The sequence below is a fragment of the Delftia sp. WY8 genome, from assembly GCF_018437695.1.
Taxonomy (GTDB): Bacteria; Pseudomonadota; Gammaproteobacteria; order Burkholderiales; family Burkholderiaceae_C; genus Comamonas; species Comamonas tsuruhatensis.
Window position 1 is genome coordinate 6,334,898 of the sequence record NZ_CP049795.1, and the last position, 55,236, is coordinate 6,390,133.

Genomic DNA, 55,236 nt, shown 5'->3' on the forward strand with positions numbered 1-55,236 from the left:
CGTGCCCACGCTGCTGGGCCAGGTGCGCAACGGCAAGCTGCGCGCGGTGATGGTCACCTCGCTCAAGCGCTCCGACCAGCTGCCGCAGACGCCCACGCTGGCCGAGTCGGGCTACAAGGACTTCGAGGCCGTCACCTGGTTCGGCGTGCTGGCCCCGGCCGGGACGCCCCAGGCCATCGTGCAGCAGCTGAACAAGGCCATCAACGACGCGCTGCTGGTGCCCGAGGTGGCCGAGAAGCTGCGCTCCGAAGGTGGCGAGGTGCTGGGCGGCTCGTCCGAGAAGTTCGCCGCGCTGCTGCGCGCCGAGGTGCCGCGCTGGGCACGCATCGTCAAGGACTCGGGCGCCAGCCTGGACTGAGACCGGGGGGCAGGGGCGCCAGCCCTTTCGCTTCCTCCGCGCTTCCTCCTCCCTTCCTTTTTCTTCCTCCATCGAGATCTCGCCATGGACTGCGACAGCCTTGCCGTGCCCGTCCGTTTGGCCTTTGCCTCGGGCGGCAGCGGAACCATCTTGCAGATGCAGGGCGAACTGCTGCAAAGGCAGGGCGGCGTGCGCTTCATCCACGTGCCCTACAAGGGCGACACGCCCGCGCTGGCCGTGACCTCGGCGGCGCGCCTGAAGGCCCTGCCTGACGTGCCCACCATGGCCGAGGCCGGCATGGTCGGCGGCACGCCGCGGCAATTGGGCGAGCTGCAGAAATCCGACGCCGCCAAGTGGGCCCAACTCATCCGCGAGGCCGGCATCAAGGCCGACTGACGCGCTTGCATCTTCCTGTTTTCCTTCACCTCATCTCACTGGACCATCATGAGCCAACTCCCAGAAATCATCCGTGACATAGAGCGCGTGGACGCCCAAGTCGTGCAGCGCGCAGCCGGCTTTCAGGCCGCCATCCTGGCCGACGTGGCGGGCCGCCGCGGCACCATGCATGCGCGCGTGGCGCCCGTGCACCAGGGCATGAAAGTGGCCGGCCCGGCCTTCACCGTCGAGGTGCGTCCCGGCGACAACCTCATGATCCACGCCGCCATCGCGCTGGCCCGGCCCGGCGACGTGCTGGTCATCGACGGCAAGGGCGACCAGACGGCGGCGCTCATGGGCACGCTGATGCTCAGCGCCTGCAAGAAGCTGGGCCTGGCCGGCGTCATCGTGGACGGCGCCATCCGCGACCGCCTGGAGCTGCTGGAGCTGGACTTCCCCGTGTTCAGCGCAGGCTTCAATCCCGCAGGCCCGACCAAGTTCGTGCCGGGCCGCATCAACCACGCCATCTGCGCTGGTGGCACGACGGTTCACCCGGGCGACCTGGTGGTGGGCGATGCCGATGGCGTGGTCGTCATCGAGCGCGCCAAGGCACCCGCCATGCTGGAGCTGGCCGTGAAGAAGGTGGCCGACGAGGCCGCCCGCATCGAGGCCATTGCGCGCGGCGACACGGCATCGAAGTGGCTGCCCGCGGCCCTGCGCGCGGCCGGCGTGCTCAAGGAAGGGGAATCGCTGTGAGCACCATCATCGTCACCGGCGCCGATCTGGCGCCACAGGCCCTGGAGCTGCTGGCCCGGCACGACATCGTCTATGCGGGCAAGACGCCCACCGAAGAGGACCTGGTCGCGCTGTGCCGCGCCCATGATCCCGTGGCCATCATCGTGCGCTACGGCAAGGTGGGTGCGGCCGTGATGGACGCGGCGCCCTCGCTGCGCGTGATCTCCAAGCACGGCAGCGGCACGGACACCATCGACAAGGCGGCCGCCGCCGAACGCGGCATTGCCGTGGTGGCCGCCGCGGGCGCCAACGCGGCGGCCGTGGCCGAGCAGGCACTGGCCCTGCTGCTGGCCTGCGCCAAGTCGGTGGTGGCGCTGGACGCCCGCATGCACGCAGGCCACTGGGACAAGGCCACGCACAAGAGCCTGGAGCTGGGCGGGCGCGCCGTGGGCCTGGTGGGGCTGGGCGCCATCGGCCTGCGCTTTGCGCGCATGGCCGATGCGCTGGGCATGCGCGTGATCGGCTTCGATCCCTTCGCAAAGAACCTGCCCGCCTACGTGCAGCCCGTGGACCTGGAAACCATCTGGCGCGAGTCCGACGCGATTTCGCTGCACTGCCCGCTGACCGAGGAAAACCGGGGCATGCTCGGCGCCTCCACGCTGGCGGCCTGCAAGCGCGGCGTGATCGTGGTCAACACCGCACGCGGCGGCCTGATCGACGAGGCCGCGCTCCTGGCCGCCGTGCGCTCGGGCCAGGTGGCGGCCGCAGGGCTGGACAGCTTTGCGGTGGAGCCCATGGTGGCCGGCCACCCGTTCCAGGGCGAAAGGAACTTCGTGCTCAGCCCCCATATCGGCGGCGTGACCGGCGATGCCTACGTGAACATGGGCGTGGGCGCGGCCCGCAATGTGCTGGAGGTGCTGGCCCGCGTGCCTGCGGCGGCCGGCGCCTGAGCCAGGGCAGGGGCGCCGTGCGCGCCCTTGGCCCATGCATGTGCATGCATGTGATTTGAGGAGACAAGCGATGTCGAGGAATTTCCAAGAGGTCCGCCGCCTGGCCTTGCGCGGCAGCCTGCTGGCCGCCGCAGGCCTGGCCGTGCTGGGTGCCCAGCCCGCGCTGGCGCAGAAGGACTATCCGGCCAAGCCCGTGCGGCTGGTCGTGGGCTTTGCGGCGGGCGGCCCCACCGACGTGGTGGCACGCGCCTTTGCCGACCATGCGGGCAAGGTGCTGGGCCAGCCCTTCGTGGTGGACAACAAGCCCGGGGCCAACACCATCGTGGCCGCGCAGGCCGTGGCTGGTGCGCCGGCCGATGGCTACACCCTGCTGTTCGGCGCCACCAACCACAGCATGATCCCGGCGCTGTACCAGGGCCGCGTGAAGTTCGACGTGGTGCGCTCGTTCCGGCCGCTGTGCACGGTGGCCAGCAGCCCCACGGTGCTGGTCGTGGGGCCGGGCATGCCGGCGCGCAGCCTGCAGGAGTACATGGACCAGGCGCGCAGCCGGCCCGGCAGCGTCACGGCCGGCACGGCGGGCATGGGCAGTTCGGGCCATTTCGCCACCGAGATGTTTGCGCGGGCCAAGGGCCTGAAGCTCAACCACGTGCCCTACAAGGGGGCGGCGCCCGTGGTCACGGATCTCATGGGCGGCCAACTCGACAGCTCCTTCGCCACGCTGGGCTCGGTGCTGCCCCAGGTGCGCAGCGGCAAGCTCACGGCGCTGGCCGTGGCCTCGCCCAAACGCGCGTCCCTGCTGCCCCAGGTCCCCACTTTTGCCGAAGCGGGCGGCGGCGACTACTCGGCCGATGTCTGGTATGGCGTGCTCGCGCCGGCCGGCATTCCCGACGGCGTGGCCCAGGCGCTGGAGCGCGTGGCCGTGGAGTTTGCCAAGAGCCCATCGGCCGCGGAAAAGCTGCACGGCCTGGGCATGGATGCCGAGTCGAGCTGCGGCAGCGCCTTTGCGCAGCGCGTGGCCAGCGAAGCGGCCTCCTATGCGCAGATCGCCCGCGAACTGAACCTGAAGGCGGATTGATTCGGCCGCCGCCCCCCCCCCCCGAAACAACCTGGAGACAAGCTATGAAATTCCTTGCCAGAACCCTGATCGCGGCCTGCGCCCTGGCCGCCGCCGTGGCCCAGGCCGCTTTTCCCGAGCGGCCCATCACCCTGGTCGTGCCCTATGCGCCCGGCGGCGGCGCCGACGCGGCCGCGCGCCTGCTGGCCACGCGCATGGGCGCGCGGCTGGGCACCAGCATCATCGTGGACAACCGGCCCGGCGCCAGCGGCACCATTGGCGCCAGCCAGGTGGCCAAGGCGCGCGCCGACGGGTACACGGTGCTCTACGACGCCACGCCGTTTTCCATCAACCCGCATCTGTTTGCCAAGCTGCCCTATGCGCGCAGCGCGCTGCAGCCGCTGTCGCTGGTGCTGCTCATGCCCAATGTGGTCGTGGTCAAGGCCGACTCGCCCGTGCGCAGCGTGGCCGACCTGGCGGCCAGGGCCAAGGCGCAGCCGGGCAAGATCAACTTCGCCTCGGGCGGCAGCGGCACGGTGCAGCGCCTGGCGGCCGAGCTGTTCCGCCAGCGGCTGGAGCTGGACATGGTCCATGTGCCCTACAAGAGCGGCGGGCCGGCCATTGCCGATGTGATGGGCGGGCAGGTGGACTTCATGTTCGGCACCATGGCGGCCACCTATCCGCTGGTCACGGGCGGCAAGCTGCGCGCCCTGGCCGTGGCGGCGCCCCAGCGCTCGGCGCGCCTGCCCGATGTGCCCACCGTGTCCGAGACCGTGATTCCCGGCTACGAGGCCTATGAGTGGAACGGCATCTTCCTGCCCACGGGCACGCCCGAGCCCGTGGCCGCGCGCCTGCACCAGGCGCTGTCCGAGGTGCTGCAGGAAGCCGAGGTGCGCCAGCGCCTGAGCGACCTGGGCGCCCAGCCCATGGCATCGACGCCGGCCGAGTTCGCCGCCTTCCTCCAGAAGGAAGACGCCAAGTGGGGCGAGGTGGTGCGCAAGGGCGCCATCGTGCTGGACTGAGCGCATGGGCATGACCGACATCGCCGTGGCCGTGCCGCACTCGGCCGGCACGAGCAGGCCTGCGCGCACGCTGCCGCCCCTGGCTTGCGACAGCCACATGCACATCTTCGATGCGCGCTTTGCGCCGTCGCCGCACTGGCCGCGCACGCCTCCGCAGGCCGACGTGGCCATGTACCGTCAACTGCAGCGGCGCCTGGGCACCTCGCGCGCCGTGGTGGTCACGCCCTCGACCTATGGCACGGACAACGCCTGCACGCTGGATGCGCTGGAGCGCCTGGGCGATGATGCGCGCGGCGTGGCCGTGGTCGCCCACGATGTGGCCGATGCCGAGCTGGACCGGCTGGCCGCGCACCGCGTCTGCGGGCTGCGCGTGAACTTTGTCTCGCCGCAGTCCTGGGGCGAGACCACGGCCCACATGCTGGTCACGCTGGCGCACCGGGTCGCACGGCTGGGCTGGCATGTGCAGGTCTTCGTGCAGCCCGAACAGCTGGTGGCGCTGGAGCCCGTGCTGGGCGCGCTGCCCGTGCCCCTGGTCGTGGACCACCTGGGTCGCATCGACCCGGCCGCGGGCATGCAGGGCGTGGAGGGCGCGGCCCATGCCGCGCTGCGCCGGCTGCTCGATGGCGGCAACACCTGGGTCAAGCTCTCCGGCGCCTATATGCGTTCATCGGTGGGCGGCCCCTCCTATGCCGACACGCTGCCGCTGGGCCGCGACCTGGTGCGCGCCGCACCCGAGCGCCTGGTCTGGGGCAGCGACTGGCCGCACACCACCGAGGCGCCGGGCTCCGTCGACGATGCCGACCTGGTCGATCTGCTGCAGGCCTGGGCGGGCACGGACGAGGCCATGGACCGCATCCTGGTCGACAATCCAGCGCGCCTGTACGGCTTCAGCGCCATCCCCTGAAATCCCGAGAAAGACAAGCACCATGTTCCTGCTGCAAGCCCCCCAGGTCTGCGAACTCGAATCGTTCACCGCCATGCCCGACGCCCTGCGCCGCCCCGAGCGCAGCGACTGGGCCGATGCCAACCGGGGCGGCGCCGTCACCGACTCCTTCCTCGAGGGGCCGGTGTTCGACGGCGCCGGCAACCTGTACGTGGCCGACATTCCCTGGGGCCGCGTCTTCCGCATCGATCCGCAAGGCGCCTGGACCCTGGTGGCCGAGTACGACGGCGAGCCCAACGGCATGAAGTTCCTTGACGAGCGCACGCTGCTGATCACCGACTACAAGAACGGCCTGATGTGCCTGGAGGTGGCCACGGGGCGCGTCAGCCCCTATCTGCAGCGGCGCAACAGCGAGCGTTTCAAGGGCGTGAACGACCTGGTCTTCGATGCCGAAGGCAACCTCTACTTCACCGACCAGGGCCAGAGCGGCCTGCATGATCCCAGCGGCCGCCTGTACCGCCTGCGGCCGGACGGCCGGCTGGACCTGCTGCTGGCCAACGTGCCTAGCCCCAACGGCGTGGCGCTGTCGCCCGATGGCCGCGTGCTCTACCTGGCCGTGACGCGCGGCAACTGCGTCTGGCGCGTGCCCCTGCTGCCCGATGGCAGCGTGGCCAAGGTGGGGCAGTTCTTCACCTCCTACGGCCCCAGCGGTCCCGACGGGCTGGCCGTGGATGACCAGGGCCGACTGCTGGTGGCCAACCCGGGCCTGGGCCTGGTGTGGGTGCTCAACCATCGGGCCGAGCCCGTGCAGGTGCTGCGCGGCGTGCCGGGAAGCTCGCTCACCAACCTGGCCTTTGGGGGCGCGGACCGCCGCACGCTGTATGTGACGGACTCCACGCACGGGCGCATTCTGCGTGCCCGGCTGGAGGCGCCGGGGCTGGCGCTGCACGGCTTGAACAAGGGCTGAGGCGGCCGTCGCGACCTTCTCAGCCGTCTCGGCAGTCTCAGTCGTCGCAACCGTTCCTCAGGGCCTGGCCGGCATGTCCAGGATCTCCCGGGCTTCCTGCAGCAGGCCTATCCACAGCTGCTCCTGCTGTATGCCGGCCTTGAGCACCAGGTGCTGCAGCCGCCGCTCGCGCGTGGGCGGCTTGTCCAGGAAATCGCGCTGCTCCAGGCGCTGGTAGACGTCCAGCTGCGCCTGGTGCAGTGCCAGCAGCCGCTGCACTTCGTCCTGCAGTCCGCAGGGCCCCACCACCGCCTCGGCACGCAGGCGCACCATCCATTCCTCGCGCAGCGGCTTGGGGTCTTCCTGCTCGGCCACCCAGCGCTTGAGCTCCTTGCGGCCGGTGGGAAGGATGCGGTACTGGCGCTTGCGGCCCCGGCCGGATTCGGCGGGAAGGGCCTCTATCCATTGCGCCTCTTCCAGCCGCGCGAGTTCGCGGTAGATCTGCTGGTGCGTGGCGTTCCAGAAGTAGCCGATGGAGCGGTCGAAGCGCTCGGCAAGTTCCGAGCCCGAGCAGGGGTGCTCGACCAAGGCGGTGAGAAGGGCGTGTGGCAGGGACATCGGCAACAAAGGGACTGGCGCTGGGCGCCATCTTACGGGCCTGCATGGAGGTGTGGCCAAGCGCTGCAGTCATTTCTGCAATTTTTTGCGCAACCAGTTGCATAAATAAAGGAGGCTGACTACATTCATGCAATCAGTTGCATAAAAAAGCGAGACAGGCATGACCCACTACCCCCACCTGAATGCCGAACTGGACCTGGGCTTCACCACGCTCAGAAACCGCGTGCTCATGGGCTCCATGCACGTGGGCCTGGAAGAGGCGCCCAACGGCTTCGAGCGCATGGCCGCCTTCTACGCCGAGCGCGCGCGCGGCGAGGTGGGCTTGATCGTCACGGGCGGCATCGCCCCCAATGAGCGGGGCCGGCCCATGAAGGGCGGCGCCATGATGGTCAACGAACACGAGGCGGACCAGCACCGCATCGTCACGCAGGCCGTTCATGCCGAGGGCGGCAAGATCGCCATGCAGATCCTGCACTTCGGCCGCTATGCCTACCAGCCCGGGCTGGTGGCGCCCAGCGCGCTGCAGGCGCCCATCAACCCCTTCGTGCCGCATGCGCTGACGGGCGACGAGGTGGAGCAGACCATCGAGGACTTCGTGCGCTGCGCAGCCCTGGCCCGGCACGCGGGCTACGACGGCGTGGAGATCATGGGCTCGGAGGGCTACCTGATCAACGAGTTCATCGCGGCGCGCACCAACCACCGCGATGACGAATGGGGCGGCAGCTACGCGGGCCGCATGCGCTTTGCGGTGGAGATCGTGCGGCGCACGCGCCAGCGCGTGGGGCGGGACTTCATCATCATCTACCGCCTGTCCATGCTGGACCTGGTGGAGGGCGGCTCCACGCTGGAGGAAGTGATCGCGCTGGCCCAGGCCATCGAGGCCGCGGGCGCCACGCTGCTGAACACGGGCATAGGCTGGCACGAGGCGCGCATCCCCACCATCGCCACCAAGGTGCCGCGCGCCGCCTATGCCTGGGTCACGCAGCGCGTGATGGGGCAGGTGGGCATCCCGCTGATCACCTCCAACCGCATCAACACGCCCGAAGTGGCCGAGCGCCTGCTGGCCGAGGGCTATGCCGACATGGTCTCCATGGCCCGGCCGCTGCTGGCCGATGGCGACTTCGTGCGCAAGGCGCGCCAGGGCCGTGCCGACGAGATCAACACCTGCATTGCCTGCAACCAGGCCTGCCTGGACCATACCTTTGGCGGCAAGATCACCTCCTGCCTGGTCAACCCGCGCGCCTGCCACGAGACCGAGCTGGTGATTGCGCCCGCGCCCGCCGCCAAGCGCATCGCCGTGGTGGGCGCCGGCCCGGCGGGCCTGAGCTTTGCCGTCACCGCGGCGCAGCGCGGCCATGCGGTGACGCTGTTCGATGCGGCCAGCGAGATCGGCGGGCAGTTCAACATTGCCAAGAAGGTGCCCGGCAAGGAGGAGTTCCACGAGACGCTGCGCTACTTCCGCCGCCAGCTGGAGCTGGGCGGCGTGGCGCTGCAATTGGGCCACCGCGTGGAGGCGGCCCAGCTCATCGAGGGCGGCTATGACGAGATCGTGCTGGCCACGGGCATACGGCCGCGCGTTCCCGCCATCGACGGCGTGGACCATCCCAAGGTGCTCGGCTACCTGGACGTGCTGCAGGGCGACAGGCCCGTGGGCGAGCGCGTGGCCATCATCGGCGCGGGCGGCATCGGTTTCGATGTGGCCGAGTACCTGACCCATGCCGGCGACAGCGGCGCCGTGGCGCCCCGCAAGTTCTATGCGGAGTGGGGCATAGACACGGACTACGCCCGGGCCGGCGGCCTGGCGCAGCCGCAGGCCCAGCCCTCGCCGCGCCGCGTGCACCTGCTGCAGCGCAAGTCCACCAAGGTGGGCGACCAGCTGGGCAAGACCACGGGCTGGATACACCGCACCTCGCTGAAGGCACGCAGTGTGGCCATGGGCTCGGGCGTGGCCTATGAGCGCATCGACGACGCCGGGCTGCACATCACCGTGGACGGCCAGCCGCAACTGCTGGAGGTGGACAACGTCGTGCTCTGCGCGGGCCAGGAGCCGCAGCGCGAGCTGCATGCGGCCCTGAGCGCGGCGGGCTGCAGCGTGCACCTGATCGGCGGCGCCGACGTGGCGGCCGAACTCGACGCCAAGCGCGCCATCCTGCAAGGCACCACGCTGGCGGCCAGCCTTTGAGGGCGCCGCCCGATTCCGTTTTCCACCTCAACCACCAGGAGACAAGCATGTCCCAGCCCCCGAAGAACGCCCATCCCGCAGTCGCCCGCTCCCTGGAGCTGTGGCATCGCATGGTTGCCGCCAGCGACCTGGGCGAGCTGCACACCATCGTCCATCCCGATGCGGTGTTCCGCTCGCCCATGGCCAACACGCCCTATGCCTCGGCAGCCGCGCTGATGCTGGCGCTGTCCACCGTGGTCCAGGTCTTCGAGAACTTCACCTACCACCGCCAGATGGCCAGCGATGACGGCCTGGACGTGGTGCTGGAGTTCAGCGCCAGCGTGGGTGGCAAGAACCTCAAGGGCATCGACTTCATCCGCTTCGACGAGCAGGGGCTGATCCGGGAATTCGAGGTCATGGTGCGCCCCATGAGCGGCCTGCAGGCCCTGGGCTCGGAGATGGGCAAGCGGCTGGGCGACAAGCTTCCCGCCTTCAAGGCCGTGGCCTGAGGGCAGGGCGTGCCATGAAAAACGCCCCCGAAGTTTCGGGGGCGTTTTGCCGTGGGCGTCAGCCGGTCAGAGCGTGCCGGCCTTCTGGCGGGCGATGGCATCGGCCACGCCCTTGCCGTAGGCCGGGTCGGCCTGGGTGCAGTGCGCTATGTGCTTTTGCACGATGTGCTCGGACACACCGGCGATGTTGCGCGCCGTGTTCTCGAACAGGCGCTGCTGCGCATCGGGCGTGAGCAGGCGGAACAGGTCGCCGGGCTGGGTGAAGTAGTCGGCATCGTCCTCGCGGTAGTTCCAGCGGTCGGCCGCGCCGTTGAGGGCCAGCGGCGGCTCGGCGAAGGCCGGCTGCTCCTGCCACTCGCCCTTGGTGTTGGGCTCGTAGGCGATGGTGCCGCCGTAGTTGCCGTCCACGCGCATGGCGCCGTCGCGGTGGTAGGCGTGGTAGGGGCAGCGCGGCGCGTTCACGGGGATCTGGTGGTGGTTCACGCCCAGGCGGTAGCGCGCGGCATCGCCGTACGAGAACAGGCGCGACTGCAGCATGCGGTCGGGCGAGGGGCCGATGCCCGGCACCAGGTTGGCCGGCGTGAACGAGGCCTGCTCCACATCGGCGTGGTAGTTGCGCGGGTTGCGGTTGAGCTCCATCACGCCCACTTCGATCAGCGGGTAGTCCTTCTTGCTCCAGACCTTGGTCAGGTCGAAGGGGTGGAAGCGGTAGGTCTCGGCTTCATGCTCGGGCATGATCTGCACGCACAGCTTCCAGCGCGGGAACTCGCCGCGGTCGATGGCCTCGAGCAGGTCGCGCTGGCTGCTTTCACGGTCGGAGGCGACGACGGAGGCCGCCTCGGAATCGGTGAAGTTCTCTATGCCCTGCTGGCAGACCCAGTGGAACTTGACCCAGTGGCGCTCGTTGCTGGCGTTGATGAAGCTGTAGGTATGCGAGCCGAAGCCGTGCATGTGGCGGTAGCCGCGCGGAATGCCCCGGTCGCTCATGACGATGGTGATCTGGTGCAGCGCCTCGGGCAGGCCGGTCCAGAAGTCCCAGTTGTTCTCGGGCGAGCGCAGGTTGGTGTAGGGATCGCGCTTGACGGCCTTGTTCAGGTCCGGGAACTTGAGCGGGTCGCGGAAGAAGAACACCGGCGTGTTGTTGCCCACCAGGTCCCAGTTGCCTTCCTCGGTATAGAGCTTGACGGCGAAGCCACGGATATCGCGCTCGGCGTCGGCTGCGCCGCGTTCGCCGGCCACGGTGGAAAAGCGCGCGAACACTTCGGTCTGCTTGCCGATGTCGGAGAACACCTTGGCGCGGGTGTAGCGCGTGATATCACCCGTCACGGTGAAGGTGCCGAAGGCGCCCGAGCCCTTGGCGTGCATGCGGCGCTCGGGAATCACTTCGCGGTTGAAGTGGGCCATTTTTTCCAGATGCCACAGGTCCTGCAGCAGCATCGGGCCACGCGGGCCGGCCGTGAGCGAGTCCTGGTTGTTGGCAACCGGGGCACCTGCGGCGGTGGTGAGCTTGTGGGTCATGGTCTCTCCTTGATCGAGGGGTGGTAGCGGCGCCGGCTTGCACGCAGGCAGCGCGGCGCTTGGAAAATCAATAGCTGCGTGCTATCGAATTGCTTTTATTGTTGTTTCGTTCTATGGATGCGGCAAGGCTTTGGCGATTGGCAAATCTCAACTGCGCCATAGCCAAAAAATTTCACCGCACCCCGCCTGCGTCGTGCCGGGCATGCTTTTTGCCAAGGCATTGTGTTGCGCGGGCGGATACGGCCCGTGTAGGCCGTCGCCCTGTCAGCCAGAGACCAGCTTGTGGACCAGATCGGCGGCCGTGGAGGCGCCGTACTTGCGCATCAGCCGTGCGCGGTAGATCTCCACCGTGCGGTGGCTGATGGCCAGGGCGCGGCCGATTTCCTTGGAGGTCAGGCCTTCCAGCAGGCGGGCGGCCACCTCGCGCTCGCGCCCCGTGAGTTCGGCCTTGACGGGGCGCTGGGCGCTGAGGTCCTCGAAGCTCCAGATGCCCGAGGCATGCGGGTCGCTGCGGTCCAGCGTGCGGCCCGTGACATGGCACCAGAACGTTTCGCCGTTGGCGCGCTTCATGATGCGGTTGTCCGAATAAAAGCCCCTTGCATTGAGAATGGGCGCGATGCGCGCGCCCAGCCGCTCATACTCGTCGGCGCTGGGGTAGAGGATCTGGAAGGTCTGGCCGATCAGCACCTCGCGCGAGGCCTCGAACATCTCGCAGACCTGGCGGTTGCAGTCGATCATGGTGCGGTTGCGCGAGATCACGAGACCGACGGGGGCGGCCTCGAACGCCAGCCTGTAATCTATATCCATGGGCAAATCTTTACGAAAAACTACTTATGCAAGTACGTAGTATCGTAGCGCATCCAATCTGAAGGAGACATGTGTGAAAAAGCTCTACCCCTCTGCGGAGCAGGCGCTCCAGGGCGTCGTGGCCGACGGGCAATTGCTGGCTGTGGGAGGCTTCGGCCTGTGCGGCATTCCCGAGGCCCTGATCGACGCGCTGCGTGACAGCGGCGTCAAGGGCCTGACGGTGATTTCCAACAACGCGGGCGTGGACGGCTTTGGCCTGGGCAAGCTGCTGGAGACGCGCCAGATCAAGAAGATGATCTCGTCGTATGTGGGCGAGAACAAGGAGTTCGAGCGCCAGTACCTGGCCGGCGAGCTGGAGCTGGAATTCACGCCCCAGGGCACGCTGGCCGAGAAGCTGCGCGCAGGCGGCGCCGGCATTCCCGCCTTCTTCACCAAGACCGGCGTGGGCACCATGGTGGCCGAGGGCAAGGAGCTGCGCGAGTTCGACGGCGAGACCTATGTGATGGAGCGCTCGCTCGTGCCCGATGTCTCCCTGGTCAAGGCCCACCGTGCCGACAAGAGCGGCAACCTGCAGTTCCGCCTGACGGCGCGCAACTTCAACCCTGCCGCCGCCACGGCCGGCAAGGTCTGCATCGTGGAAGTGGAGGAGGTGGTCGAGGTCGGCGAGATCGCACCGGACGACATCCACCTGCCCGGCATCTACGTGCACCGCATCGTGCACAACCCGAACCCCGAAAAGCGCATCGAAAAGCGCACCATCACAGAAAAACAAGGAGCCTGACCATGCCGTGGACCCAAGACCAGATGGCCGCCCGCGCGGCCCAAGAACTCGAAGACGGCTTCTACGTCAACCTGGGCATCGGCATTCCCACCCTGGTGGCCAACCACACGGGTGACAAGGAAGTGTGGCTGCAGTCGGAGAACGGCATGCTGGGCATCGGCCCCTTCCCGACCGAGGATGCCGTGGACGCCGACCTGATCAACGCCGGCAAGCAGACCGTGACGACGATTGCCGGCTCGTCCATCTTCGGCAGCGACCAGTCGTTCGCCATGATCCGCGGCGGCAAGATCAACCTGTCCATCCTGGGCGCCATGCAGGTGTCCGAGAAGGGCGACCTGGCCAACTGGATGATCCCCGGCAAGATGGTCAAGGGCATGGGCGGCGCCATGGACCTGGTGGCGGGCGTCAAGCGCGTCATCGTGCTCATGGAGCATGTGGCAAAGAAGAAGGACGGCACGACCGACCTCAAAATTCTTCCCGCCTGCACTCTGCCTTTGACCGGCGTGGGCGTGGTGGACCGTATCATCACCGACCTGGGAGTGATGGACGTGACGCCGCAGGGCCTGAAGCTCGTGGAACTGGCCCCCGAAGTGAGCTTCGAGGACATCCAGTCCAAGACCGGCGTGACGCTGATTCGCTGATGTTGCCGTGCTGTGCAGTGCCTGCCTGGTGCAGGCCTGCGCGACGAGAGCCCGCCTTGCGCGGGCTCTTTTGCTTATATTTCAGATTTCGAGCCAATGGGAGCCTCTATGACGGATGTCGCGGCCGTGCGCAATCCACCGACAGCGCAGGGATGGAAGGACGAGGGCGTGCATTTCCTGCGCGCCGTCACCGACATGGCCGAGCATTGCAACGTGGTGACCGGCGAGCCCATCTTCAACGACAAGGGCGTCAAGCTCGTGGACAAGGGCGCGCGCATCGACAGCAACATGTACGAGCGCCTGGTCAAGCACAAGCTGCGCGACCCCATCGACAAGCACCTGGGCGTGGACAACCGCGTGGACGTGCTGGCCATCGAGGCCCAGGCCATGGTGCAGTGCGAAACCGTGGACCTGATGCGCCGCCTGGTGCAGTCGCTGGGCGGCACGGACCGGCTGCTGGCGCCGCTGCGCCTGATGGTGCTGCCGCCGCAGATCGCCTTCAAGCTCACGGTCATGCGCGAGCAGCGGCCCGAGCTGTTCGCCCACAGCCTGCAGATGATGCTGGTGGCCGTCTACCTGGCGCTGCAAAGCGAATGGAGCGAGCGTGAATGCGGCCCGCTGGCCACGGCGGCCCTGCTGCACGACGTGGGCATGCTCTACATGGACCCGGCCTGGACCGACCCCAACTACCGGCTCACGGGCGCCGAGCGCAAGCACCTGGTGGCGCACTCGGTCACGGGCATGCTCATCATGCGGGGCGCGGGCGCGTATTCGCAGGACGTGGAAATGGCCGTGCTCGAGCACCACGAGCGCATGGACGGCACGGGCTATCCGCGCGGCGTGCATGGCGAAGCCATCTCCAAAATGGGCCGTATCCTGTTGCTGGCCGAGGTGGTCTCGGCCTTCTTCGACAAATTCCAGGACCTGCCCGGCCAGCGCCTGTCGCTGATGCTGCGCATGAACCACCGCCGCTATCCGGCCGATCTGGTCGGCATCCTGCTGCCGCTGCTGTACGACGAGATCTCGCCGGGCACGCCGCTGCCGCCGCTGCAGGCCGAGGTCACGCACAGCGTGGCAGCGCTGTCTGCCGCCTTCCAGATGTGGGACACGTTCAGCCAGGCCTTTCCCGAGCGCTGGCAGGCCATGCCCGACCACCAGGCGGCCGTCTACATCGACTCCAGCATCGGCAGCCTGCAAAAGCAGCTGGCCGAGGCCGGCCTGCACCCGAACCAGCAGACCGACCTGCTGGCCTACCTCAAGGACGACGTGCAGGGCATGAGCGAGCTGGCCCTGCTCAGCCGCGAGGCGCTGTGGCAGCTGCAGGCCATCGTCAACGCCTGCCTGCGCCGCTGGCCCGCCATCAACGCCCGCACCCACGCCGTGGACACGGCGGTCGCGCAATGGTGCGAAGCCTGCATGCAGATCGACGCCACACCCCCAGCGGGTGGCGCAGCGAGAGCGCCAGCGCACTGAGACAGCCGGGCTTGCCCGGCTTTTTTACATCCGTGGATCTCTCGGAAATCAAGAGTGCTGTATATTCATACAGTATTTGAGATTTTCCCCATGACCACGCCCCACGCCTCCCAACCTGCGCAGCCCGCCCCCATGGCGGGCGCGGCGCGTGTGCTGCCTCAGTTGCAGGGCGTGTGGCGTGGCGATGGCTGGCAGCAGGCGCTGCAGCAGCGCGTCCAGCCTTCGGGCCATGCGCTGCTGGATGCGCAATTGCCGGGCGGGGGCTGGCCGCTGGGCGCGATGGTCGAGCTGCTGCAACCCGCCCATGGCCATGCCGAGTGGCCGCTGCTGCTGCCGGGCCTGGCGGCCCTGATGCAGCGCAGCGCGGGCCAGGTGGTGCTGGTGGCGCCGCCTTGCAGGCCTTTTGCACCGGGACTGGAAGCGGCGGGCGTGGCGGCGCACCGGCTGTGCTGCGTGGAGGCCGATACCCACCCCGGCACCCACCCCGGCGCCCACCCGGCAGGCGATGGGGCAGGGCTGGCCTGGGTCTGTGAGCAGGCACTGCGCTGCCGCGACGTGCTGGCCGTGCTGGCCTGGCTGCCGGCCGGTCTGCCCATGGCCACGCTGCGCCGGCTGCAATGGGCGGCCGCTGCGCAGGGGCGCATTCTGTGGCTGTGGCGCGAGGCCTCGGCCTCCCTGCAGACGGTGGCCTCGCCCGCGCCGCTGCGGCTGCGCGTGGAGACCGAGCTGGGGGTGCCGGGCGAAGGCGGTACGCCAGCCTGCCTGCGCGTGCAGTTGCTCAAGCGCCGGGGGCCCGCGCTGGAGCATCCCTTGAAACTGCCGCTGCACCACTGGGCCTGGCAGGACGTGCTGCAGGCCCAGGCCCTGCGGCGCACCCGGCAGGCGGGCGAGGCGCAGCGTTGGCTTCATGGACACGGGCAACTGCTGCCCGCCGAGGCGCCCGCCCTGCAGGCGGCAGCGCACACCCTGGGATGAGATGCCATGGCACAGCCGAACCAAGCACTGCACTGGATTGCCTGGCCGCTGCATGCCGCGCAGGGCGATGGCCAGGGCAACGGCGACAGTGATGGCAAAGGCAGTGCCTGCGCGCAGCAGGCCTGGTGGGCCCTGCGCTGGACGCCGCGCGTGGCTCTCTGGTACGGGGCAGGGCAGGCCGTGGCGCTGATGGAGGTGGGCAGCGTGGAGCGCCTGTGGGGCGGCCGCCAGTCCATGCTGCTGGGCCTGCTGCGCGCTCTGCGTGAACAGCAGCCTGACACAGGGCAGGCAGGCAGCCCGCAGATGCCGGTCTGGGCCCGGGCCGCCACGGCCTGGCAGGCGCTGGCGCGTCTGCGCTGGCGCATGCAGGGCGACGGCCTGCGCCAGCCCTGGCCGCCTGCCGATGCCCTGCCGATCTGGACCCTGCCCGCGCTCGAACCCCATGCGCCGGCCCTGGAGCGCATGGGCTGCCGCCGCTGGGGCGAGCTGCGCGCCCTGCCGCGCGCGGGCCTTGCGCGGCGCATCGGGCTGCCGGCCCTGCTGGCGCTGGACCAGGCCTATGGCAGCAGCCCCCATGCGCTGGACTGGCTGGAGCTGCCCGAGCACTTTGCATTGCGCGCCGACCTGGGCTATCCGGCCAGCGACGCCCAGGCCCTGCTGCAGGCCGCCCGGCCCTTGCTGCGCGCGCTGCAGGCCTGGCTGCAGGCCCGCCACCAGGGCGTGCTGGGCCTGCAACTGCGCTGGCACCACGATCTGCGGCGCGTGGACGGCACGCAACTGCCGGCCTGGGAAGCGCTGGACATCCGCACGGCCCGGCCCGCCCAGGCGCTGGAGCACATGGAGCGCCTGCTGCGCGAACGCCTGGCCCGCACGCCCTGGCGCGCGCCTGCGGACATGCTGGAGCTGGTGGCGCTGGACACCGCGCCTTTCGCGGCCGATGCCGGCAGTTGCCTGCCACCGGCCGCGCCCGGTCCGGCGCCGCTGGGCGAGGCGGCAGGCGCGGCAGATGGGGCAGGCGCGGCCAGCGGCATGGCCTGGCATGAATGGGTGGAGCGCGTCTCGGCCCGCCGTGGCGCGCAGGGCGTGCGGGTGGCGCAGCTGCAATCGGACCACCGGCCCGAGGCCATGCAGCGCTGGACCCCGGCCTGCGAGGCCCTGCAGACCCCGCAGGCACCGCGGCGGCCCGCGCACGCGCGCAAGGCGGCCAACCCCTGGCAGGGCCTGCTGCCGCCCTGGCTGCTTGATCCGCCCCAGCCCCTGCTCCTGCAGGGCAGCCGCCCTTGCTGGCAGGGGCCGCTGCAATTGCTGGCCGGCCCCTATCGGCTGGAGGCCGGCTGGTGGGGAGAGCCGCAGGCCGATGCGGCGCTGGCCGTGCGTGACTATTTCGTGGCCAGCAACGCGGCTGTCGGCCATGTCTGGATCTACCGCGAGCGCGCGCCTGCATCGGAACGGCTGCCAGGCATGCCGGCCCTGCTGTCGCCCGCCGCCTGGTTTGCGCAAGGCATCTATGGCTGAACAGGACATCCTGCTGGAGCCGCCGCCCCCGCAGCTGCAGCGGCTGCAGCCCCCGCCCCAGGCCACCGGGCCGGTGTCCGGCATGGCATCGGGCCCGGGCCTGCCCGGCTATGCGGAGCTGCACTGCCTGTCGAACTTCAGCTTTCTGCGCGGCGCCTCTTCGCCGGCCCAACTGGTGCAGCGCGCCAAGGCCCTGGGCTACCAGGCGCTGGCCCTGACCGACGAATGCTCGGTGGCCGGCGCCGTGCGGGCCTTCGAGGCCGCGCGCGACTGCGAGATGGCCCTGATCCATGGCAGCGAATTTGCCTGGGGCCCGCTGCGCGTGGTGGCGCTGGCGCGCGATCTGAACGGCTGGGGCAACCTCTGCGAATTCATCAGCGCGGCGCGCGCCCGTGCCGACAAGGGCCGGTACCTGGTCGATGCCGACAGCCCCTGGCATCTGCTGCGTGAAGGCTGCGAATGCATCGTCCTGCCACAGCGCGCGCTGCTTCCAGCCGGCGATGTGCCCGCCATCGCCCAGGCCGTGCAGGCCGCCGTGGCGCAGCTGGGGCCGGGCTGCTGGCTGGGCGTGGAGCTGCTGCTGGCGCCCGACGACAGCCTGTGGCTGCAAAGCCTGCAGGACGTGGCAGGGTTAATGGGCCTGTCCTGCGTGGCATGCGGCGACGTGCACATGCATGCGCGCTCGCGCAAGCCGCTGCAGGACCTGGTGACGGCGCTGCGCCTGGGCTGCACGGTGGCCGAATGCGGCTTCGAGCTGCATCCCAATGCCGAGCGCCATCTGCGCTCACGCTTGCGGCTGGGCGGCATCTATCCGCGCGCCATGCTGGATGCAACCTTGCAGATTGCCGCGCGCTGCGATTTCAAGCTCAGTGAGATCAGCTACCACTATCCGCAGGAAAGCGTGCTTCCCGGCATGGACGCGCGCCAGACCCTGGCCTGGCATACCTGGCAGGGAGCGGCGGGGCGCTATCCGCAAGGCATTCCCGAATCGGTCGCCAAGCAGTTGAAGGATGAGCTGGAGCTGATCGCCGAATGCCGCTACGAGATGTACTTTCTCACCGTGCACGACATCGTGCGCTATGCGCGCAGCGAAGGCATCCTGTGCCAGGGGCGCGGTTCGGCCGCGAACTCGGCCGTCTGCTATTGCCTGGGCATCACGGCCGTGGACCCGAACAAGACCACGCTGCTGATGGCGCGCTTCATCAGCCGCGAGCGCAGCGAGCCCCCAGATATCGACGTGGACTTCGAGCACGCGCGGCGCGAGACCGTCATCCAGTACATCTACGAAAAATACGGCCGCGGCCGTGCGGCGCTGACGGCCGTGGTCAGCTGCTGGCGCACGCGTGGCGCACTGCGCGACGCGGGCAAGGCCCTGGGCGTGGATGCGGTGCTGATCGACGCCATGGCCCGGCAGCACCACTGGTTCAGCGATGCCGAGGACCAGGCGGCCGAGCCGGAGCCCGAACCCGATGACCCCGCCCTGGGCTGGGTGCGCTCCAAGCTGCTGCGCCTGGCCCGGCTGCGCGAGCGGCTGGGCGACGACTGCCCGCAACTGTCGCCCCAGCGTGCGCGGCTGTGGCTGGAGCTGGCCCTGCAGCTGCGCGACAGCCCGCGCCACCTGAGCCAGCATGTGGGCGGATTTGTGCTGACCGACGGGCCGCTGACGCGGCTGGTGCCCGTGGAGCCGGCCGCCATGGAGGGCCGCTCGGTCATCCAGTGGGACAAGGACGATCTGGACACCATGAAGCTGCTCAAGGTCGATGTGCTGGCCCTGGGCATGCTCACCGTGCTGCGCGGCAGCCTGCACGCGCGCGCCGCGCTGCGCGGCCCGCGCTGGGAGCTGGCCGACATTCCCAAGGACGACCCGGCCACCTACGACATGATCTGCCGCGCCGACACCGTGGGTACCTTCCAGATCGAGAGCCGGGCGCAGATGAGCATGCTGCCCCGGCTGCGGCCGCGCGTGTTCTACGACCTGGTGGTCGAGGTCGCCATCGTGCGGCCCGGCCCCATACAGGGCGGCATGGTCCATCCCTATCTGCAGGCGCGCGAGCGCAGGGACCAGGAAGGGGAACTGGTGTTGGAGAAGCCCGAACTCAAGCAGGCGCTGGAGCGCACGCTGGGCGTGCCCATTTTCCAGGAGCAGGTCATGCAAATCGCCATGATCGCGGCGAATTTCTCGGCGGGGGAGGCCGACGAACTGCGCCGCTCCATGGCCGCCTGGCGGCGCAAGGGCGGCATACACCATTTCGAGCGCAAGCTGATCGAGGGCATGCTGGCCAAGGGCTATAGCCCGGAATTCGCCCACGCCATCGTCCGCCAGATCCAGGGCTTCGGCGAATACGGCTTCCCAGAAAGCCATGCCTACAGCTTTGCCATGCTGGCCTATGCCAGCGCCTGGCTCAAGCGCCATGAGCCGGCCTGTTTCCTCATGGCCTTGCTCAATGCCCAGCCCATGGGCTTCTACACCCCCTCGCAACTGATCCAGGATGCGCGCCGCCACGGCGTGCGCGTGCTGCCCGTCGATGTGCGCCACAGCGACTGGGACTGCACGCTGGAGGCACCGCACGAGCGCATTGCTGGCGTCGAGCTGCCGCAGCCGGCCGTGCGCCTGGGTCTGTGCATGGTGGCGCAGCTGCCAAAGACTTCCGGCGAGCGCGTGGCCCAGGTCCGCGCGCAGGCGCCGTTCAGGAGCACCGAGGACCTGGCCCTGCGCGCCCGGCTGCAGCGCGCCGAGCTGCAGGCCCTGGCGGCGGCCGATGCGCTGCAGGGCCTGTCAGGCCACCGCCGCCAGCAGATGTGGGATGCCGCGGCCCTGCAGGTGCAGCCCCCGCTGTTCGCGGGCGTGCCCGTGCACGAGGCGCCCGTGCAACTGGCCGCCGCGCCCGAGGGCGAGGAAATCCTGTTCGACTACGCGGCCACGGGCCTGAGCCTGCGCCGCCATCCGCTGGCCCTGCTGCGTGACCGCCTGCGCCGCCACGGGCTGCGCACGGCGCTGGAGCTGCGCGACACGCTGGCGGGCATGCGCGTGCGGGCCTGCGGCATCGTCACCGTGCGCCAGCGCCCGCCCACGGCCAAGGGCACGGTCTTCATCACGCTGGAGGACGAGACGGGCACGGTCAACCTGGTGGTCTGGCCCGATACCGTCACGCGCTGGGGCGAGCCCTTGCTGGGCGCGCGGCTGCTGGCGGTCGAGGGCATCTGGCAAAGCAGCTCTGACTGGGGCGGCGGCAAGGACTGCGGCGAGTCAGTGCCTGCAGAGCAGGCCAGCCAGGAGGTGCCCGCCGTGCGCCATCTCATCGTGCACCGCGCCCGCGACATGAGCCGCTGGCTGGGCCGCCTGGGCGGCGCCGGCGTGGCGAGCCGCAATTTCCACTGAGGGCTGTTGCCGTTGCTGCGGCTGCCGAAGCAGGCTCAGGCCATGCGGGCGTCGGCGCGGATGTCGGGCATCTGGTCGATACGCTTGCCGAACCAGCCTATGCGCTCGGTCTGGCGCACGTCCAGCCTGGGCACGTAGGGCTTGATGTCGAGCACGGGCGTGCCGTCCAGCATGTCGTTGCCCAGGAAATGCAGCAGCAGTCCTTCGCGCCGCACCAGACGCACGATGGACAGGCCCAGCCGGTTGGGCCGCGCCGGGGCGCGTGTGGCGAACACGCCGTGGCTGCGGTCGTCCATGAAGGGCACGACTTCCAGCTTTTCCACGGCCTGGTGCAGGTGGGTGATGAGGATCAGGTAGTCAAAGCCTTCGATGTCGCGCAGCCCGGCCTCGAACTCGGGCAGCAGCTCCACGCGGCCTGCCTCGTCGGCCGCGCCTGCCGTCTGTATGGGCATGCCCACCGGATCGGTGAAGCGGCTGCGCACATGGCCGATGGGGCGGCAGCCTATGCCTTGCGCGGCGGCATCGCTCATGCGCTGGCGGTGCCCTGGGGATTGAGCAGGCGCGTCAGCGCTGCGATATCGGCCGCAGCCGCCATGCGCGACGTGGTTTCTATGGAGCGGTAATGCCTGACGATGGCCTCGCCCGTGGCCGTGAGCGAGGCGCCGCCGCCATGGGCGCCGCCTGCGCTGGTGTTGACGGCCGGCGTCTGCAGCGCGCGGTTCATCTCGTCCACGAGCACCCAGGCGCGCCGGTACGACATGCCCAGCGAACGGGCTGCGGCCGAGATGGAGCCCGCCTCGGCGATGGATTCGAGCAACTGCACCTTGCCGGGTCCGATGGCAATGGTGCTGTCGTTGTATACGCGCAGGCGGAACTGGACTTTGGAGGACATGGGAGAAGGGCTGGGCACGGCAAAAACGGGTTAACGGCGAAGGTTAAGCGAAATCAACGGTCTGCGCCGCGATGGGGCTAAGGGGAAATACGCAATGCATGGCCTGCTACAGCGGGGCGGGTCATATGCACTGTGCGCCGCCGCCGTTCGCAACGGCTGTGGCCCTCATGGTACTGATGGCTCGCACGGTCGGCGTTGCCACTCTTGCCAGACTGCACGCTGGCCCAAGCCCCGGCTCACATAGGCGCGCGGTGATCATGGTCTTGCTGGCCAGCGCCTGGGGACGGCCGTTCGTGGCGTTCCCAGGGCGCGCTGCAGCTGAAGGCCGGGCAGGCCTTCCTACTTCTTGCCGGCGTCTGCCAGCAGTCGCTGGCATTGCGCATCTTCCTCGGCAGCCGGCACCGTCAGCGGCACCAGGGCCAGGGCGGCGGGTGCCACCACGGCGGCGGCCACGGCCGCGCCCGCACGCAGCAGCAGCGGGCCGGGCTCCACGCCCACCTTGGGGTTGGCGAAGCTGCCGCGCACATACAGGGGCGTGCGCAGCGAGAAGAACTTCCACTTCAGCGATTCGGGCTTGATGTGCAGATCCATGGTCTCCTGCGCCAGGCTGATCTGGCCTGTGGCCTCCACGATCGCCTCCGGCGTCGCCAACTTGACGTTGCGCGTGCGTGCCAGGCCGTTCTGCACGGACAGGTCGGCCACGGCGCAGTTGAGCTGGACTTCCTTGTCGGCACCGAACAGCTTGGTCACCACCACGCTGCCCAGGTTGAGCGCGGCCAGGTCCAGCAGTTGCTTGCTGAAGCGCCCGTCGCGCACATACAGGCGCATGTCGCCGGAGCTGGTGCCCAGCCATTCGGCCATGGACTGGCCTCGGCCCTCCAGGGCGATGGCGCCATCCATGCTGCCCAGGCTTTTCTTCATCAATTCGATCTCGGGGAACAGGGCCGACAGCTGCAGCCCCTGGACCTTGCCCTGGAGGTTGGCCTTGGGCGGCTTGGCGCCGCTGTCCACCATGGCCTGCAGGTCCAGCTTGCCCTTGGCCATGCCGAAGCGCAGCGGCGCCAGGCGCAGCACACCGTTGTCCATGACGGCATGTACGCTGAAGTTCTCGATGGGCAGGGCCTGGGGACGCTCGATGCGGTCACTCTGGAAGTGCACATCCATATCCATGGCATTCCACTTGCTCGTGTCGAAGCGCTGCGTGGGCAGGGTCTTGCCGCTGGCCGCCTGCCGGCTTTTCTGGTCCTGCCTGGTGGACGGTGCTCCTACCACCGGCCCCAGGTCGGCCAGGCGCAGCTTGCGCGATGCCAGCTCGCCGCTGAGCTTGGGCCGGGGCTTGCCGGATGCGTAATGCAGCGAGCCGCGCAGATCGCTCTGGCCCACGCGGCCCTCGAAGTTTTCGTAGTCCCACTCGGCGCGGCCGGGCTGCAGGCTGCCGACCAGATGGCCGTTGGTGTCGAAAGGCGGTGTACGCGGCAGCAGCAGGCCGGTCAGTGGGAACAGGTCGGCCATGCTGGAGCCGCGCAGGTGCACCTGCAGGTCCATGCCCTTGAGTGCCCTGGGATTGTCGAGAATGCCCTCGGCCCGTGCGCGCAGGCTGCCCGCATGGGCCCACAGCTTGACCGGAAAGCGTGCCTGCTCGCTTTGCAGGTCCAGCACGGGGCCGATGAGGCCCTGGGCCTCGACCGTGGCCTTGGCGATGCGGCCGGTCAGGCCGACGCGCATGCCATACGGAAAGTCTGGACTGGGCGGCCGTACAAGGCTGTCCAGGCGTGCGCGCACTGCCATCTGGCGCACGCCATCGCTCCAGCCCACCAGGCCGCCGCGCAGGCTCAATTGCGTCACTTGGAAGCGCCAGCGCGGACCGGTGGACTCGGGGCGCTTGAAAGTCCAGTTGTTGCTGCCGTCCTTGCGCCGCGCAAAGACCAAGTCAGGCCCTTCGAGCTGCAGATGGTCCAGCAGCACGTGCCGGCCCAGCAGCGGCCACAGCCGCAGGCTGGCCGTGGCGCGGGCTGCCGTGGCCATGGTGGCGGCGTCGCGCGGGGGAGGGGCCATTTTTTCGTCGGCCAGGACGATGCTGTCGCTGTCGATACTGGGCGCGGAAGGGCTGGCCTGCGAGTCCTTGTCCTTGCCTTCGTCCTTGTCCGTGCCCTTGTCCTTCGCCTTTCCCCTGGGTTGTTCCTTGGCTTTCTCCTCGGGCAGGCGGCCCTTGTTCAACTGGTCGGGCGGCGCAGGCAGGGCTGGCAGCTCGCCACTGCCCTTGGCCGGCTCCTGCTCCACCTGCCAGCCTTCGGGCTGGCCCAGCGTCAGCTGCTCGGCCTGGACAGTGACGCCAGGAATCCAGTGACGCCAGCCCTGGTCCAGCGGCTGGGGCCAGTTCCATTGCACCCGCAGGTCGCCTTCAATCGCGAAATGCCGGCCGGTGCTTTCACTGACCCGCTCATTGATCCAGGGCCTGGCGCGATTCCAGTCATAGGTGGCAATCAGGACCACGACCAGCGCCAGCAGCAGCACCAGTGCCGAGACCATCCACACGAGGATGCGCAGCCAGCGGCGGCGCGGCGGGCGGGGTGTGGGCTTGGATGCCGGCGTGGGGGAGCTGTCGGTCGCTGTGTCGGTCATGGCGCAGGGGGCCGCTAAATGGAGTTCGGTCCATCCTAGCGCCGCAAAACCGCTTGCCAAGGTCCGGGACGCGCTGGCGGGCAGCCGGCAGGCCCGCATACAGGAGATTGGCCTACAGCGCGGCCTGCCGTGGCAAAAGCGCTGTCATCACCGTGTCTCCTGGCCCTGCCGCAGGCGGGTCGATGCCAGGGCGGCCACCACCAGCAGGCCCGCCATGATGAACAGGCCGTTGCGCGTGCTGCCCGTGGCCTGTTCGATCATCCCCATCACGGTGGGGCCGATGAAGCCGCCCACCAGTCCGCAGGTATTGACCAGGGCAATGCCGCCCGCCAGCCCCGCACCCGCCAGCCGCGAAGCCGGGAACAGGAAGACGACGGACTGCACCACGAAGAACATCAGCGCCGTCAGGCTGAAACCCAGCAGCCCCAGCGCGGGCGAGGCCTTGCCCGCCAGCGCCGCCAGCAGCAGGCCTGCAGCCATGGTGCCCAGGCCCGCCAGCAGCATGCGCCGGCAGCGCTGCGGGTGGGTGGCAAAGCGCGGCAGCCAGGCCGCACCGATGGCCGCTGCAATCCAGGGCACGGAGTTGAGCGTGCCGATCTGCAGCGGCGAGAGCTGGCCGTAGGTGCCGATGATGCCCGGCAGGAAGAAGATCACCGTGTAGATGCTGATCTGGTGGCAGAAGTAGACAAGGATGGCCAGCCAGATCTGGCGGTCACGCAGGCAGTCCCGGAGCGAGTGGCCCACCTGGCCGGCGCTGGCCTGCTGGTCCTGCTCGGCCTGCAGGCGTTGCAGTACCTCGCGCGATTCGGCGGCCGTCAGCCAGGGCGCGCTGGCCGGGCCGTCGGGCAGCTTCTTCCAGACCACCCAGGCCAGGGCCACGGCGGGCAGGCCCTCGATCACGAACATCCATTGCCAGCCGTGCCAGCCCAGGAAACCGTCCATCTGCAGCAGCGCGCCGCCCACGGGGCCGCTGAGGATGTTGGCAATGCACACGCCCAGCAGGAAGTAGCCGATGGCGCGGGCCCGTTCCTCGCGGCCGAACCAGTAGGTCAGGTAGAGCATCACGCCGGGGAACAGCCCCGCCTCGGCCGCGCCCAGCAGCACGCGCATCACGTAGAACGAGGTCTCTCCGGTGATGAAGGCCATGCCGGCCGACAGCAGGCCCCAGGTCACCATGATCCGGGTGATCCAGAACCGCGCGCCCACCCTGTGCATGATGAGGTTGCTGGGCACTTCCAGCAGGGCGTAGCTCAGGAAGAACAGCCCCGCGCCCAGGCCGTAGGCGGCCGCCGAGATGCCCAGGTCCACCTCGATGTGCGACTTGGCCAGCGCGATATTGGTGCGGTCTATGAAGCTGATCACATAGGACAGCACCAGCAGCGGCATCAGCCTGCGGAAGATGCGGGCGTTGAGCAGCGACTGCCTGTCGCCGGCGGCAGGCTGCGGCCGTGCGGGCGGCGCGTGAACAGGGGAGGGCGATGGGTGATGGACCATGGCAAATCCTTGGAAAGATGGGTGGATGAAAGCGGAGTCAGGCGGTGGCGGTGGAGGCGGCGTTGCCGCGCGTGCCCAGCTGCAGGGCCACGCCGCCCAGCGCGCAGCCGGCCATGACCACGAAGCACAGGGCATAGCCGCCGGGGCTGGTCCAGCCGCCGCCCAGGGAGATCAGGCTGCCCATCAGCACGGGCGCGATGCCGCCGCCCACGAACATGGCGGTGGTGATGATTCCGTTGGCCGTGGAGGTGGCTGCGGGCTGGGCGCAGTCCGAGGCCACCGCGTAATAGATGGGCCAGACCGCATTGGCGACCAGGCCGAACAGCAGCTGCATCACCACGACCAGGGCCATGGTGTCGGCGAAGTAGAAGGCGCCCACGCTGGCGGCCATCCACAGGCCGCAGATCACCAGGGTGACGCGGCGCCCGATCACGTCCGACAGGGCCGGCCAGACCAGCTGGCCCAGGATGCCGGTGAGCGTGAACACCACGCTCATGCCTGCCGATTCGGCCAGCGACAGGCCCATGATGTTGTAGAGGTAGGCGGGCAGCACCACGTTGATGCCCATGTAGACCACCTGCGTGAGCAGGGTGTTTCCAGCCGTCAGGGCGATGCTGCGGTTGGCCAGCGTGCTGCGCAGGGTGCGCCAGGCCTGGCCTTTTTCCACCTGCGCCGCCACGCTGGCCTGCGGCGGGGTCATGCCCCGGGCGGCGATGTCGGCATACAGCAGTTCCATCTTCTGCGGCGTGGAGTAGCGCGCCCAGAACCACATCAGCGGGATGGCGACGACCAGCGCGACAAAGAACACATAGCGCCAGTTCTCCTCGCCGAAGGCGTACAGCACAAAGCCGGCGACCAGGCCGCTGAGCATGGCGCCCACCGGATAGCCCGTGTGGTGGGCGCCCAGCGCGAAGCCGCGCCGCTCCACCGGCCACCACTCGGCGGTATTGCTCACGCCCACGGGCTCGCCCCAGCCGGCGCCCAGGTTGACGCCGACGCGCAGCGCCACGAAGCCCGCCAGGCTGCCGCTCAGCGCCTTGAAGCCCGAGGCGAACGACAGCGCCGTATAGCCCAGCACCAGCGGCACCTGAAAGCGTGCGCGCTTCCAGCCTGCGCCGTAGCGGTCGCTCCAGATCGCGCCGGGAATGTCCAGCACGGCCAGGGCCAGCATCACGATGGTGGCCACCGTGCCCCATTCGTCGGCCGACAGGCCGAAGTGCCGGGAGATGGTCGGCCCCAGCCGCAGCACGATCTCGCGGTCATAGGCATTCAGTACCCAGATCAGCCAGCAGACCAGCAGGGATACCCATGAATAGCGGTGGATCTGGCGCAGCGAAGCGCGCGGGGCCTGGGCCATGACAGTCTCCCGGGCACCAGCGGTGGGTGCCGTTTCATTGTTGTATGGATGAAGGTGCCGCTTCGCGGGGCGGGCGGCGTCGCGGTGCGAAGGCTCCGGGCCTGCATGCCCGGCTCCGTGCTCAGGCGCCGAAGCGCTGCTCGGGCAGGCCACGCACGCCCAGCCCCTTGACGGCAAACAGCGCGCCACGGGACTGGCCGTCGCCCGGGAAACGTGGCAGCGGCGGCTTGCCCATGGAGGTGACGTACAGCGTATCGAGCCCGGGCCCGCCGAACATCACGCTGGTCACCTTGCGCACCGGCATCTCTATCACCCGGTCCACCCGGCCGTCCGGCGTGTAGCGCACCAGCTGGCCCGCGTACACCAGGGCCTGCCACAGGCAGCCTTCGGCATCGACCGTGGCCCCGTCGGCCGCGCCGCCACCGCTGGTGTCGACCGGGGCAAAGGTCCGGCGGCCGCTGGCATGGCCCGTGGCCGTGTCGTAGTCGTAGACCCGGATCTCGCCGCTCCACGTGTCCGAGAAATAGAGCGTCGTGCCGTCCGGGCTCCAGCACGGGCCGTTCGAGCAGATGATGCCCTCGTCCAGCACATGCAGGCTCAGGTCCGTGTCCAGCCGGTACAGCCGCGCCGAAGGCTGCTCCTCCAGGGTGTCCATGGAGCCGAAGACGAAGCGGCCCTGCCGGTCCACCTTGCCGTCGTTGAGCCGGTTGCCGGGAAGGTGGGACTCGGGGGCGACGACCAGCTCCAGCTCGCCGCTTTCCAGGTCCAGCGTGTGCACGCCGCCGTGCAGCGCCACCAGGGCCGAGCGGCCGTCGCGGCGCAGTGCCATGGAGCCAATCTTCTGGCCGACTTCCCAGGCGCGCAGTTCCCGCCCGTCGGCCGTGCAGCGGAAGATGCGGCCGTCGAAGCTGTCTATCCAGTACAGGCGCTGCTGCCCGACGTCCCACAGCGGGCCTTCGCCCAGCGTGGTCTTGAGGTCGGCGACGATATCGATCTGCATGGGAGTCTCCTGTTCGGTGGCATGGGGGCTGGCCCGGGAAGGCGGTTCAGAAGGCCACGTTGGCCGCACCCTTGAGGCCCAGCATCCGGCGCGCCTCGTCAGGCGTGGCGACGTCGACATTCAGGGCCTCGAGCACGGTGCGGATGCGGCGCACCTGCTCGGCGCTGGAGGTGGCCAGCTGGCCCGGGCCTATCCACAGAGAGTCTTCCAGCCCCACGCGCACATGCGAGCCCATGGCCGCGCCCATGGTGGCCAGCGGCAGCTGGTTGCGCCCGGCGCCCAGGATGGACCACTGGTAGTTGCTGCCCAGCAGGCGGTCGGCCGTGCGCCGCATGTGCATCAGGTCCTCCGGGTGGCCGCCGATGCCGCCCAGGATGCCGAACACCGACTGCACGAACACGGGCCCCTGCACCAGACCCCGGTCCACGAAATGCGCCAGGTTGTGCAGGTGGCTGATGTCGTAGCACTCGAACTCGAAGCGCGTGCCCTGGGCCTGGCCCAGCCGCAGGATGCCTTCGATATCGGCAAAGGTGTTCTTGAAGACCAGGTTGCGGCTGTTTTCCAGGTGCTCGCGCTCCCAGCCGTGCTCCAGGTTCGGGAAGCGCTCCAGCATGGGGAACAGGCCGAAGTTCATCGAGCCCATGTTCAGCGAGGCCAGCTCGGGCTGGAACTCGGTCACGGGCCGCATGCGCTCTGGCACCGTCATGTGCGGGCTGCCGCCCGTGGTGATGTTGACGATGGCATCGCACTCGGCACGGATCGCCTTGAGAAAGGGGCGGAACAGCTCAGGGTCCTGCGAAGGGCGCCCGTCGCGCGGATCGCGGGCATGCAGGTGCACGATGGCGGCGCCGGCCTCGGCGGCATCGATGGCGGCGCGCGCAATCTGCTCGGCCGTCACGGGCAGGTGGGGCGACATGCTGGGCGTGTGGATGGCGCCCGTGGGCGCGCAGGTGATGATGGCTTTGGTGCGTGTGGCCATGGAAGGTCCTTGCGAACGGTGAAAAGTCGAGAGGAGTAGAGGGGGGAGAGGACGAGGAGAGGGCGCTCAGCTCAGCGCCTGGGTCAGGCCATCGACGGCCAGCTCCTGGCCCGTGACATGGCCGGCCAGCGGGCTGGCAGCAAACACGGCCATGTTGGCAATGTCGCGCGCCGTGGCCATGCGGCCCAGCGCGGCCTGGTGCGTGTAGCTGCGCGTGACGTCCTCCAGCGGCAGGCCGCGCGCCTGCGCCTTGGCGGCAATCACATCGCGGATGCGCGGGCCGTCCACGGCGCCCGGCAGGATGGCGTTCACCCGGATGCCGTCGGCGCCCAGCTCCAGCGCCAGCGACTTGGTGAAGCCGATCACCGCCCACTTGGACGCCGAATAGGCCGTGCGGCCCGGCATGCCCAGGTGGCCTGCCGCCGAAGACAGGTTGACGATGGCCGCCTGCCGGCCCTCGCGTGCCGATTGCCGAAGCCGGGGCACGGCCAGCCGCGTGCACAGGAAGGCGCCGGTGATGTTCACATCCAGCGTGCGCTGCCAGTCGGCCAGCTCCAGCGTCTCCACCGCGCCCGTGGGGCCGGCCACCCCGGCGTTGTTGACCAGGATGTCCAGGCCACCCAACTCGTTGTCCACGGCCTTGAACAGTGCCTGCACCTGCAAGGCATCCGACACATCGGCCAGACGGCCGCTGGCGCCAGGCAGGGCGGCAGCCAGCGCATCCAGGCTGGCCTGGGCCACGTCACAGACCATGACGCGCGCGCCGGCCTCGGCAAAGGCGCGGCTGATTTCCAGGCCGATTCCGGCGGCGCCCGCCGTCACCAGGACGCGCTGGCCGGCCAGAAGATCGTTTTTCCACATGCGGGGACTCCTTGGGAACTCAAACAAAGGTGAAAGGGATTCGGGTTGGGTTTGGATTTTGTATCTGTGATCACAGATCAAATATGGTGAATACCCTATGCGGCATGACAGCGGCGGCGCCGCGCTACCATCGCCGCCATGGCCATCAACGAACTAGTCACCCCACTCAAACGCCAGACCCTCAGCAGCGATGTCTATGCACAGCTCAGGGAATTGCTGATCACGGGCCAGATGATTCCGGGCGAGCAGATCTCGCTGCGCACCACGGCCAGCGCGCTGGGCGTCAGCGTCATGCCCGTGCGCGAGGCCGTGCACCGGCTGGTGGCCGAGCAGGCGCTGGAACTCACGCCCAACCGCGCGCTGCGCGTGCCCTTGATGACGGAAAGCGCCTTCCGCGAGATCACGCGCATCCGCGTCAACCTCGAAGGCCTGGCCACGGAGCAGGCGGCCCGGCAACTGCCGGCCGCCGAGCTGGAACGCATCGCCGCACTGCAGGACCGCTTTGCGGCCGAGATGGCCAGCGCCTCGCCGGACGGCGCGCGGCTCATCGCCTTCAACAAGGATTTCCACTTCGCCGTCTACAGCGCGGCCGGCATGCCCATGCTGCTGCAGATGATCGAGGCGCTGTGGCTGCGCATAGGTCCCATCCTCAACCACGACATGCGCTCGGGCTCGCGCCGCGTGAGCGAACAGGTGGCGGTCGGCCACCATGCGCGCCTGGTCGAGGCGCTGCGGCGCGGCGATGCGCCAGCCGCCAAGGAGGCGCTGCGCGGCGACATCGAAAGCGCGGCCGATTACATCGTTTCGGCGGGCGTGCTGGTGACGGCGGACAGCGGGTTGAACGGCGTGAGTGGACTGAGCGGGCCAGCCTCGCCAGATGAAGAAGCCCGGTGACACGCAGAGGAATGAGGTAAGGAAGTAAGATTTCCGTATTTTCTCTCATTTGCAGGAGCCGGCCATGCTTGCCAAATTGACGTCGAAGAACCAGATCACCCTGCCCAAGGCCGTGGTGTCCGAGGTGGAGGCCGCAGAGTATTTCGAGGTGGCCGTGGAAAACGGCCGCATCGTGCTCACGCCCGTGCACGTGCAGCGTGTCCAGCGCGCACAGGCCGTCCGCGACAAGCTGCAGCAGATGGGCATCACCGACGAGGATGTGCAGGAGGCGACCTCCTGGGCGCGCAAATGATGCGTGTCGTCCTGGACACCAACGTCGTGCTTTCGGCATTGCTGTTCACGTCCGGCCGTCTTGCGTGGATACGCCGGGCCTGGCAGCACCAGCAGTTGAAGCCCCTGGTCTGCAGGGAAACGGCCAGCGAATTGCTGCGTGTGCTCGCCTATCCGAAGTTCAAGCTGTCAACGGCCGAGCAACAGGCCTTGCTGGAGGATTTCCTGCCCTGGGCCGATGTCGTCACACTGCCGCAGCCCTGGCCTGCATTGCCGCTGTGCCGGGACGACAAGGACCAGGTGTTCCTGGTGCTGGCGCATGTAGGCCGGGCCCGGGCGCTCATCACGGGTGATGGCGATCTTCTGGCACTGCGCGACGAGTTTCCCGGCCTGATCGTGACGCCCGATGAATGGGCTGCGCGGCAGGCGCTCTGAGGGCTGAAACACATGCACAACGCCCACGACCCCAAGGTTCTTCCTCTGCGCGACGGCGTCAGCCCCAGCTGCGTGGTGCTGCCCAGCCAGGGCGGCGGGTTGCTGATCGATTTTCTGGCCGAGCGCCTGCCGGCCGTGGCGCGCGAGGACTGGCTGCGGCGCATGGCGCAGGAAGAAGTGGTGGACGAGCACGGCCGTGCCGCCCATGCAGGCACGGCCTTTGCGCCGGGCCTGCGCTACTACTACTACCGCGAGCTGCAGGCCGAGCCGCCCATCCCCTTCGAGGCCGAGGTCCTCCACCGCGACGCGCATCTGCTGGTGGCCGACAAGCCGCATTTCCTGCCCGTGGTGCCGGCCGGCAAGTACCTGCAGCAGACGCTGCTGGTGAGGCTCAAGCGCGAGTTCGACCTGCCCGAGCTGTCGCCCATCCACCGCATCGACCGCGACACGGCGGGGCTGGTGGTGTTTTCGGTGCAGCGCGCCACACGCGGCATCTACCAGGCGCTGTTCCGCGACCGCGCCATCCACAAGACCTACGAGGCCGTCGCGCCCTGGCGCGAGGACGTGGTTTTCCCGCGCACGCATGAAAGCCGCATGGAGGAAAGCGGCCATTTCTTCCGTATGCACGAGGTGGCCGGCACGCCCAACACCCGCACCCACATGCAGGTGCTGGAGCAGCACGGCCGCTGGGCACGCTACCGGCTGGAGCCGGAAAGCGGCAAGCGCCACCAGCTGCGCGTGCACATGGCCGCCCTGGGCCTGCCGCTGTGGGGCGACGGCTTCTATCCCGAAGTGCATGACATGCCCGAGGGCGACTACTCGCGCCCGCTGCAGCTGCTGGCGCGCAGCCTGGCCTTCACCGATCCTCTGGACGGCCAGTCGCGGCGCTTTGACAGCCGCCGCCAGCTGCTGCCGCTGACCGACCTGTAGAGGCTTTTCCACTGCCGGAAACCGCTGGTTTTTTGCCCATGGCCCCGCCATGGGATAGGCCGGTTGCGGACATTTAACGGACAACTTTGTCCGATAATTGTCCGCATGACTTCCAAAAGACCCAGTGCCGATATCCGCCGCGCCCAGCTGCTGGACGCGGCCGATGCCGTGTTTTCCGAGCATGGCGTGACCGCGCCGCTGGACCTGGTGGTCGAGCGCGCCGAGGTCGGCCGCGCCACGCTGTACCGGCAGTTTCCTGACCGGCGTGCGCTGATGCTGGCGCTGCTGGAGCGTTCGCTGGACAGCATGCGCAGCGCGGCCGAAGCCATGGCCGAGGACGACGATGCCTTCTACAAGCTGCTGTCGCGCCTGGCCGAGCGCATTGCGGTCTCGGCCCCCATCACCGATTACTGGCGCACCGTGGAGCGCGGCGACGAGGTCATCGCCCAGGCCCGCGTTGCCATGTGGCAGATCTTTCGGCCGGCCATGGACCGGGCCGTGGCCTGTGGCCATTGCCGCCAGCCGCTGACGCAGGCCGAGCTGTCCCTGGTCTTCGGCATGCTGGGCGCCTCGCTGCGCGGCGAGACGCCGCAGCAGCGGCGCACACTGGCGCGCAAGGCGCTGCAGATCGTCTGGCAAGGCCTGAAGGCCTGACATGGCCACCACACCCACTCCACCAGGGCCCGTGCTGCCCCCGTCGCCCCCCGTCGTCTACCTCAAGCCCCCGCCGGACTGGGAAGAGCATGAAAAGCCCAGCCTGCCGGGCTCGCCGTCCATGCCGCTGCACCAGCCGGCCGTGCGCGCAGCCTATGGCCTGATCGCCGTGCTGGTGGCGCTGACGGGCGGCCTGGGCAATGCACTGTTCACGGCCAACCTGCCCACCATCCAGGGGCAGATGGGGCTGACGTCTTCCGAGGCCGCCTGGCTGACCGGCGCCTACGTCATGCTCAACATGACGGCCAATTTGCTGGTCTACAAGTTCCGCCAGCAGTTCGGCATGCGGCTGTTCGCCGAGATCGGCCTGGGCCTGTATGCGCTGCTGACGCTGCTGCACCTGGTGCTGGGCAGCTACACCAGCCTGCTCATGCTGCGCGCGGCCAGCGGCCTGGCGGGCGCCACCTGCAGCACGCTGGGCACGCTCTACATGCTGCAGGCCGCGCCGCGCAAGCATGTGCTCAAGATGCTGGTGATCGGCGTGGGCCTGGGGCAGATCGCCACGCCGCTGGCCTGGATCCTGTCGCCGGGCCTGCTGTTCAACAGCGAGTGGCACAACCTCTACCTGTTCGAGGCCGGCCTGGCCCTGATTTCGTTCGCGGGCGTGGTGGTGCTCAAGCTGCCGCCGGGCGTGCACATCCGCAGCTTCGAGCGGCTGGACTTCCTGACCTTCTTCCTGATGGTGCCCGGCGTGGGCCTGCTGATCGCCGTGCTGGTGCAGGGCTACAACCACTGGTGGCTGGACACGCCCTGGCTGGCCTGGATGCTGATCGGCTCCATCGTCCTGCTGAGCGTGGCGCTGTACATCGAGCACCACCGTCGCAACCCCATGCTGCAGACGCGCTGGTTCGTGCTGGCGCCCACGGTGCGCTTCGTGATCGGTGCGTTGCTGCTGCGCTTTCTGACCACCGAGCAGACCTATGGCGTGATCGGCATGCAGCGCATGCTGGGCATGACGGTGGACCAGATGCAGCCGCTGTTCATCGTCATCCTGCTGGGCACCATCGCGGGCATTGCCGTGTCGGCGCTGACCTTCGGGCTGGAGAACATGGGCAAGCAGATCGTGGGCTCCATCGTGCTGTTCGCGCTGGCGGCCTGGCTGGACCACAGCCGCACCAGCCTGGCCCGGCCCGAGGACTTCTTCGGCAGCCAGTTCCTCATGGCCGTGGGCGCGGGCCTGTTCATGGGGCCGCTGATGCTGATCGGCGTGGTGCAGGGCCTGAAGTTCGGCGCGCACTACATGCTGACGGCCATCGTCACCATCTCCATGACGCAGGCCATGGGCGCGCTCATGGGCTCGGCCCTGCTGAGCACCTACCAGATGCACCGCGAGCAAGTGTATTCGGCCGCCATCGTGGCCGATGTCGATCCCACCGACCCCATCGTGGCCGACCGCCTGCGCCTGCAGCAGCAAAGCCTGGCCCGCGTCATCGCCGACCCGGCCCTGCGCGCGGCCCAGGGCACGGCCCAGCTGGCGCAGGCCGCACGCCGCGAGGCCAATGTGCGCGCCTACAACGACGTGTTCGCCCTCACGGCCGGCGTGGCCGTGCTCTACCTGCTGTGGATGCTGGCCCTGGCCGGCCGCGCACGCCAGCGCGCCTTCGTGGAGCGCATGCGCGCCGCCGCAGCCGATGCCTCGGCCATGCGCGGCACCGATGCCGCCGCGCCGCAGGACGCGCCGGGCCAGCCGCCCACCCAACCCGTCGCCCGCGCCTGAAACCGTTCGCCCAGAGAAAAGACAACAACATGAGTGACTCCGAAAATTCCAATGGCGGCACGGCCGCCTCTGCCTCGCCTGCGCCGGCTCCCGCTGCGGCGCCTTCGCCCTCGCCTTCGCCATCGCCATCGCCATCGCCCAAGCTCATCAAGCCCTCGCTGCGCAGCGTGCTGGTGATGCTGGTGGTCGCCCTGGCCGGCGTGCTGCTGGTGCTGCGTGCCTGGAACCTGTTCCCCTTCGCGGGCACCGTGGTCAGCACCGACAACGCCTATGTGCGCGGCGCCGTCACCGTGCTCGCGCCCCAGGTCAGCGGCTATGTGACCGAGGTGCTGGTGCAGGACTACGAGAACGTCAAGGCCGGCCAGCCCCTGGTGCGCATTGACGCCCGCACCTACGAAGCCGCCCAGGCCCAGGCGCAGGCCCAGCTGGCCAATGCCCGCGCACAGCTGGCCAATGCCGACCAGACCCAGGCGCAGAACCGCGCCACGCTGGGCGCCAGCCGCGCCGGCCTGGCGGCGGCGCAGGCCGAATCCGACCGCGCCGCAGCCGAGCTGCAGCGCGTGCAGGCGCTGTCCGAGCGCGGCTCCGTCTCGCTCAACGAGCGCGACAAGGTGCGTGCCACCGCGCGCCTGGCGGCCACCAACGTGGCCAAGGCCCAGGCCGACATCGAGATCAACGCCCAGAAGATCAAGGCGACGACGGTGAACCGCGCCTCGCTCGAAGCCCAGGTCCAGATGGCCGAGGCGCAGCTGCGCCAGGCCCAGATCAACCTGGACAACACCGTGGTGCACGCGCCCGGCGATGGCCAGGTCAGCGAAGTCGGCGTGCGCCGGGGCCAGTACGTCACGGCCGGCTCCCAGCTCATGTACGTGGTGCCGCACACGCTGTGGGTGGTGGCCAACTTCAAGGAAACCCAGACCGCCCGGGTGCGCATAGGCCAGTCCGTGCGCTTCAGCGTCGATGCGCTGGGCGGCGCCCACCTCACGGGCCGCGTGCTGGAGATCGCGCCGGCCACGGGCTCGGAATTCAGCGTGCTCAAGGCCGACAACGCCACGGGCAACTTCACCAAGGTCGTGCAGCGCCTGCCGGTCAAGATTGCAATCGATCCCGACCAGGAGCTGGCCGCGCGGCTGCGCGCGGGCATGTCGGTGGTGGTGCGGCTGGATACGGCGCAGCCTGAGCCCCAACCCGCACAGCAGCCCGCACCCCAACCGGAGGCCCGCCCATGACCGCCCGCGCACTGGCCATGGCCATCGCCTGCGCCGCCGCGCTGACTGGCTGCAGCGTGCCGCCGCTGAGCACCGCGCCTGAAGCGGCCCGGCCCGCCGTGCCCGCCCAGTGGAGCGGGGCAGGGCAGGAGCCGGCCGCCGCCGTCCAGGCATCGTGGTGGCAGGCCTTTGGCGATCCGCTGCTCACGCGCTGGGTGGAACTGGCCCAGTCCCGCAACAACGATGTGCTGCTGGCCCTGTCGCGCGTGGATGAGGCGCGGGCCAACCTGGATGTGGCAGGCGCTGCGGGCCTGCCCCAGCTCTCGGCCACGGCCGGCGCCTCCACGGGCCGCAGCCTGGGCGCGCGGGGCCTGGCGCACACGCGCTCGGTTCAGCCCGGCCTGCAGGCCAGCTGGGAGCCTGATCTGTGGGGCCGCATCGCCCACCTGGAAAAGGCCGCCGCCCTGCGCCTGCAGGCCAGCGAGGCCGACCGCGACGCCGTGGCCCTGGCCGTGGCCGCCACCACGGCCCAGGCCTATGTGGGCCTGCGCTCGCTGCAGTCGCAGCTGCAAGTGGCCCAGGCCACGGCCCGCTCGCGCGAACAGGCCCTGCGCCTGGCCGATGAGCAGGCGCGCGTCGGCTACACCTCGCAGTTGCAGCTCACCCAGGCCCAGGCCGAGCTGCAGGGCGTGCAGCAGGCCGTGGAGCAGCTGGAGCTGTCGCTGGCGCGCCAGCGCACGGCGCTCCTGCTGCTGGCCGGTGGCGAGGGTGACGAGCAGGCTGCCGCGCTCATGGCAACAACCGACGGCCAGTCCGCTGCGCTGGGCGCACCGCCGCCTGCGCCGGCCGCCGGCCTGCCTTCGGCCTTGCTGCAGCGCCGCCCCGACATTGCACGGGCGCAGCTGCAGCTGGCGGCCGCCGACGAAAGCCTGGCCGTGCAGCGCACCGCCTTCCTGCCCCAGGTCTCGCTGACGGCCAGCGCCGGCAGCCTGCTGGTCAATGCCCTGCAATACCACCCGGCCACGGTCTGGGCCCTGGGCAGCAGCGTGCTGGCACCTCTGTTCACGGGCGGGCGGCTGCAGGGCCAGTTCGACGCCGTGACCGCCCAGCGCGACCAGGCCGCCTATGCCTATCGGGGCGTGGTGATCAAGGCCCTGGCCGATGTGGAAAACGCCCTGGTCGGCACCCGGCGCCTGCAGTCGCAGTGGCAGCACGCCAGCGAACGCGAGGCGGTGCTGCAGCGCTCCCTGGGCTTTGCCAAGGACCGCTACGAGGCCGGCTACGCCAGCTACCTGGAAGAGCTGGACGCCCAGCGCAATCTCTACCAGGCCCAGCAGGAAGTCATACGCCTGCGCCAGAGCCAGCTGGAAAACGCCATTGCGCTGTACCAGGCGCTGGGGGGCGGCTGGCAGGCCGACGCTGCACCAGTCGCCAGCCCCGCCCGCTGATCAGACCTTCTCGATGCGCGCAGGCAGGCCCTGGCGCACCGTGGCGCCGGACACCCAGTCCACCCACACGTTTTTGCAGCCGGGCCGCGTGGGATCGGCAAAGCCCAGGTCATTGAGGTTCACGCCATTGGCATGCTCGGCGTTCACCGGCATGGGCTGGCCGTCGATGCTGTGGCGGCCCGCGCCCAGTTCGCGGTGGCCGTAGCCGTGCTCGATGGCCACGGTGCCCGGCATCACGCCGTCGCGCACCATGGCCACGGCCGTCACCGCGCCGCCCGGCGTGCGGATGCGCACCGTGTCGCCGTTGGCGATGCCCAGCCGCTCGGCGTCCTCCCGGTGCAGCGATACCGGATTGTGCGGATGCACCTGGCGCAGCCGCGAGACGGCAATCGACATGGAACTCATCAGGTTGGACTTGTACGAGGTCAGCAGCAGCGGCCATTGCTGCTCGCCGAAATGCGTGCGCATGGCGCTGCCGTCGGCCAGCCGCGCCGGATACCAGGTGGGGCAGCCGCTGTAGCGCTCGCCCGTCATGGCGTGGCGCATGCGGGCCAGCTCCTCGCTCCACACTTGCAGGGCAGGCGCGTGGGCCTTGCGGGTGTGGCCGTCCTTCCAGGCGTCCTCGATGCGGTCGAAGCGCCCGCCGCGCGTCAGCAGCATGGCCACCTGGCGCCATTCATCGTCCTTCAGGCGCTGGCGCAGCGCGGGCACCAGCCTGTCCACGCCGGTGATGGCGATGTCATCATCGCTGGCCGCCGGCACGGGCTTGCTGCCTGCCCAGGCCACGTTGGCCAGGGCATGGATGAAGAAGTCCTCGGCCGAGCGCAGCGCATGGGGCTGGCCCTGGGCGTCCTTGATGGCGGCCTCGCCAAAGCCCGGCAGGCCCAGCCGTTCTGCCACGGCGAAGAGGAAGCTCTCCACGTTCACGGGCTGGCCGCCGGCCGTGCGCGCCACGGCGGGCTGCACCACGGGCCAGCGCACGGTGGAGCTTTTGGCCACCACGTCGGCCCAGGGCGCCGAGATGCCCCAGCTCTCGTAGGTCACGGTATCGGGCACGATGAAATCGGCCAGCGCGCTGGTCTCGTTGATGAAGGGATCGATGGAGACGATCAGCGGCAGCTTCTTCGGGTCCTTGAGATCGTCCACCAGCGCATTGCGAAAGCCCGCAATGCCGTAGACGGGGTTGCTCATGTGGTTGATCCAGGCCTTGGCGCGATAGGGGTAGCCGGCCAGCGCGCTGGCCAGCATCTCGCTGGACAGGCCGCCCACGGCCGGGTACCACGGGGCCTGGGCGGCGGGGTAGTCCTTCGCGCCCTCGGGCTGGCCCTCGCGCTTGCGCTGGAATTCCGCGCTTTTCTCGTAGGGCTGGCGGTGGCGTGACAGCGCCAGGCCGCGCGGCTTGACCTTGCCGTCGAAGTTGGCGAAGTCGTAGCGCGGGCCGGGGCCGAAGGGGCCGAACGGGCCGGCATCCAGCACCAGGCCGCCCTGCACGTTGAGGTTGCCCACCAGGGTGTTGAGCATGCTGATGGCGTAGGCGGTGTAGAAGCCCGCGCCGCTCATGGTGCCGCCATGCGCATCGGCCACGGCGCGCTTGCCATGGCTGGTGAACTCGCGCGCCAGCGCCTCGATCTCGCCGCGCGCCACGCCGCACAGCGCCGCGTATTCGTCCAGTGTCTTGAGGCTGGCCTGCTCATGCAGCTTGGCCAGCGAGGAGCAGACCGACAGCTCGGGGGCCTGGTCCGCGCCTTCGGCCTTCAGGCCGGGCACGGCCACGCGGGTGCGCACCATCAGCTGTGCAGGCTCGGCCTGGGTGTGCGGCGCCAGGCTGCCATCGGCACGCTGCACCACGAACACATCCTGGGCCGGCTTGCCGTCTTCGGCTGGCGCGGGCAGGGCCCAGCCCAGGTCGGCGCCGCGCAGAAAGCTGCCATGGCGCGGGTGGCCGGGCTCGTTGACCAGCAGGTGCGTGGCATTGCTCCAGGACGCCTCGCCCGCTGCCTGCATGGCGGCCGGGCCGGGCTGGGCGAGAAAGCCCGTGTCATGGCGCGCCTCGTCCAGGATGACGCGGATCAGCGCCATGGCCAGGGCCAGGTCGCTGGCCGGCTTGACGGCCAGCCAGCGGTTGCCGCTGCCCGCAGCCAGGCTGGACGAGGTCGGCAGCACGGGCGAGACCACCACGTAGCGGAAACGGTTGTCCTCGCGCGAGCGGGCCTCGGCCAGTTCGCGGCCCTGGCGCTGGAAGGGGTTGCCGGACTGCGCGGGTGCCGCGCCGATGAACAGGCCGAAGCTGGCATGGCTCCAGTCCGGCTTGCCGTGCGGCATGCCGGGCAGGTCGCCCAGGGCCGCTGCCGCACCCACGCGAAAACTCTGGCCGCAGTAGGCGCCGTGGTTGCTGACGTTCACGGTGCCGAAGGACGGCCCTGCAAAGCGGCGCAGCAGCTGGGCGCGGCCTTCGTTGGAGGCGTCGGTCACCAGCAACTGGTTGGAGCTCGGGCCGAACTCGGGGTTGTCGGCGTCCAGCGGCGTCCTGGTGTCCCAGATGGCGCGCAGGCCCTCGACCTGGCCTTCGCCGAACAGATCGCCGCCCTCGCAGACTTCCTGCACCAGCTGCTCGAAGGAAATGCTCTGCCAGCGGCCGCTGCCGCGCGGGCCCACGCGCTTGAGCGGGGTGAGCACGCGGTGCGGCGCACTCTGGTGCTCCAGCATGGACGAGCCGCGCGCGCAGGCCGTGGCCCGGCCCTCCAGGCCCAGCTCCTTGCCCAGTTTGGCGTAGACCTCGCGCACGGGTTCTTCCATGGCGGCCGGGCGCGTGGTGGCCAGCGGGTGGTAGGGGTTGCCTGCCACGCGCAGGATGCGGTTGCTGGCGGTATCGACACGCACGCGCACGCCGCACTGCGTCCAGCAGCCCAGGCAGCTGGAGGGGCTGACCACCTGGCCGGGCTGTGTGGTGAGCGCGCCCGTGGCCGGGTCGATGCGGAACTCCGGCGTCAGCGAATTGCCGCGCGTGGCGCTGGCCGTGGGCGTGCCCGAAGTGCCTGCGACCAGGCCCTTGGCGCCGCGCGCCAGCGTCTCGCCGTAGCCGGCCGCAAAGGCGGCCAGCCCACCGGCGGTGAGGCCACCGCGCAGCAGCAGGCGGCGGCGGGCGGCCTCGGCATCCAGGGAATCTTCGGGAGCTTGGGGGAGTTTCTTCTTGTCGGTCATGAAAGGCTTTCTTTGGCGCGGCCGGCCGGTGGCGGGCCGCGCTCCGTGAATGGGTGAGGGGTCGTCAGGGCGGCGGTGTCAGAGGGCGCGGGCCGTGGCCGAACGCGCGGGAAACAGCTCCAGCGCCCAGGTGGCCAGCGTCACCAGTGCAATGCACAGGCCGGCCACGCCCAGCATGCCCAGCAGGCCGTCGCCGCCCAGCGGCATGTGGTAGATGTACAGGCCCGCGCCGTACTTGGGCACGCCTTGCACGCCCATGAACAGCGCCCAGCGGAAGGCCCAGGCCGCGGCGGCCAGGCCCAGCCCCAGGGCCAGCGTGTAGCGCGGGCAGGCCATGCGCTGCCCACCCCGGACCAGGGCCCACAGCAAGGCGGCACCGGCCACGGCCGAGCCCAGCATGCTCAGGCGCCAGACCGGAAACTGCTGCCACAGCTGCAGCGCCGCCTGGAAGGAGCGGCCCTGGCCCAGCCAGCCGGCAACGGCCCAGACCGCCACCATGGCCAGCAGGCACAGCGCCAGCGCCAGGCCCAGGATGCGCAGGGCCTGCAGGGCGCCGGCATCGGGGCGGTGGCGGGCGGGCAGAAAGCGCGCCGTCACCAGCATGCAGCCCACCGTGGCCAGCCAGCCCGTGAGTGCCAGGTTCAGCGGCACCCACAGCGTGTTCCACAGCGGGCGCGAGCGCACGGCCATCAGCTCGGCGCCGGTATAGGCGGTGATGGTCAGTGCCGACACGGCCAGCAGCGGCGCCAGCCAGCGCAGCCACTGCGGCCGGCCCAGCCACCAGGCCAGCACGAAGGCCAGCGCCAGTCCCACGAAGACCGGCAGCAGCAGGGCGCCCACCGACATCCACGACCACGGCGTGAAGTGCGCATAGAAATGCCAGAAGCGCGCAGGCTGGTGCAGGTCGGCCAGCAGCGACACGGGCGCCGCGATGGCGCTGACGGCCAGCACCAGCACGGCGGCCGGCAGCAGGCGCGCCATGGCGCTGGCGCGCGGCGCCCAGGCGCAGGCGGCGGCCAGCAGGGCGGCGCCCGTGGCAATGCCGGCCAGGAAGAAGTACTGCACGGCCCAGGGCAGCCAGGCCGATTCGTAGGCGGGGGTCAGGAGTTCGACGATGTGCATGGGGTGCTCCTTGCGTTCAGTGGGAAGTGACCAGCCGCACGCTGGCCTGCCCGTCCACGCCGTCGACGAAGGCGTCGGGCAATCCCAGGTAGTACACATGCGGGTCCGTGCCCATGGCGGGCTTGAGCACCTTGAGGTCCTTGGCGTGCTCGCGCATGCGCTGGCGGATCTCGCTGCCCTCGTCGTTGAGGTCGCCGATCACGCGGGCGCCGCCCACGCAGCTTTCCACGCAGGCCGGCAGCAGTCCGGCTTCCAGGCGGTGCTCGCAGAAGGTGCACTTGTCGGCGGTCTGCGTCTCGTGGTTGATGAAGCGTGCGTCATAGGGGCAGGCCTGCACGCAGTAGCCGCAGCCCACGCAGCGCTCGTTGTCCACCAGCACGATGCCGTCGCTGCGCTGGAAGGTGGCCTGCACCGGGCAGACCGGCACGCAGGGCGGGTTGTCGCAGTGGTTGCACAGGCGCGGCAGGTTGAGCATGGCCGGCGGCAGGTCCTCGTTGCCCGCGTGCTGCACCTCGTACTGCAGCACCGTGGTGCGGAACTGGCCCAGCGGTGGCAGGTTCTCCATGGAGCAGCTCACCGTGCAGGCCTGGCAGCCTATGCAGCGGCGCAGATCCACCAGCATGCCGTAGCGCCTGCCGGCCTCGCCGGGACGGCGCGGCGGTTGAAAACCCGGGGTGCCGGGCGCGGCCGCCGCCGCCGCCACGGGCAGGGCCACGGCCGCCATGGCGGCGGCCAGCAGGTCCTTCAGGAAGCCGCGCTTGCCTGCGGCGGGCTGTGCATGGGCGGCGGTGCGGGCGGGGATGTCCTGGGAGGAGGGCTTGCAGCTGCAGTCGTTGCAGCCGCTGCCGGCTCGGGATGTTTTTGGCATGGCCTGTCTTTCATCGTCCTGCGGCCACGGAGGGTGGTCGCTCAAACTCAATAAAGCATTAAAAATATGCTTTTTATATTGAATTTAATATATGAAATTCAGGGCATTGGCGGCTTGATGTGAGTCAAGCAATGGGCTTGCAAAGCGCCACCGACTGCCTGCCATGGACAGGCACCCAAGGCAGTCCATAGCGTGTGGCGCAGGGATTAAGACGGGGTTAACAGGGTGACTGCATTCCTCGGGAATGCAGGGCGCGTATCGGAAATCACCCTCTTGTTTCCGCGCGCGGCCCCGGTCTACGCTGCTTGTGTCGCCACTGCCAAGGAGTTCTCCATGAACCATGCCCTGAACAGCCTTGCTTCGGAACTGGACCTTGCCGCCGAAGCCGGCGAGCACCTGAGGCTGCAATTCACACAGGCCTGCGTGGACCGCATCGCGCACCTGCTGGAAGACCCGGACGTCATCCGCTGCGCGCAAGGCCTTCGCCGCTACCTGGATGGCCAGATCGACAGGCAGGAGCTGGACCGCCTGGCCCGCGAGGCGGCCAGCCTGGCCAACCACCACCAGGGATCGCGCTCCCTCGACGGCTGCGGCCATGCCGCCGTGTCCGCCACCTATGCCACGGCCCATGGGCTGGCGGGCCGGGCGCTGCAGGCGGCCGACTATGCGGCCTACGCCATGGTCTATGGCGAGGGCGGCCACGGCGCCGTCACGGACCGTGAATCGTTCGAGCCTGAATACCAATGGCAGGCGCGCTGCCTGGCCTCGCTGGCGCAGGCCGCTCAGCAGCGCACGTAGCACCAGGCCGACTGCTGCAGCAGGGCCAGTGACTCGATGCCGCCCTGCGGCAGCACGCGCATGCCGGCAGGCGCCTCGCGGCCCAGCTTCCTGAGCGTGTTCGGGCAGACCAGCGCATGGGCCAGGGCGGCAGCATCCAGATGCTGCGGCGTGCCCGGCGCGGCGTCCAGCAGCGCCTCGACGGCCGGGCCGTTGATGACGATGCGGACTTCGGCACCGGGCCGGTCCTGGCGCAGGTTGGCCAGATTGCTGCGTGCACGGGCCAGGGCGCCCGGTGTGGGCGCATGCAGCACGATGCGCAGCGGCGGCGCATCCGGCCGGGCGGGGAACAGGTCGCTCCAGTCGTTGGAGGAGGTGGAAGCGGCGGGAGAACGGCTTGTGCTCATGGTCGTCCCCGTCATTTCCTGCCACGCGGCCCCATGACCTCTTCCAGCAGGCCCGGCGGCAGGCCGGTGCGTACCTGCACCACTCCTTTGTCATCCTTCCAGACCAGGGCCGGCGTGGCACGCAGCCCCCAGGTGGACATCAGCGAGGCATGGTTGGCCAGCACCTGCCGCGTGGCCTGCGGCACCGGGGCCAGCGGCGTGGCGCCCGCGCCTTCTGCGCTGGCGCGGCCGGCCTTGGCATAGGCGCGTGCGTGCTCGGCCAGGGCCTGCTCGGGCTGGCGCGCGGTCAGCAAGGCGGCGGCCTTGCCCTCGCTGCTGGGCTTGAGGATGCCCACCAGAATGTGGCGCAACTGCACCTGGCCGCTCTCCACCCAGGGCCGGGCATCGTTCCACAGCTGGTTGCAATAGGGGCAGTTGGGGTCGGTGAACACATAGACCGTGCGCGGCGCGTCGGCGCGGCCATCCGGTATGGACTGGGCGCGCTGCACATCGCCCCACAGTTGCTCGCCCATGGGCTTTTGCACGGCGGCCTGCAGGGCCTGGGCGTTCACGTCGCGGCCCTGGGCGTCGATCACCGTGCCCAGCACCCAGTGCTTGCCGTCAGGCATGCGGTAGATGGGCACGGGCTGGCGGTCGCGGTAGGCGGCCCAGGCCTTGAGTCCGCCCACGGCCGGCAGCGGTCCCACCAGGGTCAGTCCCTGCTGGGCCAGGAAATCCTCCGATGGCAGCTCGGACGCCGCAGCCGGCAGGGCCAAGGCTGCCGACAGGGCCAGGGCTCCTGCCAGTGCAGGCAGGGGGAACAGGGGGGAAGCGCTCATGAACATTCCTTCAGATGCTGGGCCAGGCTGGCGCGCGACAGCTCGCCCATGCGCATGCCGCACAGCCGGCCGTCGGCGCCATAGAAATAGGTGGAAGGCAGGCCCCGTTGGCGCCAGTGCCGGCCGGCCTGCTGCTGCGGGTCGAACAGCACCTGGGCCAGCGGCAGCGGGGCCGTCGCCTGCTCGCGCTGCAAATAGCCCATCACGGTCTCGGCAGGCTCGCCCTGGTTGATCCAGATGAAACGTACATCGGGCCGCTGCTGCTGGGCCTGGGCCAGCACCGGCATCTCGCGCCGGCAGGGCGGGCACCAGGTGGCCCAGAGGTTGATCACCATGGGCTTGCCGTCGGCCTGCTGCAACTGCTGCAGCGAGACCGGCTGCGCCTGTCCGTTGACCAGGGTGAAGGCCGGCAGGGCCGGTGCATCTGCGGACGGCAGCGCCTGCAGCAGGCTGCCCAGCGCCAGCAGGGCCGCCCCCGCGCCCAGCGCCAGCCCTGTGGCGCGGCGCAGCACCGGGGAGCGGCGGCTGCGCCACAGCATGTACAGCAGCGCGGCCAGCAGGCCGGCCCACAGGTTCCATCCCCCGTCGCGGATATCGATGATGCGGCCTGCGAAGGCCGGCATTCCGCTCCAATCCCAGGGGGCCGGCGCGACCTCGGTCCACCACTGCGCGACATAGGCCAGGCGCGCCGCCAGCAGGCCGGCCAGGGTGCTTTGCCACAGCAGCGCATCCACGGCCTGGCCCGTGCGCCTTTCATTCCTGCGCGCCAGCCACTGCGCCAGCAGCCAGGCCAGCATGGCCACCACCACGCCCATCGGCAGGACCAGCGGCCCCAGCGCCAGGCTGGCAGGCAGGTGCAGCCAGGCGCCCAGCGCCGATAGCGCTGACGGCCCGCCAGGCTCGGCCGCTCCGGCAAGAACAGGCGAAGGCGCCAGCAGCAGGCTGGCAAGCAAGGGCTGGAAGGATGAAAGAAGAGGGGATGACCGGAGAGGCATGGAAGGGAGTTTCAGCCATGCAGGCTGACAGGTCGTGGATGCTGGCAGCGGGGAATTAACGGGGGGTTAACGGCCTCATGGCCTCACCTGGCTTGCCGGGCGGCAGCGCCCCTCTTGCGCTCGCAAGAAAATCCATCTCATCGATCGAGGGTCAGAACTTATTCCAGAGTGCTGCAAATACGCCGGAAAAAATCACAATGAAGATGGAAATTTTGAAAGCCAACCTGTTTTCCGATGGCATGCAGGGTCGCACCATCTTGTATTTGAAAGTGAGCATGATGGCGAAGAGGATCAGGGCGCCCACGACGGCAAGCCCTATTTGAAGTTCATTCATTGCATTTCTTTCCATTCAGCGGGATATGGGGGCGAGAGCTATGCAGCCCCTTGGGAGGCAAGGGTTGAATTGTGCATTGGTGATTGCAAGATCTACTGCAGTAAATCGCCGGGAGGATTCTGAAATCTTCCAGGATTTTTCTTAGTTGCCATAGGACTGGTCCTGCGTTTTTTCAGATTTTTGAATAGCCAATTATTTTCTGAAGAACCCAAGAATTGCGTTTTGCTCTCAGTCCCTGAAAGTCCCATGGGCACATGGCTGCAAAGCGAGCTGGCGGCCCGAACGTCGCGCCAACGCCTGGCCGCATTCTTGTACGCGTGCCTGCGAGATTCGGCATGCTGGCGTACACCTCGCTACAAATCTGCGATGCTCAGTCGCTTTTCGTTCCCGACTTGGATACAGACGGCGGGGCCTGGCGCCAGGCCCTGCGGACAACAACATGCATGTTCTCTTGGTGGAAGACAACGCGCTGGTGGCCAGCGGCGTGCGAGCCGGCCTGCAGCTGCAGGGCTTTGGCGTGGATACCGTGGCCTCGGCCGGGCAGGCGGATGCGGCCATCCGTTCCTCGCATTTCGATGCCTGCGTGCTGGACCTGGGCCTGCCCGACGAGGATGGCCTCTCGCTGCTGGCGCGCTGGCGCGGCCAGGGCCTGCAGGTGCCCGTGCTGGTGCTGACGGCGCGCGATGCCGTGTCACAGCGCATCGAAGGCCTGCAGACCGGCGCCGACGATTACCTGGTCAAGCCCTTTGACCTGCACGAACTGGCGGCGCGCCTGCATGCGCTGCTGCGCCGCGCGGCCGGCCGCAGCGTGGACTGGATCGAGCTGGGCGAGGTGCGCATCAACCCCGCTGCAGGCCACATCCAGCGCCAGGGCCGCACGGTGGAGCTGTCGCGCCGCGAGTGGTCGCTGCTGCGCGCGCTGCTGCAGTCGCCGGGCCGCATTCTGAGCACCGAGCAACTGCGCGACAGCCTCTACGGCTACAGCCAGGATGTGGAGAGCAATGCCGTCAACGTGCATGTGCACCACCTGCGCCGCAAGCTGGGCCATGAACTGGTGGAGACGGTGCGCGGCGAGGGCTATCGCCTGGGCCTGCACCCATGATGCGCAGCCTGCGCGTGCGCCTGCTGGCATGTCTGTGCCTGGCGCTGTGCACGCTGTGGGGCGGGGTGGCGGCCTGGATGTTCTCGGACATGCGCAACGAGCTGCGCACCGTGCTGGATGACCGGCTGATCGCCTCGGCGCGCATGGTGGCCGGCATCGTCCACCAGTTCCGGCCTGCCCGGGAGCTGCCGCAGGACTGGAGCCCCATGCTCAACGTGATCGCGCGCGACGGCGTGGCCTGCGAGGTCAGCCTGGTGCGCGGCGAGGTCCAGCCCGTGCGGCCCGAATCGGCCCTGCCGCAGGTACTGGCCAAGACCGAGGGCAGTCCCGTGTTCCCGCAGAGCATGCCGCTGGGCTTCTCGACCATCATCAAGGGGGGCAAGCCCTGGCGCACCTATGTGCTGGAGGACCACGGCGTGCGCATCGCCACGGCCGACCGCATCGATGTGCGCGAGGGCCTGATCCACGGCTTTGCCTACACCATCGTCCTGCCCTTCGTGCTGGCGCTGCTGGCCAGCATGGGGCTGATGTGGTGGGCCGTGACCCAGGGCCTCAGGCCGCTGGAGGCCCTGCGGCGCGAACTGGCGCGCCGCCCGCCCGGCGACGACTCGCCCGTGGCCCAGGGCCTGCAGACGCGCGAACTGGCGCCGCTGGTGGGCACGCTCAACCAGCTGCTGCACCGCGTGCGCGCGGCCATAGACCGCGAGCGCCGCTGGAGCGACGACGCCGCCCATGAGCTGCGCACGCCGCTCACCGCCATCAAGACCCATGTGCAGGTGGCGCAGATGGCGCTGGCGGCGCCCGGCATGCCTGCCGGCCTTCTGGCCGCGCCGCCCGGCTCCATGGCCCGCGATTCGCTGGCCCAGGCGGGCGAGGGCGTGGAGCACCTGCAGCACACGCTGGAGCAGTTGCTGCTGCTGGCGCGGCTGGAGCAGCATGAACCTGGCGCTGCCTCCGTGCTGGCCTGCGGCGATGCGCCTGCCGATGCGCTGCAGGCGCTGGACAAGGCCTGGCAACTGGCTGTGAATGCCGTGAGCGCCCAGGCCCCAGCGCCCGCGCTGCGCACATGGCTGGACAACGGCCAGCCCGTGCAGGACTGGCCGCTGGCCATCTCCGAGCCCCTGCTGGTCTCGGCCCTGCGCAATCTGCTGGAAAACGCCCTGCGCCATGCGCCGCAGCATCCCGTGGAACTGGCCGTGCGCCCCATTGGCGCCATGCCGGGCAAGACGCAGCAGCCGGGCACAGGCTATGTGGAGTTCACCGTGGCCGACCACGGCCCGGGGCTCAGCGCCGAGGAATGCGAAGAGGCCACGCGCCGCTTCTGGCGCAAGCGTCCCCAGGAGCATGGCAGCGGCCTGGGACTGCCCATCGTGCAGCGCATCGCTGAATGCGCAGGCGGCTGCCTGCTGCTGCAGCCGCGCAGCCTGTGGCGGCCCGAGGAAGGCCAGGCCAGCGGCCTGGTCGCGCGCCTGTACCTGCCGCTGGCGGACGGCCCGGGCGCGCAGGCCCCGGACCCTGGCCCATTAACGCCGGCTTAATCTCGGTTCCGTATCGTGCGGGCCTGGCTGGCCAGCCCTGCGGGCATTGCGCCTTGCGGGGCGGCGGCCGGTATCCCTATTCGATCCTGTCCGCCGCAGCCGTGCGCTCCTGGGTGCGTGGCGCGGACGCATGGCAGGGCAAATGCCTCTTCCCACGATGATCCGCATGAACAAACAGACCCTGTCCCGGTCGTGCATCGCCATCGGCATCTGCATGCTGATGGGCAGCGCCTGGGCGCAAGACGCCGAGCCCAAGGCAGCAGCGCCCGCAGCAGCGCCCACAGCTGCGGTGCAAGGCAGTGCAGCAGCCGGCCAGAAAATCGCCCAGTCGGGCACGCCCCAGGGTGCGGCGGCATGTGCCACCTGCCACGGCGCCAAGGGCGAGGGCATGGCGGGCTTTCCGGCCCTGGCCGGCCAGCACGCCGGCTATCTGGCGCGCCAGCTCCAGCACCTGGCCGACGGCAGCCGCCAGGCCCCCGTGATGGCGCCCATGGCCAAGGCCCTGTCGGCCCAGGACCGCGCCGATGTGGCCGCCTATTACGCCAGCCTGCCGCTGCCCATCCAGCCCGTGCGCGGCCCGCTGCCCAAGGGCAAGGACGATGACGGCGCCTGGCTGGTCGAGCGCGGACGCTGGGCGGACGGCATTCCCGCCTGTGCCCAATGCCACGGCCCTGGCGGCGTGGGCGTGGGCGCAGATTTCCCGGCCATCGGCCACCTGACGGCCGACTACATGCAAAGCCAGGTCGCCGCCTGGAACAAGGGCCAGCGCGAGGCCGGCCCGCTGGGCCTCATGGGCAAGGTCGCGCAAAAGCTCACGCCCGCGGACATCCAGGCCGTGGCGGCCTACTACGCCCGCCTGCATGGCACCAGCCCCAGCACCAGCACCGCAGCCACGGCCTCCGCGCCAGCCAAACCCTGATGGACCGGGAGCCGAACATGTCCGACACACAACCCACCCGCGCCTCTCAAAACTCCAATACCGCCGAGTACGTCGTCGTCGCCTGCCTGTTCGCCGGCCTGGCGGGCGCGCTCGCCTATGGCATGTACATCAGCCAGCCAGACATGCCACCTGCGCCGGGCCGCGTGGGCGCGGTCCCCGCTGCGGCTGCCACCGCTGCCAGGGCCGATGCAAATGCGAATGCCCAGGTCGCTTCCCAGGCCGTGAAAGTGGCTGCCGACGGCGGCGCCTTCACACCCCCCGGCGCCCGCGACATCCCCGACACGCCCATGGGTGAGTGGATTCGCCGCGGCGAGGCCATCTTCCTGCGCACGCCGGCCAACGCCGTGGGCTTTTCGGGCAACACCCTCAACTGCGTGAACTGCCACCTGGACGCAGGCCGGCTCAAGGGCGCCGCACCCATGTGGGGTGCCTACCCGCTGTACCCGGCCTACCGCAAGAAGACCAACCACGTGGACACCTTCGCCGAGCGCGTGCGCGGCTGCTTCATGTACAGCATGAACGGCAAGGCCCCCGACGACGGGCACGACATCCTCGTGGCGCTGGAGGCCTACGCCTACTGGATGGCCCAGAAGGCGCCCACGGGCGAGAAGCTGCCGGGTGCGGGCTTCACCAAGGTGGGCAAGGCCGCGCAGGAGCCCAGCTTCGAGCGCGGCGCCAAGGTCTACGAGGCCAAGTGCGCGCTGTGCCACGGCGCGCAGGGCCAGGGCCAGGAAGCGGGCGGCGTGACCGTGTTTCCGCCGCTGTGGGGCAAGCAGTCCTACAACTGGGGCGCGGGCACGCATGAGGTGGACAAGGCTGCCAGCTTCATCAAGGGCAACATGCCCTACGGCAACCCCACGCTGGACGACCAGGAAGCCTGGGACGTGGCCACCTACATCAACAGCATGGAGCGCCCCCAGGACCCGCGCTTCACCGGCAACGTGGCCGACACGCGCAAGCAGTTCCACGACACCCCGTTCTCGCTGTACGGCACCGAGGTCAACGGCCGGCTGCTCAAGGGTCTTTGAGCGGATCGGACAGGCAACGGCAGGCCGGGCGCAGGCCTGCGTTGCCGTGCATGGCAGGGCGCTGACGGCCGCGCTGCAAGCGCATCTGCGCCGGTGCGGCCTTTGCACCAGACGGCGTACGGTCATCGGTTTGACGGCCGGCATTTCATGATTTAATAAGAATCATTCTCACTGATTTGCCAGCGCATCCGGCTTGCACCGCAGCACACCGCCTTGCCGGCAAGCCAGGCCCGTGCCGCACAGGGCCATGCGCAAAGGCCTTCGCGCGACCGCCGCGCGATGCTCAGGTTTGCCGAGGAAACCATGACCCAGACCTTGGACGACATTCAGCAGCTGGCGCACGAGCACCAGGTGCTGCTGCGTGGCTACGGCCACGCCCAATTGCGCAGCAGCGAGCTGCTGTGCCTTCAAGCCCAGGAAATAGAGAGGCTGCAAAGGCTGGTGATCCGCCAGCGCGCGGCCTTGATGGCCAAGGAAACCCAGCTGCTGTGGGCGCGCGAGGAGCGCGAGGCGCTGGAGAAGGCCATTCCCGGCCTCTCGCGCCGCGTCACGCTGGCGCGGCGCGTGGAGTCGCTGCTGGTGCGCGTGCAGGACCTGTTGCGCGAGCGCGCACGCTGGCAGCGCCAATCGGCCGCGCCCCTGGCGCAGCCCGCCGTGCCTGCAGCGGGCGCGCATGCGCGGAAGCCCGAGCAGGACGCCGAGGCCTTCGAGGCCAGCCTGCGCGAGGCCGATCTGGTGATCTGCCAGACCGGCTGCCTGAGCCACGGCGAGTACTGGCGCGTGCAGGACCATTGCCAGCGCACGGGCAAGACCTGCGTGCTGGTGGAGCAGCCCGATGCGCTGCGCATCGTCCGCATACACCGGGGTGCCGAAGGCGGCGACAACCCCGCCATGACACTGACACACGGAGACACCACCGCATGACACGCAGCAAGATGCCCCTGAGCCCGGGTGGCGAACCCGAACTGCGCAGCGTCGGCCTGAAGGCCACGCTGCCGCGCATGCAGGTGCTGGATATCTTCAGGCAGAGCGCATCGCGCCACCTTCATGCCGAGGACGTGTTCCGCCTGCTGGCCGAGCGGCGCGCCGAGGTGGGCCTGGCCACCGTCTACCGCGTGCTGTCGCAGCTGGAGGCTGCAGGCCTGCTGCTGCGCCAGACCTTTGAAAGCGGCAAGGCGGTGTTCGAGCTCAATGAGGGGCCGCACCATGACCACCTGATCTGCCTGCAGTGCGGACGCGTGGATGAATTCAGCAACGACCACATCGAGGCGCTGCAGCACCAGGTGGCCCAGGCCCACGGCTACCGCCTTGCCGACCACCGCCTGGCCCTGTACGGCCATTGCGGCGCGTGCTCGCAGCTGCCACCTGAATCACCGGCACAGCCCGAGCAGGCAAGGCAGCCTGCGCTGCAGGACAACGAATGAGCACCAACGACAGATCCCTGACCCCCGAGCAGCGCGCCGCGCTGGACCTGCTGATGTCGCGCCAGTCACGCTGGCCGCTGCAGGAGCCGGCGCCGGGCGCAGACGTGATCGACACCGTCATCGATGCTGCACTGCGCGCCCCCGACCACGGGCAGCTGCGGCCCTGGCGCTTCGTGCTGGTGCAGGGCGATGCGCGCCATGCGCTGGGCGAGGTGTTCGCGCAGGCCGCCAGGGCGCGCGACCCGCAGGCCGACGCCGAGCGATTCCGCGCCAAGGCCTTGTCCGCCCCGCTGATCATTGCGCTGGGCGTGCACCTGCAGCCCGAGCACAAGGTGCCAGAGAGCGAGCAACTGCTGGCCGGTGGCGCTGCCGCCATGAACATGCTCAACGCCCTGCACATCCTGGGCTTTGGCGGCTTCTGGGCCAGCGGCGCCAACAGCCACGATGCGCGCGTGCGCGAGGCCCTGGGATTCGAGCCCCATGACCGGCTCGTCGGCCTGCTGTATGTGGGCACGCCCGTCTCGGCCGGCCGCGAAGCCCTGCGGCCGCCGCGCAACCGCTTTGTGCGCGAATGGCAGCCCGGGCAAGACCTGGTGCAAGGCCTGGCCCTGGCCCTGTCCGCCAGCGCGGACGACGCAGGCTGATCCTGGTTCCTTGAAGCAAAGATGCCCGGCTTGACCGGGCATCTTTCGTTGCGGCTGCGCAATCGGCCTAAGCCGCCGTCTCGACCGACTTCAGCTGGTAGATGGCATAGAAGTGCACGCCAAAGGTCCAGCGGAATGCCGGCCCCACCAGCGAGTAGGGCGGGCCGTAGCCTTCCATCACCTGGTGCGTGGCCACCAGCTGCAGGCGGGGATGGGCTTGCGCCAGATCGGCCTCGCGGCGCAGGCCCCAATGGAACTGGGCCTGGGTGAGCCGGACCGAAGGGTGCTGGCTTGCGCGCCCGGCCGCCAGCCAGCACATGGCGTCGAACACCAGCTCCGAGCCCGGCGGGCTGCGTTGCGCAAACGTGGTCCACAGCGCCTGCATCTGCTCTGGCTGCAGGTACATGGAAACGCCCTCGGCCATCATGAACACCGCAGGCCCGGACCTGTCGGCCGGCAGTCCCAGCCGCTGCCACCAGTCGGCATCGGCCAGGTCGAATTCGCGGATCTCCTGGCGCTCCGATTGCCGGGGCAGCAGCTGCCTGCGCAGCGCGGTCACCGGTCCCAGGTCGGCATCCGTCATGTGCATCTGCCCGTTGTCCAGCCATTGGAAATAGTCGCTGAGGCCGCAGCCCAGGTTCACCACATGGCCCTGCGGCTGGCGCTGCAAGAAGTCCTGCGCCAGCGCGCGAAAGCAGTGCGTGCGCGCCAGCACGCCGTAAATGCTCTGCCGGTCCTGCAGCCACCGGCTGCCGTCGTCGCCCAGCTGGGTCAGGGTGTCCAAGGCGTGGGCGTCACTGACGGCCATGCCGGGAAACAGCCGCTCGCCCAGGGCGCGGGCGGCCAGTGGAATGCGCAAGGTCTCGCTGACATCGGACAGTTTTTCCTGGCGTGGCGAGGAGGGCTGCGCGTCGGGCAAGGCCGTTGCGGCCGTCGGGGCAAGAGATTCGGGCATGGCGGGCTCCTGTGCGTTGCCGGCCGGGGCGGGCGGCATCCACCTTCCATGAATTGCTTCAAGGGCTGATACCCATATTAGGGCCTGTTCGCACGAATGCAGGCAACCCGAAGGGAAGCTGCCTGCCATCAATCCTTGTTCACCTTGTGGTCCTCGCCCTTGGCCTGTTCCATGGCCTCGGGCTCCAGCTCCTCGGCGGAGCGGTTGAGGTGGATGAAGGCACCCCAGCCCAGCAGCAGGACACCCACGGCGCTGACCAGGGCGGCGGGATAGAGCAGGTGGGCCGGCTCTTCCTGCGTCTTGAAGGCAGCGACCAGGGCTTCGACGGCCAGGGCCACGACCAGCACCACCAGAAAGCGCGAGAGAAACCGGCGCACGCGCGTGGGGCCGCTGATATGGGCCTCGCGTATGACCTCCTCTTCGGTGATGGTCTGGGCGATCTGCAGCGCGACCACGCCCGAGGCCAGAATGCCCAGCGCCTCGACGATGCGCAGCCCCGAATCGCCATCCACGCCATGCGCCATGGCGTTCCAGCCCTTGAGGCCTGCAATCCACAGCAGGGCGATGGCCGCCAGCGAAAACAGCAGGGCGATGAGCGCGTGCACGACGGTGAAAAGGGTATGGAGTGCTTTCATGGCAAAGGGCGGAGAGTGGGCCGTGGCGCATGTTTCCACGGCGCCGGCGCGCCGCTTGTAGGAAACGGCGAACAGCCGTGGACAGTGGCAGGCAGCGGTGGGCAGGCGCGGTGCCTGCCCGCGGGTGCGGCGCATGGATAAAATCCCCGGACCATGTCCAGATGGTTCATCGTGGCTTTTTCCCTGCACTTCGTCGTCAGCGTGGCCTTGTCCACGCTGGGGCTTGTGCCATGGCGGGCCCTGCCGGGGGCCGCTTGCGAGCCGGCCGGCGCCGCCTGCGCCAGCGTGCAGCGCACGGCAGCGCCGCTGGTGGACACGGCCTCCCTGCTCGATGACTTCGACCATGCGCTGATGGACGATCAGCAGGACCTCCCCGATGTCATGCATGCCGTCGATGGCGTGGATGCCCCTCGGCTGCAGGCCGATCGCCATGTCGCCAGCAGCCTTCGCGAAGGACCGTGGCGCAGCCTGGCCCCGCCCGACCGGCCTCCCCGGGCGGCCTGATCCCCTTTGCGACCTGCCGGGGCCGTTGGCTCCTCCGGGTCGGCGCATGCGGCATCCACGCCGTTCGCCGGGTCCTGTCCGGCATGCCCCGTCTGCGGGGCTGGCCTATCGCTTCCAATCTCTCCGGACCCAGCGCAGCATGGGCCCTTTTTGCCGCAGCGGCGGCTCCCGGTTCCCAGAACAAGCATCATGGAAATTGCCATTCTTTTTGCGCTGATCCTGCTCAATGGCGTCTTCGCCATGTCCGAGATCGCGCTGGTGACGGCGCGCAAGGCTCGCCTGCAAAAACTCATAGACGAGGGGGACGCCGGCGCCGCCGCAGCCGCCCAGCTGGGGGCCGACCCCACGCGTTTCCTGTCCACCATCCAGATCGGCATCACCTCCATCGGCGTGCTCAACGGCATCGTCGGCGAGGCCGCGCTG

At 69.3% G+C, this 55,236-nt stretch carries 53 protein-coding genes and 1 pseudogene (2 of these 54 only partly in view); 34 read left to right on the forward strand and 20 right to left on the reverse strand.

The genetic code is table 11. The features are described from left to right. The 8 genes and pseudogenes from G4D77_RS28945 to G4D77_RS28980 all read left to right on the forward strand — a co-directional run. On the forward strand, nt 1-358 hold the end of the coding sequence (locus tag G4D77_RS28945) for a Bug family tripartite tricarboxylate transporter substrate binding protein (protein ID WP_154834150.1). 644 nt of this gene lie to the left of the window's left edge; the window shows 358 of its 1,002 coding nt (coding positions 645-1,002); the start codon falls outside the window, past its left edge; it ends in the stop codon at nt 356-358. A 102-nt stretch (nt 359-460) separates the two neighbouring features. Next, nucleotides 461-754, forward strand: a pseudogene (locus G4D77_RS28950) (tripartite tricarboxylate transporter substrate-binding protein); the annotation flags it as partial. 48 nt (nt 755-802) lie between these two features. Beyond that, on the forward strand, nt 803-1,489 hold the full coding sequence (locus G4D77_RS28955; protein ID WP_154834151.1) for an RraA family protein: 687 nt from the start codon (nt 803-805) through the stop codon (nt 1,487-1,489). Then, on the forward strand, nt 1,486-2,418 hold the full coding sequence (locus G4D77_RS28960; RefSeq protein ID WP_154834152.1) for an NAD(P)-dependent oxidoreductase: 933 nt from the start codon (nt 1,486-1,488) through the stop codon (nt 2,416-2,418). The genes G4D77_RS28955 and G4D77_RS28960 overlap by 4 nt, the downstream gene beginning before the upstream one ends. A gap of 70 nt (nt 2,419-2,488) precedes the next feature. After that, nucleotides 2,489-3,493 (forward strand): Bug family tripartite tricarboxylate transporter substrate binding protein, encoded by a 1,005-nt coding sequence (locus tag G4D77_RS28965; protein ID WP_213757820.1) that lies wholly within the window; start codon nt 2,489-2,491, stop codon nt 3,491-3,493. Nucleotides 3,494-3,537: 44 nt separating this feature from the next. Further along, nucleotides 3,538-4,494, forward strand: a complete 957-nt coding sequence (locus tag G4D77_RS28970) for a tripartite tricarboxylate transporter substrate binding protein (RefSeq protein ID WP_016446265.1) — start codon at nt 3,538-3,540, stop codon at nt 4,492-4,494. Between the two features lie 4 nt (nt 4,495-4,498). Next, nucleotides 4,499-5,398, forward strand: a complete 900-nt coding sequence (locus G4D77_RS28975; RefSeq protein ID WP_154834153.1) for an amidohydrolase family protein — start codon at nt 4,499-4,501, stop codon at nt 5,396-5,398. A 22-nt stretch (nt 5,399-5,420) separates the two neighbouring features. Further along, complete coding sequence (locus G4D77_RS28980; RefSeq protein ID WP_154834154.1) at nt 5,421-6,344, forward strand: SMP-30/gluconolactonase/LRE family protein; 924 nt, start codon at nt 5,421-5,423, stop codon at nt 6,342-6,344. Between the two features lie 57 nt (nt 6,345-6,401). Here the strand turns inward: G4D77_RS28980 and G4D77_RS28985 are convergent, their stop codons facing one another. Further along, nucleotides 6,402-6,941: a PadR family transcriptional regulator gene (locus tag G4D77_RS28985; protein WP_016446262.1), complete on the reverse strand. Its 540-nt coding sequence runs from the start codon at nt 6,939-6,941 to the stop codon at nt 6,402-6,404. A gap of 160 nt (nt 6,942-7,101) precedes the next feature. Between G4D77_RS28985 and G4D77_RS28990 the strand changes: the two genes are divergently transcribed. Together G4D77_RS28990 and G4D77_RS28995 are read left to right on the forward strand one after the other, a co-directional pair. Continuing rightward, nucleotides 7,102-9,123, forward strand: a complete 2,022-nt coding sequence (locus G4D77_RS28990; RefSeq protein ID WP_154834155.1) for an NADPH-dependent 2,4-dienoyl-CoA reductase — start codon at nt 7,102-7,104, stop codon at nt 9,121-9,123. A 47-nt stretch (nt 9,124-9,170) separates the two neighbouring features. Further along, nucleotides 9,171-9,611: a nuclear transport factor 2 family protein gene (locus G4D77_RS28995; RefSeq protein WP_154834156.1), complete on the forward strand. Its 441-nt coding sequence runs from the start codon at nt 9,171-9,173 to the stop codon at nt 9,609-9,611. A gap of 66 nt (nt 9,612-9,677) precedes the next feature. Here G4D77_RS28995 and G4D77_RS29000 read toward each other — a convergent pair whose 3' ends face one another. Together G4D77_RS29000 and G4D77_RS29005 are read right to left on the reverse strand one after the other, a co-directional pair. Beyond that, entirely contained in the window at nt 9,678-11,129 is a 1,452-nt protein-coding gene (locus tag G4D77_RS29000) for a catalase (RefSeq protein ID WP_016446259.1), read from the reverse strand. 264 nt (nt 11,130-11,393) lie between these two features. Then, nucleotides 11,394-11,936: a PAS and helix-turn-helix domain-containing protein gene (locus tag G4D77_RS29005; protein ID WP_016446258.1), complete on the reverse strand. Its 543-nt coding sequence runs from the start codon at nt 11,934-11,936 to the stop codon at nt 11,394-11,396. Nucleotides 11,937-12,009: 73 nt separating this feature from the next. On the opposite strand from G4D77_RS29005, the gene G4D77_RS29010 reads away from it, so the two are divergent. The 6 genes from G4D77_RS29010 (at nt 12,010) to dnaE (ending at nt 20,700) form a co-directional block, all read left to right on the forward strand. After that, nucleotides 12,010-12,717: a CoA transferase subunit A gene (locus G4D77_RS29010; protein WP_016446257.1), complete on the forward strand. Its 708-nt coding sequence runs from the start codon at nt 12,010-12,012 to the stop codon at nt 12,715-12,717. 2 nt (nt 12,718-12,719) lie between these two features. Further along, on the forward strand, nt 12,720-13,358 hold the full coding sequence (locus G4D77_RS29015) for a 3-oxoacid CoA-transferase subunit B (RefSeq protein WP_012206068.1): 639 nt from the start codon (nt 12,720-12,722) through the stop codon (nt 13,356-13,358). Between the two features lie 108 nt (nt 13,359-13,466). Further along, nucleotides 13,467-14,831: an HD-GYP domain-containing protein gene (locus tag G4D77_RS29020; RefSeq protein ID WP_061288148.1), complete on the forward strand. Its 1,365-nt coding sequence runs from the start codon at nt 13,467-13,469 to the stop codon at nt 14,829-14,831. A gap of 90 nt (nt 14,832-14,921) precedes the next feature. Then, entirely contained in the window at nt 14,922-15,806 is an 885-nt protein-coding gene (imuA, locus tag G4D77_RS29025; protein ID WP_154834157.1) for a translesion DNA synthesis-associated protein ImuA, read from the forward strand. 6 nt (nt 15,807-15,812) lie between these two features. Continuing rightward, nucleotides 15,813-17,321 carry a Y-family DNA polymerase gene (locus G4D77_RS29030; protein WP_016446254.1) on the forward strand — a complete coding sequence of 503 codons (1,509 nt, stop codon included), beginning with the start codon at nt 15,813-15,815 and terminating at the stop codon, nt 17,319-17,321. Next, on the forward strand, nt 17,314-20,700 hold the full coding sequence (gene dnaE / locus G4D77_RS29035; protein ID WP_154834158.1) for a DNA polymerase III subunit alpha: 3,387 nt from the start codon (nt 17,314-17,316) through the stop codon (nt 20,698-20,700). The genes G4D77_RS29030 and dnaE overlap by 8 nt, the downstream gene beginning before the upstream one ends. A gap of 35 nt (nt 20,701-20,735) precedes the next feature. Here the strand turns inward: dnaE and tsaA are convergent, their stop codons facing one another. The 8 genes from tsaA to G4D77_RS29075 form a co-directional block, all read right to left on the reverse strand. Beyond that, complete coding sequence (gene tsaA / locus G4D77_RS29040) at nt 20,736-21,230, reverse strand: tRNA (N6-threonylcarbamoyladenosine(37)-N6)-methyltransferase TrmO (RefSeq protein WP_046241890.1); 495 nt, start codon at nt 21,228-21,230, stop codon at nt 20,736-20,738. Next, on the reverse strand, nt 21,227-21,592 hold the full coding sequence (locus tag G4D77_RS29045) for a winged helix-turn-helix domain-containing protein (RefSeq protein WP_016446251.1): 366 nt from the start codon (nt 21,590-21,592) through the stop codon (nt 21,227-21,229). The genes tsaA and G4D77_RS29045 overlap by 4 nt, the downstream gene beginning before the upstream one ends. 339 nt (nt 21,593-21,931) lie before the next feature. Then, nucleotides 21,932-24,214: an AsmA family protein gene (locus G4D77_RS29050; protein WP_047474363.1), complete on the reverse strand. Its 2,283-nt coding sequence runs from the start codon at nt 24,212-24,214 to the stop codon at nt 21,932-21,934. Between the two features lie 147 nt (nt 24,215-24,361). After that, complete coding sequence (locus G4D77_RS29055; protein ID WP_017403840.1) at nt 24,362-25,708, reverse strand: MFS transporter; 1,347 nt, start codon at nt 25,706-25,708, stop codon at nt 24,362-24,364. 37 nt (nt 25,709-25,745) lie between these two features. Further along, nucleotides 25,746-27,065 (reverse strand): MFS transporter, encoded by a 1,320-nt coding sequence (locus G4D77_RS29060; protein WP_047327425.1) that lies wholly within the window; start codon nt 27,063-27,065, stop codon nt 25,746-25,748. Nucleotides 27,066-27,186: 121 nt separating this feature from the next. Further along, on the reverse strand, nt 27,187-28,065 hold the full coding sequence (locus G4D77_RS29065) for an SMP-30/gluconolactonase/LRE family protein (RefSeq protein ID WP_154834160.1): 879 nt from the start codon (nt 28,063-28,065) through the stop codon (nt 27,187-27,189). A 46-nt stretch (nt 28,066-28,111) separates the two neighbouring features. Then, nucleotides 28,112-29,044 (reverse strand): 3,5-dioxohexanoate:acetyl-CoA acetone transferase, encoded by a 933-nt coding sequence (kce, locus tag G4D77_RS29070; RefSeq protein ID WP_016451593.1) that lies wholly within the window; start codon nt 29,042-29,044, stop codon nt 28,112-28,114. 66 nt (nt 29,045-29,110) lie between these two features. Continuing rightward, nucleotides 29,111-29,905, reverse strand: a complete 795-nt coding sequence (locus G4D77_RS29075; RefSeq protein ID WP_071956140.1) for an SDR family oxidoreductase — start codon at nt 29,903-29,905, stop codon at nt 29,111-29,113. A gap of 138 nt (nt 29,906-30,043) precedes the next feature. On the opposite strand from G4D77_RS29075, the gene G4D77_RS29080 reads away from it, so the two are divergent. From G4D77_RS29080 to G4D77_RS29115, 8 genes are all read left to right on the forward strand, one after another. Beyond that, complete coding sequence (locus G4D77_RS29080; RefSeq protein ID WP_013802024.1) at nt 30,044-30,799, forward strand: GntR family transcriptional regulator; 756 nt, start codon at nt 30,044-30,046, stop codon at nt 30,797-30,799. Between the two features lie 64 nt (nt 30,800-30,863). Next, nucleotides 30,864-31,091 (forward strand): AbrB/MazE/SpoVT family DNA-binding domain-containing protein, encoded by a 228-nt coding sequence (locus tag G4D77_RS29085; RefSeq protein ID WP_013802025.1) that lies wholly within the window; start codon nt 30,864-30,866, stop codon nt 31,089-31,091. Next, nucleotides 31,088-31,504, forward strand: coding sequence for a putative toxin-antitoxin system toxin component, PIN family (locus G4D77_RS29090; RefSeq protein WP_154834161.1), 417 nt, complete (start codon nt 31,088-31,090; stop codon nt 31,502-31,504). Before G4D77_RS29085 ends, G4D77_RS29090 begins: the two co-directional genes overlap by 4 nt. A gap of 12 nt (nt 31,505-31,516) precedes the next feature. Further along, on the forward strand, nt 31,517-32,434 hold the full coding sequence (locus G4D77_RS29095; protein ID WP_154834162.1) for a pseudouridine synthase: 918 nt from the start codon (nt 31,517-31,519) through the stop codon (nt 32,432-32,434). 105 nt (nt 32,435-32,539) lie between these two features. After that, complete coding sequence (locus tag G4D77_RS29100) at nt 32,540-33,088, forward strand: TetR/AcrR family transcriptional regulator (protein WP_016446240.1); 549 nt, start codon at nt 32,540-32,542, stop codon at nt 33,086-33,088. Nucleotide 33,089: 1 nt separating this feature from the next. Next, entirely contained in the window at nt 33,090-34,865 is a 1,776-nt protein-coding gene (locus G4D77_RS29105; RefSeq protein WP_012206052.1) for an MFS transporter, read from the forward strand. Nucleotides 34,866-34,894: 29 nt separating this feature from the next. After that, nucleotides 34,895-36,094, forward strand: a complete 1,200-nt coding sequence (locus G4D77_RS29110) for an HlyD family secretion protein (protein WP_154834163.1) — start codon at nt 34,895-34,897, stop codon at nt 36,092-36,094. Further along, a complete protein-coding gene (locus G4D77_RS29115) occupies nt 36,091-37,521 on the forward strand; it encodes an efflux transporter outer membrane subunit (RefSeq protein ID WP_154834164.1) in 1,431 nt (476 codons plus the stop codon). Before G4D77_RS29110 ends, G4D77_RS29115 begins: the two co-directional genes overlap by 4 nt. Here the strand turns inward: G4D77_RS29115 and G4D77_RS29120 are convergent, their stop codons facing one another. The 3 genes from G4D77_RS29120 to dsrO all read right to left on the reverse strand — a co-directional run bounded on the left by G4D77_RS29120 (nt 37,522) and on the right by dsrO (nt 42,712). Further along, entirely contained in the window at nt 37,522-40,722 is a 3,201-nt protein-coding gene (locus tag G4D77_RS29120; RefSeq protein WP_154834165.1) for a tetrathionate reductase subunit A, read from the reverse strand. Between the two features lie 78 nt (nt 40,723-40,800). Then, the gene (gene nrfD, locus G4D77_RS29125) at nt 40,801-41,844 is read right to left on the reverse strand and encodes an NrfD/PsrC family molybdoenzyme membrane anchor subunit (protein ID WP_154834166.1); all 1,044 of its coding nucleotides are present in this window, start codon (nt 41,842-41,844) and stop codon (nt 40,801-40,803) included. A 16-nt stretch (nt 41,845-41,860) separates the two neighbouring features. Further along, nucleotides 41,861-42,712 carry a sulfate reduction electron transfer complex DsrMKJOP subunit DsrO gene (dsrO, locus tag G4D77_RS29130; protein ID WP_154834167.1) on the reverse strand — a complete coding sequence of 284 codons (852 nt, stop codon included), beginning with the start codon at nt 42,710-42,712 and terminating at the stop codon, nt 41,861-41,863. A gap of 333 nt (nt 42,713-43,045) precedes the next feature. Between dsrO and G4D77_RS29135 the strand changes: the two genes are divergently transcribed. Continuing rightward, entirely contained in the window at nt 43,046-43,510 is a 465-nt protein-coding gene (locus tag G4D77_RS29135) for a hypothetical protein (protein WP_012206046.1), read from the forward strand. Here G4D77_RS29135 and G4D77_RS29140 read toward each other — a convergent pair. The 4 genes from G4D77_RS29140 to G4D77_RS29155 form a co-directional block, all read right to left on the reverse strand. Beyond that, complete coding sequence (locus G4D77_RS29140) at nt 43,495-43,896, reverse strand: DsrE family protein (protein WP_154834168.1); 402 nt, start codon at nt 43,894-43,896, stop codon at nt 43,495-43,497. The two genes, G4D77_RS29135 and G4D77_RS29140, sit on opposite strands and share 16 nt — an antisense overlap. An 11-nt stretch (nt 43,897-43,907) precedes the next feature. After that, nucleotides 43,908-44,714 carry a thiol:disulfide interchange protein DsbG gene (dsbG, locus tag G4D77_RS29145; protein WP_047216973.1) on the reverse strand — a complete coding sequence of 269 codons (807 nt, stop codon included), beginning with the start codon at nt 44,712-44,714 and terminating at the stop codon, nt 43,908-43,910. Continuing rightward, complete coding sequence (locus G4D77_RS29150; protein ID WP_227740988.1) at nt 44,711-45,667, reverse strand: TlpA family protein disulfide reductase; 957 nt, start codon at nt 45,665-45,667, stop codon at nt 44,711-44,713. Before G4D77_RS29150 ends, dsbG begins: the two co-directional genes overlap by 4 nt. Nucleotides 45,668-45,860: 193 nt before the next feature. Continuing rightward, nucleotides 45,861-46,043 (reverse strand): hypothetical protein, encoded by a 183-nt coding sequence (locus G4D77_RS29155; RefSeq protein ID WP_154834170.1) that lies wholly within the window; start codon nt 46,041-46,043, stop codon nt 45,861-45,863. 439 nt (nt 46,044-46,482) lie between these two features. Between G4D77_RS29155 and G4D77_RS29160 the strand changes: the two genes are divergently transcribed. The 7 genes from G4D77_RS29160 to G4D77_RS29190 all read left to right on the forward strand — a co-directional run bounded on the left by G4D77_RS29160 (nt 46,483) and on the right by G4D77_RS29190 (nt 52,719). After that, complete coding sequence (locus tag G4D77_RS29160; RefSeq protein WP_012206042.1) at nt 46,483-47,145, forward strand: response regulator; 663 nt, start codon at nt 46,483-46,485, stop codon at nt 47,143-47,145. After that, nucleotides 47,142-48,683, forward strand: a complete 1,542-nt coding sequence (locus G4D77_RS29165; RefSeq protein ID WP_154834171.1) for an ATP-binding protein — start codon at nt 47,142-47,144, stop codon at nt 48,681-48,683. The genes G4D77_RS29160 and G4D77_RS29165 overlap by 4 nt, the downstream gene beginning before the upstream one ends. Before the next feature lie 157 nt (nt 48,684-48,840). Continuing rightward, nucleotides 48,841-49,602, forward strand: a complete 762-nt coding sequence (locus G4D77_RS29170) for a c-type cytochrome (protein WP_154836357.1) — start codon at nt 48,841-48,843, stop codon at nt 49,600-49,602. A 17-nt stretch (nt 49,603-49,619) separates the two neighbouring features. Further along, nucleotides 49,620-50,651 carry a c-type cytochrome gene (locus G4D77_RS29175; protein WP_154834172.1) on the forward strand — a complete coding sequence of 344 codons (1,032 nt, stop codon included), beginning with the start codon at nt 49,620-49,622 and terminating at the stop codon, nt 50,649-50,651. A 303-nt stretch (nt 50,652-50,954) separates the two neighbouring features. Beyond that, a complete protein-coding gene (locus tag G4D77_RS29180) occupies nt 50,955-51,575 on the forward strand; it encodes a DUF2325 domain-containing protein (protein WP_047217055.1) in 621 nt (206 codons plus the stop codon). Beyond that, nucleotides 51,572-52,075 carry a ferric iron uptake transcriptional regulator gene (fur, locus tag G4D77_RS29185; protein ID WP_154834173.1) on the forward strand — a complete coding sequence of 168 codons (504 nt, stop codon included), beginning with the start codon at nt 51,572-51,574 and terminating at the stop codon, nt 52,073-52,075. Before G4D77_RS29180 ends, fur begins: the two co-directional genes overlap by 4 nt. Beyond that, nucleotides 52,072-52,719, forward strand: a complete 648-nt coding sequence (locus tag G4D77_RS29190; protein WP_047216978.1) for a nitroreductase family protein — start codon at nt 52,072-52,074, stop codon at nt 52,717-52,719. Before fur ends, G4D77_RS29190 begins: the two co-directional genes overlap by 4 nt. A 67-nt stretch (nt 52,720-52,786) precedes the next feature. Here the strand turns inward: G4D77_RS29190 and G4D77_RS29195 are convergent, their stop codons facing one another. Together G4D77_RS29195 and G4D77_RS29200 are read right to left on the reverse strand one after the other, a co-directional pair. Beyond that, nucleotides 52,787-53,674: a class I SAM-dependent methyltransferase gene (locus tag G4D77_RS29195; protein WP_047217056.1), complete on the reverse strand. Its 888-nt coding sequence runs from the start codon at nt 53,672-53,674 to the stop codon at nt 52,787-52,789. 128 nt (nt 53,675-53,802) lie between these two features. Continuing rightward, nucleotides 53,803-54,309, reverse strand: coding sequence for a hypothetical protein (locus G4D77_RS29200; protein ID WP_026061999.1), 507 nt, complete (start codon nt 54,307-54,309; stop codon nt 53,803-53,805). 153 nt (nt 54,310-54,462) lie between these two features. Here G4D77_RS29200 and G4D77_RS29205 point away from each other — a divergent pair, with 153 nt between their 5' ends. Continuing rightward, nucleotides 54,463-54,813: a hypothetical protein gene (locus tag G4D77_RS29205; RefSeq protein ID WP_016451613.1), complete on the forward strand. Its 351-nt coding sequence runs from the start codon at nt 54,463-54,465 to the stop codon at nt 54,811-54,813. Nucleotides 54,814-55,002: 189 nt separating this feature from the next. Continuing rightward, nucleotides 55,003-55,236 carry the 5' end (the start) of a hemolysin family protein gene (locus G4D77_RS29210; RefSeq protein ID WP_016446219.1) on the forward strand. 1,104 nt of this gene lie beyond the right edge of the window, so the window shows 234 of its 1,338 coding nt (coding positions 1-234); it begins with the start codon at nt 55,003-55,005; the stop codon falls past the right edge of the window.

Excerpts from the sequence above, each read along its gene's own strand:
- kce (WP_016451593.1), bottom strand. The coding sequence starts at position 29,044 with ATGGCCACACGCACCAAAGCCATCATCACCTGCGCGCCCACGGGCGCC.
- G4D77_RS29205 (WP_016451613.1), top strand. The coding sequence starts at position 54,463 with ATGTCCAGATGGTTCATCGTGGCTTTTTCCCTGCACTTCGTCGTCAGC.
- G4D77_RS29110 (WP_154834163.1), top strand. The coding sequence starts at position 34,895 with ATGAGTGACTCCGAAAATTCCAATGGCGGCACGGCCGCCTCTGCCTCG.
- imuA (WP_154834157.1), top strand. The coding sequence starts at position 14,922 with ATGACCACGCCCCACGCCTCCCAACCTGCGCAGCCCGCCCCCATGGCG.
- G4D77_RS29085 (WP_013802025.1), top strand. The coding sequence starts at position 30,864 with ATGCTTGCCAAATTGACGTCGAAGAACCAGATCACCCTGCCCAAGGCC.
- G4D77_RS29170 (WP_154836357.1), top strand. The coding sequence starts at position 48,841 with ATGATCCGCATGAACAAACAGACCCTGTCCCGGTCGTGCATCGCCATC.
- G4D77_RS29190 (WP_047216978.1), top strand. The coding sequence starts at position 52,072 with ATGAGCACCAACGACAGATCCCTGACCCCCGAGCAGCGCGCCGCGCTG.
- G4D77_RS29095 (WP_154834162.1), top strand. The coding sequence starts at position 31,517 with ATGCACAACGCCCACGACCCCAAGGTTCTTCCTCTGCGCGACGGCGTC.
- G4D77_RS29100 (WP_016446240.1), top strand. The coding sequence starts at position 32,540 with ATGACTTCCAAAAGACCCAGTGCCGATATCCGCCGCGCCCAGCTGCTG.
- dnaE (WP_154834158.1), top strand. The coding sequence starts at position 17,314 with ATGGCTGAACAGGACATCCTGCTGGAGCCGCCGCCCCCGCAGCTGCAG.
- G4D77_RS29065 (WP_154834160.1), bottom strand. The coding sequence starts at position 28,065 with ATGCAGATCGATATCGTCGCCGACCTCAAGACCACGCTGGGCGAAGGC.
- G4D77_RS29180 (WP_047217055.1), top strand. The coding sequence starts at position 50,955 with ATGACCCAGACCTTGGACGACATTCAGCAGCTGGCGCACGAGCACCAG.
- G4D77_RS28975 (WP_154834153.1), top strand. The coding sequence starts at position 4,499 with ATGGGCATGACCGACATCGCCGTGGCCGTGCCGCACTCGGCCGGCACG.
- G4D77_RS28980 (WP_154834154.1), top strand. The coding sequence starts at position 5,421 with ATGTTCCTGCTGCAAGCCCCCCAGGTCTGCGAACTCGAATCGTTCACC.
- G4D77_RS29120 (WP_154834165.1), bottom strand. The coding sequence starts at position 40,722 with ATGACCGACAAGAAGAAACTCCCCCAAGCTCCCGAAGATTCCCTGGAT.
- G4D77_RS28995 (WP_154834156.1), top strand. The coding sequence starts at position 9,171 with ATGTCCCAGCCCCCGAAGAACGCCCATCCCGCAGTCGCCCGCTCCCTG.
- nrfD (WP_154834166.1), bottom strand. The coding sequence starts at position 41,844 with ATGCACATCGTCGAACTCCTGACCCCCGCCTACGAATCGGCCTGGCTG.
- G4D77_RS28965 (WP_213757820.1), top strand. The coding sequence starts at position 2,489 with ATGTCGAGGAATTTCCAAGAGGTCCGCCGCCTGGCCTTGCGCGGCAGC.
- G4D77_RS29060 (WP_047327425.1), bottom strand. The coding sequence starts at position 27,065 with ATGGCCCAGGCCCCGCGCGCTTCGCTGCGCCAGATCCACCGCTATTCA.
- G4D77_RS29135 (WP_012206046.1), top strand. The coding sequence starts at position 43,046 with ATGAACCATGCCCTGAACAGCCTTGCTTCGGAACTGGACCTTGCCGCC.
- G4D77_RS29165 (WP_154834171.1), top strand. The coding sequence starts at position 47,142 with ATGATGCGCAGCCTGCGCGTGCGCCTGCTGGCATGTCTGTGCCTGGCG.
- tsaA (WP_046241890.1), bottom strand. The coding sequence starts at position 21,230 with ATGAGCGATGCCGCCGCGCAAGGCATAGGCTGCCGCCCCATCGGCCAT.
- G4D77_RS29200 (WP_026061999.1), bottom strand. The coding sequence starts at position 54,309 with ATGAAAGCACTCCATACCCTTTTCACCGTCGTGCACGCGCTCATCGCC.
- G4D77_RS29055 (WP_017403840.1), bottom strand. The coding sequence starts at position 25,708 with ATGGTCCATCACCCATCGCCCTCCCCTGTTCACGCGCCGCCCGCACGG.
- G4D77_RS29050 (WP_047474363.1), bottom strand. The coding sequence starts at position 24,214 with ATGACCGACACAGCGACCGACAGCTCCCCCACGCCGGCATCCAAGCCC.
- G4D77_RS29175 (WP_154834172.1), top strand. The coding sequence starts at position 49,620 with ATGTCCGACACACAACCCACCCGCGCCTCTCAAAACTCCAATACCGCC.
- G4D77_RS29140 (WP_154834168.1), bottom strand. The coding sequence starts at position 43,896 with ATGAGCACAAGCCGTTCTCCCGCCGCTTCCACCTCCTCCAACGACTGG.
- G4D77_RS28990 (WP_154834155.1), top strand. The coding sequence starts at position 7,102 with ATGACCCACTACCCCCACCTGAATGCCGAACTGGACCTGGGCTTCACC.
- G4D77_RS29000 (WP_016446259.1), bottom strand. The coding sequence starts at position 11,129 with ATGACCCACAAGCTCACCACCGCCGCAGGTGCCCCGGTTGCCAACAAC.
- dsrO (WP_154834167.1), bottom strand. The coding sequence starts at position 42,712 with ATGCCAAAAACATCCCGAGCCGGCAGCGGCTGCAACGACTGCAGCTGC.
- G4D77_RS29080 (WP_013802024.1), top strand. The coding sequence starts at position 30,044 with ATGGCCATCAACGAACTAGTCACCCCACTCAAACGCCAGACCCTCAGC.
- G4D77_RS28955 (WP_154834151.1), top strand. The coding sequence starts at position 803 with ATGAGCCAACTCCCAGAAATCATCCGTGACATAGAGCGCGTGGACGCC.
- G4D77_RS29015 (WP_012206068.1), top strand. The coding sequence starts at position 12,720 with ATGCCGTGGACCCAAGACCAGATGGCCGCCCGCGCGGCCCAAGAACTC.
- G4D77_RS29020 (WP_061288148.1), top strand. The coding sequence starts at position 13,467 with ATGACGGATGTCGCGGCCGTGCGCAATCCACCGACAGCGCAGGGATGG.
- fur (WP_154834173.1), top strand. The coding sequence starts at position 51,572 with ATGACACGCAGCAAGATGCCCCTGAGCCCGGGTGGCGAACCCGAACTG.
- G4D77_RS29045 (WP_016446251.1), bottom strand. The coding sequence starts at position 21,592 with ATGTCCTCCAAAGTCCAGTTCCGCCTGCGCGTATACAACGACAGCACC.
- G4D77_RS28985 (WP_016446262.1), bottom strand. The coding sequence starts at position 6,941 with ATGTCCCTGCCACACGCCCTTCTCACCGCCTTGGTCGAGCACCCCTGC.
- G4D77_RS29155 (WP_154834170.1), bottom strand. The coding sequence starts at position 46,043 with ATGAATGAACTTCAAATAGGGCTTGCCGTCGTGGGCGCCCTGATCCTC.
- G4D77_RS29075 (WP_071956140.1), bottom strand. The coding sequence starts at position 29,905 with ATGTGGAAAAACGATCTTCTGGCCGGCCAGCGCGTCCTGGTGACGGCG.
- G4D77_RS29090 (WP_154834161.1), top strand. The coding sequence starts at position 31,088 with ATGATGCGTGTCGTCCTGGACACCAACGTCGTGCTTTCGGCATTGCTG.
- G4D77_RS29005 (WP_016446258.1), bottom strand. The coding sequence starts at position 11,936 with ATGGATATAGATTACAGGCTGGCGTTCGAGGCCGCCCCCGTCGGTCTC.
- G4D77_RS29160 (WP_012206042.1), top strand. The coding sequence starts at position 46,483 with ATGCATGTTCTCTTGGTGGAAGACAACGCGCTGGTGGCCAGCGGCGTG.
- G4D77_RS29105 (WP_012206052.1), top strand. The coding sequence starts at position 33,090 with ATGGCCACCACACCCACTCCACCAGGGCCCGTGCTGCCCCCGTCGCCC.
- dsbG (WP_047216973.1), bottom strand. The coding sequence starts at position 44,714 with ATGAGCGCTTCCCCCCTGTTCCCCCTGCCTGCACTGGCAGGAGCCCTG.
- G4D77_RS29115 (WP_154834164.1), top strand. The coding sequence starts at position 36,091 with ATGACCGCCCGCGCACTGGCCATGGCCATCGCCTGCGCCGCCGCGCTG.
- G4D77_RS29195 (WP_047217056.1), bottom strand. The coding sequence starts at position 53,674 with ATGCCCGAATCTCTTGCCCCGACGGCCGCAACGGCCTTGCCCGACGCG.
- G4D77_RS28970 (WP_016446265.1), top strand. The coding sequence starts at position 3,538 with ATGAAATTCCTTGCCAGAACCCTGATCGCGGCCTGCGCCCTGGCCGCC.
- G4D77_RS29030 (WP_016446254.1), top strand. The coding sequence starts at position 15,813 with ATGGCACAGCCGAACCAAGCACTGCACTGGATTGCCTGGCCGCTGCAT.